Source organism: Aeromonas sp. FDAARGOS 1415 (assembly GCF_019048365.1).
Lineage (GTDB): Bacteria > Pseudomonadota > Gammaproteobacteria > Enterobacterales > Aeromonadaceae > Aeromonas > Aeromonas taiwanensis.
The window spans coordinates 1,075,001-1,129,004 of record NZ_CP077363.1 but is presented as its reverse complement, the minus strand read 5'-3'; the positions used below and the strand labels follow the sequence as shown (position 1 = coordinate 1,129,004).

The 54,004-nt window shown below is 61.1% G+C and carries 64 protein-coding genes (2 of these 64 cut by a window edge); 46 read left to right on the top strand and 18 right to left on the bottom strand.

The window, feature by feature from the left end; translation table 11 throughout:
- The 3 genes in view from yihI to hemN are tightly spaced (at most 28 nt apart) and all read left to right on the top strand, a layout consistent with a single transcriptional unit that may run on beyond the window.
- Positions 1-182: the 3' end of a Der GTPase-activating protein YihI gene (yihI, locus tag I6L45_RS05445; RefSeq protein ID WP_043763407.1), read on the top strand. Its footprint begins 394 nt before the window's first position; 182 of the gene's 576 nt are visible here — the last part of the coding sequence; its start codon lies off the left edge, out of view; its stop codon occupies positions 180-182.
- An 11-nt stretch (positions 183-193) separates the two neighbouring features.
- Positions 194-634: a DUF2489 domain-containing protein gene (locus I6L45_RS05440; RefSeq protein ID WP_043763405.1), complete on the top strand. Its 441-nt coding sequence runs from the start codon at positions 194-196 to the stop codon at positions 632-634.
- Between the two features lie 28 nt (positions 635-662).
- Positions 663-2,036: an oxygen-independent coproporphyrinogen III oxidase gene (hemN, locus tag I6L45_RS05435; protein ID WP_216983636.1), complete on the top strand. Its 1,374-nt coding sequence runs from the start codon at positions 663-665 to the stop codon at positions 2,034-2,036.
- Between the two features lie 68 nt (positions 2,037-2,104).
- Here the strand turns inward: hemN and add are convergent, their stop codons facing one another.
- The 5 genes from add to glnA form a co-directional block, all read right to left on the bottom strand.
- Positions 2,105-3,106, bottom strand: a complete 1,002-nt coding sequence (add, locus tag I6L45_RS05430; RefSeq protein ID WP_216983635.1) for an adenosine deaminase — start codon at positions 3,104-3,106, stop codon at positions 2,105-2,107.
- A gap of 141 nt (positions 3,107-3,247) precedes the next feature.
- Positions 3,248-4,666 (bottom strand): nitrogen regulation protein NR(I), encoded by a 1,419-nt coding sequence (glnG, locus tag I6L45_RS05425; RefSeq protein WP_043763397.1) that lies wholly within the window; start codon positions 4,664-4,666, stop codon positions 3,248-3,250.
- A 9-nt stretch (positions 4,667-4,675) separates the two neighbouring features.
- The gene (gene glnL / locus I6L45_RS05420; RefSeq protein ID WP_043763393.1) at positions 4,676-5,731 is read right to left on the bottom strand and encodes a nitrogen regulation protein NR(II); all 1,056 of its coding nucleotides are present in this window, start codon (positions 5,729-5,731) and stop codon (positions 4,676-4,678) included.
- An 86-nt stretch (positions 5,732-5,817) separates the two neighbouring features.
- On the bottom strand, positions 5,818-6,387 hold the full coding sequence (locus I6L45_RS05415; protein ID WP_043763391.1) for a DUF4124 domain-containing protein: 570 nt from the start codon (positions 6,385-6,387) through the stop codon (positions 5,818-5,820).
- Positions 6,388-6,576: 189 nt separating this feature from the next.
- Positions 6,577-7,986 carry a glutamate--ammonia ligase gene (gene glnA, locus I6L45_RS05410; protein ID WP_043763389.1) on the bottom strand — a complete coding sequence of 470 codons (1,410 nt, stop codon included), beginning with the start codon at positions 7,984-7,986 and terminating at the stop codon, positions 6,577-6,579.
- Between the two features lie 350 nt (positions 7,987-8,336).
- Here glnA and typA point away from each other — a divergent pair, with 350 nt between their 5' ends.
- The 3 genes from typA (at position 8,337) to dtd (ending at position 11,761) form a co-directional block, all read left to right on the top strand.
- Positions 8,337-10,148, top strand: coding sequence for a translational GTPase TypA (gene typA / locus I6L45_RS05405; RefSeq protein ID WP_043763388.1), 1,812 nt, complete (start codon positions 8,337-8,339; stop codon positions 10,146-10,148).
- Between the two features lie 173 nt (positions 10,149-10,321).
- Positions 10,322-11,194, top strand: a complete 873-nt coding sequence (locus I6L45_RS05400; protein ID WP_134695919.1) for a virulence factor BrkB family protein — start codon at positions 10,322-10,324, stop codon at positions 11,192-11,194.
- Between the two features lie 129 nt (positions 11,195-11,323).
- Positions 11,324-11,761: a D-aminoacyl-tRNA deacylase gene (gene dtd, locus I6L45_RS05395; RefSeq protein ID WP_043763382.1), complete on the top strand. Its 438-nt coding sequence runs from the start codon at positions 11,324-11,326 to the stop codon at positions 11,759-11,761.
- A gap of 27 nt (positions 11,762-11,788) precedes the next feature.
- Here the strand turns inward: dtd and I6L45_RS05390 are convergent, their stop codons facing one another.
- Positions 11,789-12,445, bottom strand: a complete 657-nt coding sequence (locus tag I6L45_RS05390; protein ID WP_254204373.1) for a spermidine synthase — start codon at positions 12,443-12,445, stop codon at positions 11,789-11,791.
- A 173-nt stretch (positions 12,446-12,618) separates the two neighbouring features.
- Here I6L45_RS05390 and I6L45_RS05385 point away from each other — a divergent pair, with 173 nt between their 5' ends.
- Positions 12,619-13,527: a bifunctional GNAT family N-acetyltransferase/hotdog fold thioesterase gene (locus I6L45_RS05385; protein ID WP_043763380.1), complete on the top strand. Its 909-nt coding sequence runs from the start codon at positions 12,619-12,621 to the stop codon at positions 13,525-13,527.
- Between the two features lie 55 nt (positions 13,528-13,582).
- Here the strand turns inward: I6L45_RS05385 and I6L45_RS05380 are convergent, their stop codons facing one another.
- From I6L45_RS05380 to I6L45_RS05365, 4 genes are all read right to left on the bottom strand, one after another.
- Complete coding sequence (locus tag I6L45_RS05380; protein ID WP_216983633.1) at positions 13,583-15,661, bottom strand: AsmA-like C-terminal region-containing protein; 2,079 nt, start codon at positions 15,659-15,661, stop codon at positions 13,583-13,585.
- Between the two features lie 58 nt (positions 15,662-15,719).
- Complete coding sequence (gene recG, locus I6L45_RS05375; protein ID WP_216983632.1) at positions 15,720-17,789, bottom strand: ATP-dependent DNA helicase RecG; 2,070 nt, start codon at positions 17,787-17,789, stop codon at positions 15,720-15,722.
- 246 nt (positions 17,790-18,035) lie between these two features.
- A complete protein-coding gene (pssA, locus tag I6L45_RS05370; RefSeq protein ID WP_043763376.1) occupies positions 18,036-19,385 on the bottom strand; it encodes a CDP-diacylglycerol--serine O-phosphatidyltransferase in 1,350 nt (449 codons plus the stop codon).
- 152 nt (positions 19,386-19,537) lie between these two features.
- Positions 19,538-20,899: a GntP family permease gene (locus I6L45_RS05365; RefSeq protein WP_231557827.1), complete on the bottom strand. Its 1,362-nt coding sequence runs from the start codon at positions 20,897-20,899 to the stop codon at positions 19,538-19,540.
- A 165-nt stretch (positions 20,900-21,064) separates the two neighbouring features.
- On the opposite strand from I6L45_RS05365, the gene I6L45_RS05360 reads away from it, so the two are divergent.
- From I6L45_RS05360 to I6L45_RS05350, 3 genes are read left to right on the top strand one after another with little or no spacing between them, the layout of a single operon-like run.
- Positions 21,065-21,574, top strand: a complete 510-nt coding sequence (locus I6L45_RS05360; RefSeq protein WP_043763373.1) for a gluconokinase — start codon at positions 21,065-21,067, stop codon at positions 21,572-21,574.
- Between the two features lie 60 nt (positions 21,575-21,634).
- Positions 21,635-23,431 (top strand): phosphogluconate dehydratase, encoded by a 1,797-nt coding sequence (gene edd / locus I6L45_RS05355; RefSeq protein ID WP_216983631.1) that lies wholly within the window; start codon positions 21,635-21,637, stop codon positions 23,429-23,431.
- A 9-nt stretch (positions 23,432-23,440) separates the two neighbouring features.
- The gene (locus tag I6L45_RS05350; protein WP_216983630.1) at positions 23,441-24,082 is read left to right on the top strand and encodes a bifunctional 4-hydroxy-2-oxoglutarate aldolase/2-dehydro-3-deoxy-phosphogluconate aldolase; all 642 of its coding nucleotides are present in this window, start codon (positions 23,441-23,443) and stop codon (positions 24,080-24,082) included.
- A 69-nt stretch (positions 24,083-24,151) separates the two neighbouring features.
- Here I6L45_RS05350 and I6L45_RS05345 read toward each other — a convergent pair whose 3' ends face one another.
- Positions 24,152-25,159 (bottom strand): substrate-binding domain-containing protein, encoded by a 1,008-nt coding sequence (locus I6L45_RS05345; protein WP_043763365.1) that lies wholly within the window; start codon positions 25,157-25,159, stop codon positions 24,152-24,154.
- A gap of 85 nt (positions 25,160-25,244) precedes the next feature.
- Here I6L45_RS05345 and I6L45_RS05340 point away from each other — a divergent pair, with 85 nt between their 5' ends.
- A complete protein-coding gene (locus tag I6L45_RS05340; protein ID WP_216983629.1) occupies positions 25,245-25,895 on the top strand; it encodes a Qnr family pentapeptide repeat protein in 651 nt (216 codons plus the stop codon).
- Positions 25,896-26,007: 112 nt separating this feature from the next.
- Here the strand turns inward: I6L45_RS05340 and I6L45_RS05335 are convergent, their stop codons facing one another.
- Complete coding sequence (locus I6L45_RS05335; protein WP_216983628.1) at positions 26,008-27,402, bottom strand: peptidoglycan DD-metalloendopeptidase family protein; 1,395 nt, start codon at positions 27,400-27,402, stop codon at positions 26,008-26,010.
- An 8-nt stretch (positions 27,403-27,410) separates the two neighbouring features.
- Entirely contained in the window at positions 27,411-28,940 is a 1,530-nt protein-coding gene (gene gpmM, locus I6L45_RS05330) for a 2,3-bisphosphoglycerate-independent phosphoglycerate mutase (protein WP_216983627.1), read from the bottom strand.
- A 348-nt stretch (positions 28,941-29,288) separates the two neighbouring features.
- Between gpmM and I6L45_RS05325 the strand changes: the two genes are divergently transcribed.
- From I6L45_RS05325 to gpsA, 3 genes are read left to right on the top strand one after another with little or no spacing between them, the layout of a single operon-like run.
- Positions 29,289-29,720 carry a rhodanese-like domain-containing protein gene (locus I6L45_RS05325; RefSeq protein WP_042078414.1) on the top strand — a complete coding sequence of 144 codons (432 nt, stop codon included), beginning with the start codon at positions 29,289-29,291 and terminating at the stop codon, positions 29,718-29,720.
- Between the two features lie 47 nt (positions 29,721-29,767).
- Entirely contained in the window at positions 29,768-30,238 is a 471-nt protein-coding gene (secB, locus tag I6L45_RS05320; protein WP_010672547.1) for a protein-export chaperone SecB, read from the top strand.
- A 2-nt stretch (positions 30,239-30,240) separates the two neighbouring features.
- Positions 30,241-31,245, top strand: coding sequence for an NAD(P)H-dependent glycerol-3-phosphate dehydrogenase (gpsA, locus tag I6L45_RS05315; protein ID WP_043153517.1), 1,005 nt, complete (start codon positions 30,241-30,243; stop codon positions 31,243-31,245).
- A 69-nt stretch (positions 31,246-31,314) separates the two neighbouring features.
- Here gpsA and nfuA read toward each other — a convergent pair whose 3' ends face one another.
- Together nfuA and I6L45_RS05305 are read right to left on the bottom strand one after the other, a co-directional pair.
- On the bottom strand, positions 31,315-31,893 hold the full coding sequence (gene nfuA / locus I6L45_RS05310; RefSeq protein ID WP_010672549.1) for a Fe-S biogenesis protein NfuA: 579 nt from the start codon (positions 31,891-31,893) through the stop codon (positions 31,315-31,317).
- Between the two features lie 148 nt (positions 31,894-32,041).
- Complete coding sequence (locus tag I6L45_RS05305) at positions 32,042-32,770, bottom strand: ComF family protein (protein ID WP_216983626.1); 729 nt, start codon at positions 32,768-32,770, stop codon at positions 32,042-32,044.
- A 38-nt stretch (positions 32,771-32,808) separates the two neighbouring features.
- Here I6L45_RS05305 and bioH point away from each other — a divergent pair, with 38 nt between their 5' ends.
- The 3 genes from bioH (at position 32,809) to I6L45_RS05290 (ending at position 34,647) form a co-directional block, all read left to right on the top strand.
- Complete coding sequence (gene bioH / locus I6L45_RS05300) at positions 32,809-33,573, top strand: pimeloyl-ACP methyl ester esterase BioH (RefSeq protein WP_216983625.1); 765 nt, start codon at positions 32,809-32,811, stop codon at positions 33,571-33,573.
- A gap of 71 nt (positions 33,574-33,644) precedes the next feature.
- Entirely contained in the window at positions 33,645-33,878 is a 234-nt protein-coding gene (locus I6L45_RS05295) for a flagellar biosynthesis protein FlgE (protein WP_216983624.1), read from the top strand.
- 1 nt (position 33,879) lies between these two features.
- Positions 33,880-34,647, top strand: a complete 768-nt coding sequence (locus tag I6L45_RS05290; protein WP_216983623.1) for a putative metalloprotease CJM1_0395 family protein — start codon at positions 33,880-33,882, stop codon at positions 34,645-34,647.
- A 69-nt stretch (positions 34,648-34,716) separates the two neighbouring features.
- On the opposite strand, the gene I6L45_RS05285 is transcribed toward I6L45_RS05290, so the two are convergent.
- Together I6L45_RS05285 and greB are read right to left on the bottom strand one after the other, a co-directional pair.
- Entirely contained in the window at positions 34,717-37,023 is a 2,307-nt protein-coding gene (locus tag I6L45_RS05285; protein WP_216983622.1) for a Tex family protein, read from the bottom strand.
- A 276-nt stretch (positions 37,024-37,299) separates the two neighbouring features.
- On the bottom strand, positions 37,300-37,773 hold the full coding sequence (greB, locus tag I6L45_RS05280; RefSeq protein WP_216983621.1) for a transcription elongation factor GreB: 474 nt from the start codon (positions 37,771-37,773) through the stop codon (positions 37,300-37,302).
- A 215-nt stretch (positions 37,774-37,988) separates the two neighbouring features.
- Here greB and ompR point away from each other — a divergent pair, with 215 nt between their 5' ends.
- Together ompR and envZ are read left to right on the top strand one after the other, a co-directional pair.
- Positions 37,989-38,708 carry a two-component system response regulator OmpR gene (ompR, locus tag I6L45_RS05275; RefSeq protein ID WP_210549853.1) on the top strand — a complete coding sequence of 240 codons (720 nt, stop codon included), beginning with the start codon at positions 37,989-37,991 and terminating at the stop codon, positions 38,706-38,708.
- Positions 38,705-40,015, top strand: coding sequence for a two-component system sensor histidine kinase EnvZ (gene envZ, locus I6L45_RS05270; protein ID WP_216983620.1), 1,311 nt, complete (start codon positions 38,705-38,707; stop codon positions 40,013-40,015). Before ompR ends, envZ begins: the two co-directional genes overlap by 4 nt.
- A gap of 34 nt (positions 40,016-40,049) precedes the next feature.
- Here envZ and I6L45_RS05265 read toward each other — a convergent pair whose 3' ends face one another.
- Positions 40,050-40,964 carry a DMT family transporter gene (locus I6L45_RS05265; protein ID WP_216983619.1) on the bottom strand — a complete coding sequence of 305 codons (915 nt, stop codon included), beginning with the start codon at positions 40,962-40,964 and terminating at the stop codon, positions 40,050-40,052.
- A gap of 357 nt (positions 40,965-41,321) precedes the next feature.
- On the opposite strand from I6L45_RS05265, the gene rpsJ reads away from it, so the two are divergent.
- The 27 genes from rpsJ to rpoA form a co-directional block, all read left to right on the top strand.
- The gene (rpsJ, locus tag I6L45_RS05260) at positions 41,322-41,633 is read left to right on the top strand and encodes a 30S ribosomal protein S10 (protein ID WP_005307944.1); all 312 of its coding nucleotides are present in this window, start codon (positions 41,322-41,324) and stop codon (positions 41,631-41,633) included.
- A gap of 22 nt (positions 41,634-41,655) precedes the next feature.
- The gene (rplC, locus tag I6L45_RS05255) at positions 41,656-42,288 is read left to right on the top strand and encodes a 50S ribosomal protein L3 (protein WP_005307947.1); all 633 of its coding nucleotides are present in this window, start codon (positions 41,656-41,658) and stop codon (positions 42,286-42,288) included.
- A 17-nt stretch (positions 42,289-42,305) separates the two neighbouring features.
- Positions 42,306-42,911, top strand: coding sequence for a 50S ribosomal protein L4 (rplD, locus tag I6L45_RS05250; protein WP_025325386.1), 606 nt, complete (start codon positions 42,306-42,308; stop codon positions 42,909-42,911).
- Positions 42,911-43,210: a 50S ribosomal protein L23 gene (gene rplW / locus I6L45_RS05245; protein WP_342690021.1), complete on the top strand. Its 300-nt coding sequence runs from the start codon at positions 42,911-42,913 to the stop codon at positions 43,208-43,210. Before rplD ends, rplW begins: the two co-directional genes overlap by 1 nt.
- A gap of 15 nt (positions 43,211-43,225) precedes the next feature.
- Positions 43,226-44,047 carry a 50S ribosomal protein L2 gene (gene rplB / locus I6L45_RS05240; protein WP_010672560.1) on the top strand — a complete coding sequence of 274 codons (822 nt, stop codon included), beginning with the start codon at positions 43,226-43,228 and terminating at the stop codon, positions 44,045-44,047.
- A gap of 22 nt (positions 44,048-44,069) precedes the next feature.
- Positions 44,070-44,348, top strand: coding sequence for a 30S ribosomal protein S19 (gene rpsS, locus I6L45_RS05235; RefSeq protein WP_005307960.1), 279 nt, complete (start codon positions 44,070-44,072; stop codon positions 44,346-44,348).
- 10 nt (positions 44,349-44,358) lie between these two features.
- Entirely contained in the window at positions 44,359-44,703 is a 345-nt protein-coding gene (rplV, locus tag I6L45_RS05230) for a 50S ribosomal protein L22 (protein ID WP_010672561.1), read from the top strand.
- A gap of 3 nt (positions 44,704-44,706) precedes the next feature.
- A complete protein-coding gene (gene rpsC / locus I6L45_RS05225; RefSeq protein ID WP_005331168.1) occupies positions 44,707-45,420 on the top strand; it encodes a 30S ribosomal protein S3 in 714 nt (237 codons plus the stop codon).
- Between the two features lie 13 nt (positions 45,421-45,433).
- Complete coding sequence (rplP, locus tag I6L45_RS05220; RefSeq protein WP_010672562.1) at positions 45,434-45,847, top strand: 50S ribosomal protein L16; 414 nt, start codon at positions 45,434-45,436, stop codon at positions 45,845-45,847.
- Positions 45,847-46,038, top strand: a complete 192-nt coding sequence (gene rpmC / locus I6L45_RS05215) for a 50S ribosomal protein L29 (RefSeq protein WP_005307965.1) — start codon at positions 45,847-45,849, stop codon at positions 46,036-46,038. Before rplP ends, rpmC begins: the two co-directional genes overlap by 1 nt.
- On the top strand, positions 46,038-46,286 hold the full coding sequence (rpsQ, locus tag I6L45_RS05210; protein WP_005307966.1) for a 30S ribosomal protein S17: 249 nt from the start codon (positions 46,038-46,040) through the stop codon (positions 46,284-46,286). The genes rpmC and rpsQ overlap by 1 nt, the downstream gene beginning before the upstream one ends.
- A gap of 148 nt (positions 46,287-46,434) precedes the next feature.
- Entirely contained in the window at positions 46,435-46,803 is a 369-nt protein-coding gene (gene rplN, locus I6L45_RS05205) for a 50S ribosomal protein L14 (protein WP_005307975.1), read from the top strand.
- Between the two features lie 11 nt (positions 46,804-46,814).
- Entirely contained in the window at positions 46,815-47,132 is a 318-nt protein-coding gene (gene rplX / locus I6L45_RS05200) for a 50S ribosomal protein L24 (RefSeq protein ID WP_005307977.1), read from the top strand.
- A 13-nt stretch (positions 47,133-47,145) separates the two neighbouring features.
- Positions 47,146-47,685 carry a 50S ribosomal protein L5 gene (gene rplE / locus I6L45_RS05195; RefSeq protein ID WP_005307978.1) on the top strand — a complete coding sequence of 180 codons (540 nt, stop codon included), beginning with the start codon at positions 47,146-47,148 and terminating at the stop codon, positions 47,683-47,685.
- A gap of 10 nt (positions 47,686-47,695) precedes the next feature.
- Positions 47,696-48,001: a 30S ribosomal protein S14 gene (rpsN, locus tag I6L45_RS05190; protein ID WP_005331161.1), complete on the top strand. Its 306-nt coding sequence runs from the start codon at positions 47,696-47,698 to the stop codon at positions 47,999-48,001.
- 19 nt (positions 48,002-48,020) lie between these two features.
- Positions 48,021-48,413 carry a 30S ribosomal protein S8 gene (gene rpsH / locus I6L45_RS05185; protein ID WP_033115584.1) on the top strand — a complete coding sequence of 131 codons (393 nt, stop codon included), beginning with the start codon at positions 48,021-48,023 and terminating at the stop codon, positions 48,411-48,413.
- 13 nt (positions 48,414-48,426) lie between these two features.
- On the top strand, positions 48,427-48,960 hold the full coding sequence (gene rplF / locus I6L45_RS05180) for a 50S ribosomal protein L6 (protein ID WP_010672565.1): 534 nt from the start codon (positions 48,427-48,429) through the stop codon (positions 48,958-48,960).
- 9 nt (positions 48,961-48,969) lie between these two features.
- Positions 48,970-49,323, top strand: a complete 354-nt coding sequence (gene rplR / locus I6L45_RS05175) for a 50S ribosomal protein L18 (RefSeq protein ID WP_010672566.1) — start codon at positions 48,970-48,972, stop codon at positions 49,321-49,323.
- 14 nt (positions 49,324-49,337) lie between these two features.
- Positions 49,338-49,838, top strand: coding sequence for a 30S ribosomal protein S5 (gene rpsE / locus I6L45_RS05170; protein WP_043763317.1), 501 nt, complete (start codon positions 49,338-49,340; stop codon positions 49,836-49,838).
- A 6-nt stretch (positions 49,839-49,844) separates the two neighbouring features.
- Positions 49,845-50,024: a 50S ribosomal protein L30 gene (rpmD, locus tag I6L45_RS05165; protein WP_005307985.1), complete on the top strand. Its 180-nt coding sequence runs from the start codon at positions 49,845-49,847 to the stop codon at positions 50,022-50,024.
- A gap of 2 nt (positions 50,025-50,026) precedes the next feature.
- A complete protein-coding gene (gene rplO, locus I6L45_RS05160; protein ID WP_005307987.1) occupies positions 50,027-50,464 on the top strand; it encodes a 50S ribosomal protein L15 in 438 nt (145 codons plus the stop codon).
- A gap of 8 nt (positions 50,465-50,472) precedes the next feature.
- Complete coding sequence (gene secY / locus I6L45_RS05155; protein WP_042652867.1) at positions 50,473-51,801, top strand: preprotein translocase subunit SecY; 1,329 nt, start codon at positions 50,473-50,475, stop codon at positions 51,799-51,801.
- A gap of 27 nt (positions 51,802-51,828) precedes the next feature.
- The gene (gene rpmJ, locus I6L45_RS05150) at positions 51,829-51,942 is read left to right on the top strand and encodes a 50S ribosomal protein L36 (protein ID WP_005319705.1); all 114 of its coding nucleotides are present in this window, start codon (positions 51,829-51,831) and stop codon (positions 51,940-51,942) included.
- Between the two features lie 139 nt (positions 51,943-52,081).
- The gene (gene rpsM, locus I6L45_RS05145; protein WP_005307991.1) at positions 52,082-52,438 is read left to right on the top strand and encodes a 30S ribosomal protein S13; all 357 of its coding nucleotides are present in this window, start codon (positions 52,082-52,084) and stop codon (positions 52,436-52,438) included.
- A gap of 14 nt (positions 52,439-52,452) precedes the next feature.
- The gene (rpsK, locus tag I6L45_RS05140) at positions 52,453-52,842 is read left to right on the top strand and encodes a 30S ribosomal protein S11 (RefSeq protein ID WP_005319702.1); all 390 of its coding nucleotides are present in this window, start codon (positions 52,453-52,455) and stop codon (positions 52,840-52,842) included.
- 40 nt (positions 52,843-52,882) lie between these two features.
- Positions 52,883-53,503: a 30S ribosomal protein S4 gene (gene rpsD / locus I6L45_RS05135; RefSeq protein WP_010672568.1), complete on the top strand. Its 621-nt coding sequence runs from the start codon at positions 52,883-52,885 to the stop codon at positions 53,501-53,503.
- Positions 53,504-53,528: 25 nt separating this feature from the next.
- Positions 53,529-54,004, top strand: partial view of a DNA-directed RNA polymerase subunit alpha gene (rpoA, locus tag I6L45_RS05130; RefSeq protein ID WP_005307997.1) — the 5' end (the start) only. The gene runs 514 nt beyond the window's last position; the window shows 476 of its 990 coding nt (coding positions 1-476); it begins with the start codon at positions 53,529-53,531; its stop codon lies off the right edge, out of view.

The window sequence follows — 54,004 nt, the reverse complement described above, 5'->3', positions numbered from 1 at the left end:
ATCGCTATCAGGAGCTGATGGACGAGCTCGGCATCATCGACACAGACGAAGATGACGACGGTGACTTCGACGACATCGAGTATGAAGAATCCAAGGCACCGGCTTCCGAAGACGAGCTGTGGGAGCGTTTCAACCAGGCTGACTACCAGCCTGAAGCCAAGCCCGAGCCGAAGAAAAAGTGATGAGTGGATGGATGCTGGCCGCCCTGTTGGGGGGCCTTCTCTTGCTGGGGCTGGCGGTCTACGCCGGCACCCTGTTGGCCCGCCTGAAGCGGCAGCAGGATATGCAGCAGCGGGCAATTTCCGCCCGCAACGAGCGGATTCTCGAGAGCGTCAGGGTCATCGCCCATGCGGTGCGGGATGGTCAGTGCGACTACTCCGAAGGCGCCATCCGGCTGACCAACCTGCTGGATGCCTTGCAGATCAAGGGGGGGCGAGCCTTCGCCGACGAATTCCCCGGTCTGTACGGCCTCTACGACAAGGTGAAAGAGATGCCGACCCACGAGGCGCGGCGCGCCCTCAAGCGCAACGAAGTGATGAAGATGGATCTCGAACGCAGCGGCTACGAGGCCGAGCTGGAGGCGAAGATCCTCGACGATGTCGCCAGACTGAAGGATTTTCAGTTAAGCCGGTGAACGGATAACAAAGAAAGAGGAAGCAAGCGTGCAAGCAGAACAGATTGTGTGGGATCAGGCCCTGATCGAGAAATATAACTACAGCGGCCCGCGTTATACCTCCTATCCCACCGCGCTGGAATTCAACGAGGACTTCGGCTATCCGGACTTCGTCCAGGCTGCGGGCCAGTATCCGGCGCGTAATCTGTCGCTCTACGTGCACATCCCCTTCTGCCACAAGCTTTGCTACTACTGCGGCTGCAACAAGGTGATCACCCGTCATCAGCACAAGGCCGATCACTATCTCGATTACCTCGAGCGTGAAATCAAGGCCCAGGCTCCCCTGTTCAAGGAGCGTCTGGTGACCCAGTTGCACTGGGGTGGCGGCACGCCCACCTACCTGAACGAACCCCAGACCCGTCGTTTGATGGCCATGCTCCGGGAGCATTTCCATTTCGCCGAGGAGGGGGAGATCAGCATAGAGGTGGATCCGCGCGAGATTGAGCTCTCCATGCTGGACGTGCTGCGGGAGCTCGGTTTCAACCGCATCAGCCTTGGCGTGCAGGACTTCAATAAAGAGGTGCAGGTCGCGGTCAACCGCGAGCAGGACAACGACTTCATCTGCGCCATGCTGGTGAGGGCCCGCGAACTGGGGTTCCGCTCCACCAACCTCGACCTCATCTACGGCTTGCCGCACCAGAACCGGGAGAGCTTCCACCACACCCTGGAGGAAGTGCTCAAGACGGATCCGGCTCGCCTCTCCATCTTCAACTACGCCCACCTGCCGAGCCGCTTCGCCGCCCAGCACAAGCTGAAGGAGGCGGACATGCCGGCCCCCCGGGAGAAGCTGGCCATGTTGCAGGACACCATCGCCTTCCTGACCGGTCGCGGTTATCAGTTCATCGGCATGGATCACTTCGCCAAGCCCGATGACGAATTGGCCGTGGCCCAGCGCGAGGGCAAGCTGCACCGCAACTTCCAGGGCTATACCACCCAGGGAGACTGCGATCTGCTGGGGCTGGGGGTCTCCTCCATCAGCATGATCGGCGATGCCTATTCCCAGAACCAGAAAGAGCTCAAGGCCTACTACGCCCAGGTGGAGACCCTTGGTCACGCCCAGTGGAAGGGGTGCTCCCTCAATCGGGATGACCTGATCCGCCGCGAGGTGATCAAGCGCCTCATCTGCGACTTCTCCCTGAACTTTGCCGCCGTCGAGCAGGCCCACGACCTGGTGTTCAAGGAGTACTTTGCCGAGGATCTCAAGCTGCTGCAGACCTTTATCGATGATGGTCTGGTACGCATGACGGACGAGGGACTGGAGGTGGTCTCCACCGGCCAGCTGCTGATCCGCAACATCTGCATGTGCTTCGACGTCTACCTGCGCAGCAAGGCGCGCCAGCAGCAGTTCTCCCGGGTGATCTGAGCCGGTCGCTGCCGTTGGAAAATAAAAAAACCGCCTCCCGGCGGTTTTTTTATTGGGCTTGTTCCTGCTCAGCGCTGAGCCGCGCGGGCACGCAGTTCGGCCTTCTCGGTCTCGCTCAGGAAGGCCAGGGTCAGGCCGTTTTGCTGGGCGGTGCGGATTTCGCCTGCCGTCATGCCGGCGGCCGGTGCGGCCACTTCATACTCGTGGGGCAGGTCGATCCCCTCCACTGCGGGATCGTCGGTGTTGAGACAGGCCAGTACACCGGCGGCCAGGAACTGGCGGATAGGATGCTCGGCCAGGCTCGCCACCGTGGTGGTCTGCAGGTTGGAGGTGAGGCAGGACTCGATGCCGATGCGGTGCTCCGCCAGGTAGGCCATCAGGGCCGGATCCTGAATCGCCTTGACGCCGTGACCGATGCGTTCGGCACCGAGATCGCGGATAGCCTGCCACATGCTTGCGGGGCCCGCTGCTTCACCGGCGTGCACGGTCACGCGCATGCCCGCATCCCGCACCCGGCGGAAGTGGTCGGTAAAGAGTTCACCCGGGAAGCCCAGCTCGTCGCCGGCCAGATCGACGGCGACCAGCTTGTCGCGATGGGCCAGGCAGGCCTCCAGCTCGGCCCGGCACTGTTCGGTGCCGAAGGTGCGGCTCATGATGCCGATCAGGTTGGTCTTGACGCCGAAGTCACGGCTGCCGGCGGCCACACCGTCGATGACGGCCTCGACCACGCCCTGCGGGTGCAGCTTGTGGGCCATCGCCATGTAGGCCGGGCTGAAGCGCAGTTCGGCATAGTCGATACCGGCGCGGAGCAGATCTTCCACGTTCTCGTAGGCAACCCGGCGACAGGCGTCATAGTCGGCCAGCACGGCCACCCCCCAGTCCAGTTTCTTCAGGAAGGCCACCAGGCTCGGCTCGTTCTCGACGATCTGCACGTGAGGGCGCAGGGCTTCCAGTTCATCGGCCGGCAGTCGGATGTTGTGCCGACGTCCCAGCTCGAGAATGGTCTGCGGGCGGATGTTGCCATCCAGATGGCGATGCAGGTCGGTCAGGGGGAGGGATCTGTCAATCATGGGGCACCTTCTGCGAGTCGGGTTGGAAAGCCTGCCATTCTAGGCGGGGCGCTCGAAAAAGATACCCCGTTTTCAGGCAAACGGGGTCGGATTGATCAGGCTTTCCCTCAAGGCGTGATGGGAATCGTTTTTCCCGAAGACTCAGGGAATGTCGAGCTCCTTGAGCTTGCGGGTCAGGGTATTGCGGCCCCAGCCGAGCAGGCGGGCAGCCTCCTGCTTGTGACCATGGGTGTGGTCCAGCGCCGTCTCCAGCATGATCCGCTCGAACTGGGGCATGGCATCAGCCAGGATGTCGGTCTCGCCCAGTGCCAGCTTGGCGGCCACCCAGTCCTGCAGCTGCTGCTGCCAGCCGCCGGGCAGCGCGGGCTGGCCGGGCTCTGCCGTGGTGGTGATGGGGGTCAGCAGCTCGGTGGGCAGGTCGCTCACCAGTACCTCCTGACCCGAGGCCATCACGGTGAGCCAGCGGCAGACGTTCTCCAGCTGGCGCACGTTGCCCGGCCAGGGCAGGCGGCTGATGTAGGTCTGGGTATCCGGGTGCAGGCTCTTGGCCTCCACGTTGAGCTCCTTGGCGGCCCGGAGCAGGAAGTGGCGGGCCAGCTGGGGGATATCCTCCCGCCGCTCCTTGAGGGCCGGGATGTGAATGCGGATGACGTTGAGGCGATGGAATAGATCCTCGCGAAACTCGCCATCCGACACCCGTTTCTCCAGATTCTGGTGGGTAGCGGCGATGATCCGCACGTCCACCTGCACCGGCTGATGGCCGCCGACCCGGTAGAACTGGCCGTCCGCCAGCACCCGCAGCAGCCGGGTCTGCACATCCAGCGGCATGTCGCCTATCTCGTCGAGAAACAGAGTGCCACCGTCGGCCTGTTCGAAGCGGCCGTGGCGGATGTTGTTGGCACCGGTGAAGGCCCCCTTCTCGTGGCCGAACAGCTCGGATTCGATGAGATCCTTCGGGATGGCCGCCATGTTGAGGGCGATGAAGTTCTTGTGGGCGCGGGGGCTGTGCTTGTGCAGCGCGTGGGCGACCAGCTCCTTGCCGGTGCCGCTCTGGCCGTTGATGAGGACCGAGATGCTGGAGCGCGACAACCGGCCGATGGCGCGGAACACCTCCTGCATGGCGGGGGCCTCACCGATGATCTCGGGCGTGGTGGTAGCCTCCTGCTGACGCGCCTTGCGCTTGGTGCGCTGCTCCTTGAGGTGATTCTCTGCACGGCGCACCAGGGTGACTGCCTCGTCGATGTCGAACGGTTTGGGCAGGTATTCGAAGGCGCCGCGCTGGTAGGCGTTGACTGCGGAGTCGAGGTCCGAGTGCGCCGTCATGATGATGATGGGCAGGTCGGCCTGGCGGCGATGGATCTGTTCCAGCAGGCTCAGGCCGTCGATGCCCGGCATGCGGATGTCCGAGAGGATCACGTCAGGCGAGCGCATTTCCAGGGAGCTCAGCAGGGCTTCGCCGTCGGCAAAACTCTCGCATTCGAAGCCTTCGCTGCCAAGGGTGCGCTCCAGGACCCACCGGATGGAGCTGTCGTCATCGACGATCCACACTTTTGCTGTCATGAGGTTCCCTTACTTGCGAAGTGGTAGGTAGATGGTGAATTCGGTGTGGCCGGGCCAGCTGATGCAATCGATGCGCCCCTTGTGCTGATCGATCAGATTCTGGGCGATGGAGAGGCCGAGGCCGGTGCCCCCCTCCTTGCCGGTGATCATGGGGTAGAAGAGGGTGTCGCGAATGGCGTCGGGAATACCGGGCCCGTTGTCGATGATCTTGATCTCGGCCGCGAGACGATAGCGTTGGCCGTGGATGGTGATCTGGAAAGCGGTACGGGTCTTGATGCGGATGAGCCCGGCCTGATCCCCGAGGGCCTCGGCGGCGTTGCGCACTATGTTGAGAAACGCCTGCTGCAGCTGATCCGATTCCATCTCGAATTCGGGAATGCTGGGGTCGTAATCCCGCTCGATGCGGATCTGGGGGGGCAGTTCCAGATCCACCAGGCGGCGCACCTGCTCCAGTACGGAGTGGACGTTGTGCACCTTGTGCTGGCCGGGGCGCTGGGGGCCGAGCAACCGGTCGACCAGCACCCGCAGACGATCGGCCTGCTCGATGATGATGCCGGTGTATTCCCTCAGAGCCGGGTCGGGCAGCTCCTTTTGCAACAGCTGGGCCGCACCGCGCAGGCCGCCGAGGGGATTCTTGATCTCGTGAGCCAGGCCGCGTACCAGCTCCTTGGCCGCCTGCTGCTGGGCATGTTGCTGCAGCTCCTGGCTGATTTTCTTCTGCTGATCGATCTTGCGCAGCTCCACCACCATCAACCGCTGCTCGTGATCGGCCATGGGGCTGACGCTGATCTCCACCAGTCTGGGCTCCCCTTCTACCACCAGGGTCACCTCGCTGTCGGTGAAGCCCTGCCCCGAAATGAGGCACTGCTTGAAGCGTTGCAGGTCGAGGGAGATGTGTTCCAGCAGATGGGGCAGCTCGATGCCGATGAGCCGTCGCTCGCTGAGGGAAAGCAGTTGTTCTGCCGCCGGGTTGACGAATTGAATGCAGAGCCGCTCATCCATCAGGATGACGGCGGTCAGCAGGTTGTCCAAGAGTGTCTTGGCGTGATCCATGCGGGTTGGCACTGGTTTCTCCCTAAAACGGTGCTGCACACCAATTATGCACCAATATGGTGCATCAAGTTTACCCGCATCGGTGCATCACATCATCCCTAATTGGTCTTGGGAGTGGCCTTGGCGGCCTGATTCACCCTCGTTCGATGCAGGTAAAAGGTGGCTGGCTTAGATTTAGCAAGGATCGTACCGTCTTTGGCGAGTAGTTCGAGCTGGGCCTCGTAGGCGCCACGATCGAGGTTTTCGACCCGGATGGCAAGGCTGTTGTGGGCGAGGGGGGCGGCCTTGCCATTGAGGATAAGGCGCATGTCGTATTGCCCCGGCGGCTGGGGAGAGACCTGACCCTGAAAGACGATGTTGCCTGTGTTGTCGCGCAAGGTGCTGCCCGGCTCCGGGGAGAGCAGTTCTATCACCAGGGGGGCTGCTTCCTGGGCTTTCTTGGCATCGGCGCCGGTCAGGTGGTTGAAGTCATCGACCTGGACCGAGTGGGGGGAGGTTCCGACGAGAGGAGAGACCCGCATGTCCACCTCTTTCGCGTTCTTGCCCGGGGGAGGGGCATCGGTGTAATGGGTTACCCCCTGGGGGTCGACCCAGGAGTAGACCTTGGCCGCCTGCGCGGTGCAGGAGGCGATCAGCAGGAGGCTCAGCATCCAGGGTACAGTGTTCATCCATCTCTCCTTGACGGGGTTCACCTTAATCCTATCAGAGAAAAAAGCATCGGACCGACAGTCGGCGCACTGATCACGCTGCGATCTCAATCAGGGCGATACCGCGACATGATCGTGAAAATCCCGATGTTTTTCAGCAGTCTGAATGAAAAAACCCGCCTGATGGCGGGTTTGTCACAATGATGCGGATTAGACGGAGTAGTACAGCTCGAACTCCAGCGGGTGCGGAGTCATGCGGACGCGGTCTACGTCGTGCTGCTTCAGCTCCAGGTAGGAGTTGATGAAGTCGTCGCTGAACACGCCACCACGGGTCAGGAACTCGCGGTCTGCGTCCAGGGCGGCCAGGGCTTCGTCCAGAGAGCCGGCCACGGTCGGCACTTCGGCAGCTTCTTCCGGCGGCAGATCGTACAGGTTCTTGTCCATGGCATCGCCCGGGTGGATCTTGTTGATGATGCCATCCAGGCCGGCCATCAGCTGGGCAGCGAAGGCCAGGTACGGGTTGGCAGCCGGATCCGGGAAGCGTACTTCGATGCGGCGAGCTTTCGGGCTCGGCACCACAGGGATACGGATGGAGGCAGAGCGGTTGCGGGCAGAGTAAGCCAGCATGACCGGTGCTTCATAACCCGGCACCAGACGCTTGTAGGAGTTGGTGGTCGGGTTGGCGAAGGCGTTGATGGCCTTGGCGTGCTTGATGATGCCGCCGATGTAGTGCAGTGCCATCTCGGACAGACCGCCATACAGGTCGCCTGCGAACAGGTTGACGCCGTCTTTGGCCAGGGACTGGTGGCAGTGCATGCCGGAGCCGTTGTCACCGAACATGGGTTTCGGCATGAAGGTCACGGTCTTGTTGTAGGCGTGGGCCACGTTGTGGATCACGTACTTCAGGACCTGTACTTCGTCAGCCTTCAGGGTGAGGGTGTTGAAGCGAGTGGCGATCTCGTTCTGACCGGCAGTGGCCACTTCGTGGTGGTGAGCCTCGACGACCTGACCCATCTCTTCCAGCACCAGACACATGGCGGCACGGATGTCCTGGGAGGAGTCAACCGGTGCAACCGGGAAGTAGCCGCCCTTGACGAAGGGACGGTGACCCTTGTTGCCGTGCTCGTAGTCGGTACCGGAGTTCCAGGCAGCTTCTTCGGATTCGATCTTCACGAAGCTGTGGCCCATGGTGTTGGAGAAGGTGATGTTGTCGAACATGAAGAATTCCGGCTCCGGCCCGAACAGCACGGTGTCAGCGATGCCGCTGGACTTCAGGAAATCTTCGGCACGCTTGGCGATGGAGCGCGGGTCGCGGTCGTAGCCTTGCATGGTGGCAGGTTCAAGCACGTCACAGACGATGTTCAGGGTGGTCTCTTCGGTGAACGGGTCCAGTTTGGCGGAGGCCGCATCCGGCATCAGCACCATGTCAGACTCGTTGATACCCTTCCAGCCGCCGATGGAGGAGCCATCGAACATCTTGCCGTCTTCGAAGAAGTCTTCGTCGACCTGGTGGGCAGGGATGGATACGTGCTGCTCTTTACCCTTGGTGTCGGTAAAACGCAGATCGACAAACTTGACTTCGTGTTCCTGGATCAGGGCCAAAACGTTTTGGGCTGACATGCTAAGTAACCTCCGGTGTTAAAACTCTTTGGGTGAATGCGTCGTCATATTCACATAAGCCAGTATCGTGCCAAGTTTGTGACAGCCTGATTTCAGGGCACTTGCACCGTTTCAGGTTGTCGGGACACCCGCTCTCAAGCCGGTTGCTGCATTAAAGTGGTGCAACCTTGGATCGTTTTGGTGCACCACCATGGTGCGCCAGCGTATCCAGGCCATCTAAGCAGGGTTTTGCGCCGGGGTCCATGATCCCGATCCTCCCTTGTGCGCGAATGTGTTGCAATTCTGCTAGGCAGATCACAAAGGCGAGAGTACAATTAGCGCCCAATTTTACCCGGTGTATTGAGGCGAGAATGTTAGAGAATTTACGCAATATTGCGATTATTGCGCACGTTGACCACGGCAAAACCACGCTGGTGGACAAGCTGCTGCAGCAATCCGGCACTCTGGATCGCACCAGCGAAGGTCAGGAACGGATCATGGACTCCAATGATCTGGAACGGGAACGTGGCATCACCATTCTCGCCAAGAACACTGCGATCCGCTGGAACGACTACCGCATCAACATCGTGGATACCCCGGGTCACGCCGACTTCGGTGGTGAAGTTGAGCGCGTGCTCTCCATGGTTGACTCCGTACTGCTGCTGGTCGACGCCGTTGACGGCCCGATGCCGCAGACCCGTTTCGTGACCCAGAAGGCGTTCGCCCAGGGTCTGAAGCCGATCGTGGTCATCAACAAGATCGACCGTCCGGGTGCTCGTCCTGACTGGGTAATGGATCAGGTCTTCGATCTGTTCGACAACCTGGGCGCCACCGATGAGCAACTGGACTTCAAGGTTGTTTACGCCTCTGCACTGAACGGTTGGGCCACCCTGGATCAGGACGTCCCGTCCGAGAACATGGAACCCCTGTTCCAGGCCATCGTCGACAACGTGGAAGCCCCCAAGGCTGACGTTGACGGTGCCTTCCAGATGCAAATCTCCCAGCTGGACTACAACTCCTACGTGGGCGTCATCGGTATCGGCCGCATCACCCGTGGTCGCGTCAAGACCAACCAGCAGGTCACCATCGTCGGTGCCAACGGCAAGCCCCGTACCGGCAAGGTTGGCCAGGTGCTGGGTTACCTGGGCCTGTCCCGTACCGAAGTGACTGACGCGCAAGCGGGCGACATCATCGCCATCACCGGTCTGGGCGAGCTGAAGATCTCCGACACCATCTGTGACAACAGTGCCGTCGAAGCCCTGCCGCCGCTCTCCGTTGACGAGCCGACCGTGAACATGACCTTCCAGGTCAACACCTCGCCGTTCGCCGGTAAAGAAGGCAAGTTCGTCACCTCCCGCAACATCCTGGAGCGTCTGAACCAGGAGCTGGTCCACAACGTGGCCCTGCGCGTGGAAGAGACCGAAGATCCGGACAAGTTCCGTGTCTCCGGCCGTGGTGAACTGCACCTGTCCATCCTGATTGAAAACATGCGTCGCGAAGGTTACGAACTGGCGGTATCCCGTCCGGAAGTTATCCTGCGTACCGTGAATGGCGAACTGCAAGAACCGTTCGAAACCGTCACTGTGGACGTGGAAGAAGCGCATCAGGGTTCCGTGATGGAGCAGCTCGGCCTGCGTAAGGGCGAGATGACCAACATGACCCCGGATGGCAAGGGTCGCGTCCGTCTGGACTTCATCATCCCGAGCCGCGGTCTGATCGGCTTCCAGACCGAGTTCCTGACCATGACTTCCGGTACCGGTCTGCTGTACCACACCTTCGACCATTACGGTCCGCACAAGGGTGGCAGCATCGGTGAGCGTCAGAACGGCGTGCTGATCTCCAACGCTACCGGCAAGGCCCTGACCTTCGCCCTGTTCGGTCTGCAAGACCGTGGTCGTCTGTTCATCGGTCACGCGACCGAAGTGTACGAAGGCCAGGTGATCGGGATCCACTCCCGCTCCAACGACCTGACCGTCAACTGCCTGAAAGGCAAGCAGCTGACCAACATGCGTGCCTCCGGTACCGACGAAGCCCAGGTGCTGACTCCGCCGATCCGCATGACCCTGGAACAGGCCCTCGAGTTCATCGACAACGACGAGCTGGTGGAGATCACTCCCAAGGCCATCCGTATCCGTAAAAAGCTGCTGACCGAACTGGATCGCAAGCGCGCAGGCCGTGCTTGATATCTGTTCATCGACAGACAGAGAGAGGCCTCAGGGCCTCTTTTTTTATGGCCGCGAGACGGAGGCTAGGTCGTTGCCACACCCAGGCGGGGCGCATCCGGCGGGCCGGCGGGTGGTCAAATGGCCACCCTATCTGACACAATGACTGCATGATGACGCTTACGAGAATCAAGATGCAGCAGCAGAACCGCGGCCGTCTGGCCCATTTCCTCTCCTTCTTGCGCCACGACGGCGCCCACTTTGCCCAGTTCGTCTGGGGCCGCTTCCAGCAGGACAGGTTGACGGTCACCGCCGGTTACCTGGCCTATGTCACCCTGCTCTCCCTGGTGCCCATGATCGCCGTGGTGTTCGGCATGATGTCGGCCTTTCCTGTCTTTCAGAGCCTGAAGCAGGGGATCGAGCAGTTCGTCTATCACAACTTCGTCCCCACAGCGGGGGAGATGCTCAAGGAGTACATCGACGGCTTCGTGGCCAACGCCACCAACACCACGGCGGTCGGCATCGGCGCCCTGATCGTGGTGGCTCTGATGCTGATCTCGGCCATCGACAAGAACCTCAACTACATCTGGCGCTCCACCCAGAGCCGGCCGCTGGCCCAGGCGTTCGCCATGTACTGGATGATCCTGACCCTGGGGCCCGTGCTCATCGGGGCCAGCCTTGCCATCTCCTCCTATATCCTCTCCCTCAGGCTGTTCGCTGCGGACAGCCTGTTCGGCATCGGTTACCTGCTGCTGCGCAGCCTGCCATTCCTGTTTTCAGTGCTCACCTTCCTGCTGATCTATACCGTGGTGCCCAACTGCCGGGTGCGGCTGACCCACGCCTTCATCGGCGCCCTGGTGGCCGCCACCCTGTTCGAGCTGGCCAAGCGTGGCTTCGCCATCTACATCACCAACTTCCCCTCCTACCAGGCCATCTATGGCGCCCTGGCAACCATCCCCATCCTGTTCGTCTGGGTTTACCTGAGTTGGCTGGTGGTGCTGCTGGGTGCGGAGACCACCGCCTGTCTGGGTGAATATGAGAAGCCGGGCACCGAGGAGCTGGCCTGACGCCGGTCTTTCATCGCCCCTGGTCCCTGTCGGGAAAGACTTGGCCTGAGCAGGGCATTTATTGGTAGCATCGACGACCGCCCCGTCTTGTGACGGCGGCGGTCGTGTCGTTTATGAGAGGAGAGAGGCGTGATTGCATTGATTCAGCGGGTGTCCGAGGCCAGCGTGACCGTCGAGGGCGAAGTGACCGGGGCCATAGATCAGGGTCTGCTGGTGCTGCTCGGGGTGGAACAGGGGGACGACGAGGCCAAGGCGGACAAGCTGCTGCACAAGGTGAGTGGTTACCGCATCTTCTCCGACGAGAACGGCAAGATGAACCTCAACGTGGGACAGGTCGGGGGCAGCCTGCTGGTGGTTTCCCAGTTCACCCTGGCGGCGGACACCCAGAAGGGGATGAGGCCCAGCTTCTCCGGCGGGGCGCACCCGAGCGAGGCCGAGCGGCTCTACGACTACTTCGTGGCCCGCGCCAGGGAGAGCGGCATGCCGACCGAGACCGGCCGCTTTGCCGCCGACATGAAGGTCAGGCTGCTCAACGACGGCCCGGTGACGTTCTGGCTGCAGGTCTAGCCCCGCTCTGACGAGAGAGGGTGGCGGCTAGGTCGGCCGGCTGGTGGCGTGCAGGATGACGTTGCGATAGCCGGGCACCTGGTGGGTCTGGGTGGGACCAATCCACTCCTCCGCCAGTCGCAGTGCCTGGGCTTGCTCCAGGTGGGTACGTGGCAGCAGGTTGATGATGAGGGTGCCACTGAGGCGAAGGGCCAGCGCCTGATAGAGCGGAGCCTGAAACAGCAGCAGGGGGTTGCCGTCCTGGCTGAACAAATCCAGCAGCACCAGATCGTACTGCTCCTGGCTCTGCTGCAGGAAGTGCAGTGCATCCGCATGGTGCAGGCGTGGAGCGTCTCCCGCCCGGGGTAGGAAGAACTGCTGGAACAGGGTGAGGATCTCCCCATCCAGATCCACGCAGTCGTGGTGGGCGTCGGGCCAGCGCGCCGCCAGATGGCGGGTGAGATCCCCCCCGCCCAGCCCGAGCTCCAGGATCCGGTTTGCCTGCTCTGGCAGGCGATCGGCGATGCACCTCTGATGGGGCAGGCAGAGGCTGGCCGGCTGGCTGAGGCTCATGGCGGATTGCACCACGCCGTCCATTTCCAGCCAGCGGTGGCAGGTATTTTCCAGGATAGAGAGGCGGCGCGCGGGCTTGGCGCTGAGGTGCAACAAGTGGTCGGCTTGGTACGCTTGCAGATTGAAGTCCATGAATTTGCACGGCAAGATGGCTTTCGACCAGTGTAACTCAAGGATGTTGTTATGTACCGGGTGGTTACTCCCCAAACGCCAGCGGAGCTGGATGCCCATTATCAATTGAGCTGCGAGGCATTGGTGCGCAAGCCTTTCAGTCTGTCCGTTGGCGCCAACTCAAGGATCGCTTTATGTACCGGGTAGTCACTCCTGAAACCGCAGCCGAACTGGATGCCTACTACCAGTTGCGCTGGGAACTGCTGCGCAAACCCTTCAACCTGCCGATTGGCTCCGAACGTGACGAATACGATACGGTTGCCGTCCACCGGCTGATGCTGACCGAGGACGGTACCCCCATCGCCGTGGGCCGCCTCTTTGTCGGCGGCGACGAGGCCCAGATCCGCTTTATGGCGCTGCGCCCCGAGTACCGTGGTCAGGGGCTGGGGGCCCGCATGGTGGAGGATCTCGAACAGCTGGCTCGCGACGAGAAGGTGAAGCGGTTGGTGATGAACGCTCGCCAGGAGGCGGTGGAGTTCTATCGCCGCTGCGGCTTCCTCGAGGTGGGCGAGGGGCCCGTCTCCTTCGGGCGCATTCCCCACCGCCAGATGATCAAGTCCCTGAGCCCGTTGCAGACGATCCAGTACCGCCCCGAGTGGTGCCAGGATCTCACCACCCGCTGGTCGCGCGGGATCCCCATCAGCGAGAAGATGGGGGTGCACATCACCCACTACGACGGCCAGACCTTCCACCTCAAGGCGAACCTGGCGGCCAACCTCAACGTTCACGACACCATGTTCGCCGGCAGCATCTACAGCCAGTGCGTGCTGGCGGGTTGGGGCCTCATCTGGTTGCAGCTCAAGGAGACTGGCCTTGGGGGAGACATAGTGCTGGCCGAGGGCAACATCAAATACTACAGACCGGTGAGCGAGGAGCCGGAGGCGCGGGTGGCCCGGGAGGGAATGCCCGCCGTGCTGGAACCGCTCAGGGAAGGGGAGTCTGCCAAGTTCAGCCTGCGGGTGCAGTTGTTCAGCGCTCGCAAGCTGGCGGTGGAGTTTGTCGGCCAGTACGTGGTGCTACCCATCAAACGCGGTGGTCGCTGATCCCGGCCGCGCTCCCCCCTCTCGACAACAAGGCCTCATTGCGAGGCCTTGTTCGTTATTGGGAGGCGGTGGCGGGAGCCGGCGCTTGCGCCTGCGGTCGCCAGAGCGGGCCGCTGCGCCCCTGTGCCGGATAGCGTACGCCAGCCTCCCAACCGCAGGCCTCCTGCCCGGTGGGGAACTGCCACTCCAGGCCGGGATCCTTGAGGGGGCCACGCCAGCGGGCCAGCAGTTCGGCGCAGCGCCGCTTGTTCAGGATACCGAGATCCAGCTGCCACTGGTCGGCGGCGAGATCGACGCCACCCTGCAGCGCCAGCAGGTGGGTGATGGTGGAGGCGCCCCCCTGCTCGACCCGCACTTTGCCCTGCTCGGCCCTGGCGTTCAGCTTGATCTGGTAGAAGGGCGTGTCTCCTTGCTGCATCGCCTGCCACAGCGCCTGTGGCGTCAGGGTCGGCGGTGTCTGCTCCTTGAACCAGGCATCCAGCAGGGGATCGATGGCAACCCTGTCCCAGAAGGGATCCTGGCTCTCCAGGCTCAGGCTGCCCTGCAGGGTGCGGCGCCAGCTGGCCGTCTCCTCGCCGGGCTGGCCGTTGAGGTCGGCCCGCAGATCCGCCGTCAGATCCAGCTTGCCCGCGAGCGACACCGGGGCGTGCAGCAGCCTGCCCCACTGATCCAGATCCAGCTGCTTGCCCTGCACCTGCACGCGGCTCTCCTGCCCTTTTGACTTGCCCCACTGGCCGCTGAGGCTGAGGGAACCTTCATCCGGCAACGTGCTGGCCAGCTTGTTGAGTTGCCAGGCCTCCGGAGTCAGCTCGCCGTCCAGCGCCCCGTTGCGGGCACTGAGGCCGTCCCACACCAGTTCGAACCACTTGCTCTCGATACGGGCCCGGCCCAACAGCGGGGAGGGCTGGTTGCCCCGCAATGCAAGGTCACTCAGGTAGAGCTGCCAGCCCGTCAGGGAGAGGGGAATGGCGTCGTCAAACGAGAGCACCTTGAGGCGGTCGAACGCCAGCTTGCGGATCTCGATCTGTTGCGGGCGCCAGCCCTGCCAATCCTGCCACCACCCCGGCGGCAGGCTGATGTCCATGCCGCTCAGGGCCATGTCTTTCAACGTCAGCCTCTGCTGCTGGGGGTCGAGGGCCAGATCCAGGCTGAACTCCCCTTCATAGGCCTTGCCCTGCAGCTCGGCATCGATCTGGCGGGGGGAGAAGGCGAGTTTGCCCGCGATGGCTTCCAGCTGGAACAGGCCGCGCCCGAGATCTCCCAGGGTGCCGGCGAGGTAACCGCTCGGCTGGGTGCCCGCCTGCCAGTTGAAGGCGGTGAGCTCACCGCTGAAGTTGTTGAGGGAGAGCTCCTGCTCGATGGCATTGACGCTGATCCCGGAGAGCCTTCCCCGATCCAGGCTGATGTGGCGCAGGGGGAATGCCCCGGGTGGAATGTCACCGAGTTCGACCCGCATGGCACGAGCCTGGAGATCGTGCAGCTGCAGGCTGCGCTCGGGCCAGTTCAGCACCATGCCGGTCTCGAGCAGGCCGTCGAAGAGGTTGGTGGTGAGCTTGTCGGTGCTCAGCACCTGACCTTCCAGCCTGCCCTTCAGGCTGAGGCGGGCCAGGGTGAACTGCGGGGTTTCCAGCTGGTTGATGCCAAGACTGAGGTTGGCCTGAGGCTGGCGCTTGGGATCGATCAGCTCCCAGTCGCTCAGGGTGGCGCTCAGGCCGCGCAGGGTCAGGGCCTCGCTCTGCAGGCTCAGGTTGTCTATGGTGCTGTCGCTGATGGAGAGGGAGTTGACCGGCAGGGTCGGCAACTGGTTGGGCAGCGGCAGCTTGATGACGGGGCGGATGAGATCCAGGTGAGCGATACGCACGTCCCGGTTCAGCCAGTCTATCTGGTCTATCTCCAGGTACACCTTGTCCAGCTGCACGGCGTCACCGTAGCGCACCTGCTCCGCCAGCAGGGTATAGGGGTGCAGGGGGTTGAACACCAGCCGCCCTATGGTGACGGGCACCCCGGTCTGCTGGCTGAGCCAGTTGGCGATGGGGCCCTTGGCCCGTTCGGCGTCGAACAGGCCGAGGCCGACCCAGACGAACAGCAACAGGAAGGCGAGGGTGTAGAGCAGGCCGCGTAGCCAGGAATTCATAAGCGCTTTCCTCCTGTGTCTGTTGGTCTATCAGGGGTTGGGGTAGTGATTCCGCAGGTCAGGCGTTGGAGTAATGGTCCCGCAGCCCCATCCATCGGCGGATCAGCGGGTCCACATGACCAGGATGCCTGTCCATCAGGAAGCGCGCCATCTTCTGCACCTGAGGGATCAGCGGCTGATCCCGCACCAGATCCGCGATCTTGAGGTCGGCGAGCCCGGTCTGGCGGGTGCCGAGCAGTTCCCCTGGGCCGCGCAGCTCCAGATCCCGCTGGGCGATGAGGAAGCCGTCGTTGGTCTCCCGCAGTACCCCGAGCCGGCTCTGGGCCGTCTTGGAGAGCGGGGCGTGATAGAGCAGCACGCAATGGGAGGCCACGGACCCTCGCCCGACCCGGCCGCGCAGCTGGTGCAGCTGGGCCAGCCCCAGTCGCTCCGGGTTCTCGATGATCATCAGGCTGGCGTTGGGCACATCGACCCCCACCTCGATGACGGTGGTGGCGACCAGCAGTTGCAGTATGCCTGCCTTGAACTCCTCCATCACCCGCTGCTTCTCCACCGGGCGCATCCGGCCGTGCACCAGGCCGATGTATAGGCCGGGCAACCGGGCTTGCAGCTCGGCGGCGGTGTCTTCGGCGGCCTGGCACTCCAGCACCTCTGACTCCTCGATCAGGGTGCAGACCCAGTAGGCCTGCTTGCCCTCCTCGCAGGCGAGCCTGACCCGCTCGATCACGTCGCCCCGCCGGCTGTCCGGCAGGGCGACCGTGGTGATGGGGGTACGCCCCGGCGGCAGCTCGTCGATGACGGAGGTGTCTAGGTCCGCATAGGCGGTCATCGCCAGGGTGCGCGGGATGGGGGTGGCGGTCATGATGAGCTGGTGGGGATGCACTCCCTCCCGCTCGCCCTTCTCACGCAGGGCGAGGCGCTGGTGCACCCCGAATCGGTGTTGTTCGTCGATGATGACCAGGGCCAGGCGCTGGAAGACCACCTGCTCCTGGAAGATGGCGTGGGTCCCCACCACCATCTTGACGCTGCCGTCCGCGATGGCAGCCAGCGCCTCTTCCCGTGCCTTGCCCTTCTGCTTGCCCGCCAGCCAGCCGACCTGGATGCCGAGCGGCTCCAGCCACTTGGCGAAGTTGATGGCGTGCTGCTCGGCCAGGAGCTCGGTCGGCGCCATCAACCCCACCTGACAGCCGTTGCCGATGGCCTGCAGGGCGGCCAGCGCCGCGACCAGCGTCTTGCCGGAGCCTACGTCCCCCTGCACCAGCCGCATCATGGGGTGGCTCTGCTGCAGATCCTTCGCTATCTCCGCCACTACCCGGCTCTGGGCACCGGTGGGGGTGAACGGCAGGGCGCCGAGCAGCTGCTCCACCAGGGCTGGTGCCGGCTTGAGGGCGCGGGCGAGCTGGGTCTGCGCCTGGGCGCGAACCTTGAGCACCGAGAGGTTGTGGGCCAGCAGCTCTTCCAGCACCAGCCGCTGCTGGGCCGGGTGCTGGCCGCTCTCGAGCAGGGCCAGCGCCACCGAGGGGGGCGGGCGATGCAGCAGGCGCAGGGCGGCGGCCAGGTCGATCTGGTGGGGATAGAGGCCGACGGGCAGCAGCTCTTCCACCCCGTAGAGGTCGAGCTGGGCCAGGGCCTGGTCGGTGAGGCTGCGCAGGGTGAGCTGGCGCAGCCCCTCTGTGGTCGGATAGACGGGGGTGAGGGCCTCTTCGGTCTGGCCGGCCTGCTCCTCGCCGAGCAGCTTGTACTCGGGGTGGGCCATCTCCAGACCGTACTTGCCGGGGCGGGTCTCGCCGAAACAGCGGATCAGGCGTCCGGCCGCCAGGCTGTTCTTCTGGGCGGCGGTGAAATTGAAGAAACGCAGGGTCAGGCTGCCGGTGCCGTCGCTGATGCGGCACACCAGCATGCGACGACGGCCCATGACCAGCTGGGTGTCCTGGATCTCGCCCTCGACGGCGCCGTGCAGGCCGGGGGGCAGATCGCCGATGGGCCACACCTGGGTGCGGTCCTCGTAGCGCAGGGGGAGGTGGAACAGGAGATCCTGCACCGTGGCCAGCCCCAGCCGCTCGAGTTTCTCCAGCATCTTGCTGCCGACGCCCTTGAGGCTGTCGAGAGGGATTTTATCCAATTTCATCAATTAGATGCCCGAAAACACTGTAAATATGTCCAGATGATAGGGGTTGTTGAGGCCAGGATGCAAGCCGCGTTGCAGCCGGCGCTGGCCGGATGTGACAAGGGCCCGCCGAAAGACGACGGACCCTTGTGATGGATTGGGCGGCGATGCCTGGGTCGGCGCTTGTGCCTCAGATGATGCGCTTGCGCAGGAGATGGTCTTGACCCTGTGGCATACCAGCCAGCAGCAAGAGTGCTGGCCTGCGCCTCAGATGATGCGCTTGAGCAGCAGGTGGGCCTTGACCCTGTGGATCCGGGCCAGCAGCTTGCGCACCTGATCCGGGTAGTCCTTGATCTGCTCGATCTGGTCGAAGTGGCTGATGCGACGGGTGTGGGTCAGGATGCAGTCGCGCTCCTCACGGAAACGCGCGCGCAGGTGGTGGTGTTCATCGTGCACCAACAGGCCGTTCTCCAGATCCAGCGCCCAGGCGCGGGGATTGAGGTTGTTGCCGGTGAGCAGGGCCCACTCCTCGTCCACGAAGATCCCCTTGAGGTGATAGGAGTTCTTCTCGCAGCACCAGAGCATCAGGTTGAGACGGCCGCTGTCGATGTGGTGCTGGTTGCGCTCGGCAAACTTGCGCAGGTTGGTCTCGTAGAGATAGGGGAGCCCGCCTATGGTGGAGAATTTCTCCTCCGGGGGGATGAAGAAGTCGTTGGCGGTCTTGTCGCCCACCACGATCGTCACCTTGCAGCCGCGCCTGAGCAGCGCCTCCACGTCCTTGTTCAGCTCCTTGGGCGGGTTGAAATAGGGGGTGCAGACGAAGATCTCCCGCTCGGTGGCGCGCACCAGGTTGCGGATCATCCGGTTGAGCAGGTTACCCCGCTTGCCCAGGCCCACCATGGGGGTCACGGCGATCTCACGGTCGTTGGCCGGGATGCTCTCGAAGCGATACTGGCTGGTGCGCAAGCGCTGCTTGAAGCGGCGGATCTGGCCCTTGAGCTGCTTGGCACCGGGGATGCCGGTGCGATCCAGCCGCTGGACGGCCTCGCTGCCGAGGAAGACGTCGTCCACATAGTTGACCATGCTGCGGGTCAGGGCCGGGCTGGTGATCTGGTGGTAGCGATCGAAGCGGTAGCGCTCCTGCTGGTGCAGGTAGATATCGTTGAGGCTGGCGCCGGAGTAGAGCAGGGTGTCGTCGAAGATGAAGCCCTTGAGGTGCAGCACCCCGAGCAGCTCGCGGCCCTTGACCGGCACGCCGTAGATCTCTATCTGGTGCTGGTGGCTGGCGGCCATGGCCTGGTACATCAGGTGGTTGCCCCCCTGCTTGCCCTTGCCGATTAGGCCGCGCTGGGCGCGGTGGAAGTCGACGAAGACCTTGATGTCGAGGGCGGGATTGCGCTGCTTGGCGGCATAGAGGGCGGTGAGGATCTCCCGTCCAGCTTCGTCATCCTGCAGATAGAGCGCGATCAGGTAGATGCGCTGGGTCGCATGGGCGATGAGCGACAGGATCCGGCTCTTGAAGTCCTTGGCGCTGCTGAGCACCTGAAACTGATCCGCGGCAACCGCGATCTGGGGTAAGCGGGTCAGCAACTGTCGATAATGTGCCGATGAATGCATAGAGAAGCCTGAAATCACGGGATGAAGCGTTCCACTCGGGGCGAAGAATAGGCAATTCTAACAATCTGTGGCGATGGGCCCAAGCAAGAATCCGTAAAAAGTCGATGCAGAGTCACATCGGGGCCGGCAGAGGCGGCCCCGATGTCGGCGGGTTAGAAGATGGCGCTGGCCGTGGCCACGATGAGGAAGGCGATGGTGCCGAGCAGCGTCTCCATCACGGTCCAGGTCTTGAGGGTGGTCTTCTCGTCCATGTTGAGGAAGCGGCTGACCAGCCAGAAACCGGAGTCGTTGAAGTGGGAGAGCACGGTCGCGCCCCCGGCGATGGCGATGACGATGAAGGTCAGATCCAGCTCGCTCAGACCAGTGGTGGCGGCCACGGTCGGCGCCATCAGGGCGGCGGTGGTGGTCAGGGCCACGGTGGCAGAGCCCTGGGCGACCCGCAGCGCGGCGGAGACCAGGAAAGCCGCCAGGATCACCGGCATGCCGGTGTCGGAGAGGACGTCGGCCAGGGCCGCGCCGATGCCGCTGGCACGCAGCACGCCGCCGAACATGCCGCCGGCACCGGTCACCAGGATGACGGCACAGACCGGAGCCAGGGCGTCGTTACAGAACTTCTCGAGCTGCACCTTGCCCTGGCTCTGACGGAACATCCAGAGGGCGTAGAGCACGGTGATGAGCAGGGCGACCGGCGTCTTGCCGACCATGCGCAGCACGTTGACCCAGTCCGCACTCTTGTCGATGACGCCCATGACGCTCAGGGTGTTGAGGCCGGTATCCATGAAGATGAGCACCAGCGGCAGCAGCAGGATGGAGAGTACCTGGCCGAAGCTCGGCGCCTTGTCAGCGATCTGCTCGGCACTGGCGGTGAAGCTCGGGGGCAGGGGCAGTTCAAACTTCTTGCCGGACCAGAGGCCGAACAGGTAGGCACCCAGATACCAGGTGGGCAGCGCGACCAGCAGACCCACGACGGTGAGCAGGCCGATGTTGGCACCCAGCAGCTCGCTGGCGGCCACCGGGCCCGGGTGGGGCGGCAGGAAGGCGTGCATCACCGCGAAGGCGCCGGCGGAGGGCAGGGCATATTTGAGGACAGAGCCGCCAAACTGCTTTGCCACGCTGAAGATGATGGGCAGCATGACGATGAGGCCGGCGTCGAAGAAGATCGGGAAGCCGAACAGCAGGGAGGCGATCCCGAGCGCGAAGGGCGCGCGGTGGGAGCCGAAGCGGTTGATCAGGGTATCGGCCAGTACCTTGGCGCCCCCCGTCATCTCCAGGATCCGGCCTATCATGGCGCCGAGGCCGACCAGCAGGGCGACCGAGGCCAGGGTGCCGCCGAAACCGGTCAGCATGGTGGGGATCACCTGGTCATAGGTGACCCCGGTGGCCAGGGCTGTCAGCATGCTGACCAGGGTCAATGCCACGAAGGCATGCACCTTGAATCGCATGATCAGCACCAGCAACATGACAATGGCTCCGCCCGCTACCGAGAGCAGATAGGTGACATCGGGTGTGTTCATTGCTCCGTCCATAAAGTTGTCCTCAAATGGTTCTAGTTGTTGTTCTGCACATTTCTGTGCTGCACTTCACATTGCGAAACGTTACCGGTAACATGTTACCGGTAACGTGGTAGCTTAGAACCCATCAGGCGAACGTTTTTTGAAAAGTGAGAGAGAGGTCAAATAATGGCGGGCAAGTGCATTATCGTGATGGGTGTGTGTGGCAGCGGCAAGTCCAGCATCGGCCTCAAGGTGGCCAATGCCCTGGGCGCCAAGTTCATCGACGGCGATGATCTGCACCCTCGCGCGAACATCCAGAAGATGGCGGCGGGCAACCCGCTCAACGACGAAGACAGGGCCCCCTGGCTGGAACGGATCCGCGATGCGGCCTACAGCCTGGAGCGCAAGAACGAGCTCGGCGTCATCGTCTGCTCGGCCCTCAAGAAGCAGTACCGCGATCAGATCCGCGAGGGCAACGACTCGGTACACTTCCTCTTTCTGGATGGCAGCCAGTCTCTCATTCTCGAGCGGATGCGGGCACGGCAGGGCCACTTCATGCGCGAAGCCATGGTACAGAGCCAGTTTGATACCCTGGAGCGGCCGGATGGCGAGGCCGGCGTCTTCCGCATCGACATCGACGGGACCTTCGAGCAGGTCGTCGACCGTGCCGTCACCGCGCTGCAGCAGGCGCAATGAGCCATGTCGCGCGCCCGGTCACTGCCGAACGCGCCCGTATATAGAGTTGGAGAGATAGCTATGACCCATCCCGTGATCACCCTGGTGACCGACCGCATCCGCGAGCGCAGCACCGCCCGCCGCGCCCGCTTCCTGGCCCGCATCCAGCGCCAGGCCGAGCAGGGCAAGACCCGCGCCTCCCTCTCCTGCGGCAACCTGGCCCACGCCGTGGCCGCCTCGAGCTGTGACGAGAAGGGGCGCATCCTCGACATGACCCGTGCCAACGTCGGCATCGTCAGCGCCTACAACGACATGCTGAGCGCCCATCAGCCCTATCAGGGCTACCCGGACATCATCAAGGGCGCGCTGGCGGAGCTCGGTCACAGCGCCCAGGTCGCCGGCGGCGTGCCCGCCATGTGCGACGGCGTGACCCAGGGCCAGCCGGGGATGGACATGTCCCTCTTCTCCCGGGATCTCATCGCCCAGGCCACCGCGGTCTCCCTTTCCCACAACACCTTCGACGCCACCCTGCTGCTCGGCATCTGCGACAAGATAGCCCCGGGCCAGATCATGGGGGCGCTCTCCCACGCCCACCTGCCCACCGCCTTCGTCCCCGCCGGCCCCATGGCGAGCGGCATCAGCAACGACGAGAAGGTGAAGGTGCGCCAGCAGTATGCCGCCGGTGAAGTGGGTCGCGACGCCCTGCTGAAAATGGAGTGCGGCGCCTACCACGCGGCGGGCACCTGCACCTTCTACGGCACTGCGAACACCAACCAGCTGGTGTTCGAGGCCATGGGCCTGATGCTGCCGGGCTCCGCCTTCGTCCACCCCCACAGCGAACTGCGCCACGCCCTGACGGAAGAGGCGGCTCGTCGCATCAGCGCCATGATCCCGGGCTCCCCGGCCTATCGCCCCCTGAGCGAGGTGGTGGACGAGCGCGCCCTGGTCAACGGACTGGTGGCCCTGCTCGCCTCCGGCGGCAGCACCAACCACAGTATCCACATGGTGGCGCTGGCCCGCGCCGCCGGCCTGGAACTGACCTGGGATGACCTGAGCGATCTCTCCGACGTGGTGCCGCTCCTGGTGCGCATGTACCCGAACGGCCCGGCCGACGTGAACGCCTTCGAGCAGGCGGGTGGCGTGCCCGGCCTGATGCGCCGTCTGGCAGAGGCGGACCTGATCCACCTGGACGCCACCCCTGTGTTTGGCGAGATGGCGGACTACCTCACTCGTCCAGCGCTGGTGGATGGCAAGCTGGTGTGGCAGCCGGTGGGCGAGAGCCAGGATCCGACCGTGCTCTCCCCCTACGGCAGCGAGTTCCAGGCGACCGGCGGCACCAAGCTGCTCTCCGGCAACCTGGGCCGCGCCGTGGTCAAGGTCTCTGCGGTCGCCCCGGAATACCGTGTCATCGAGGCACCGGCCCGGGTCTTCTCCTCCCAGCACGCGGTGGAGGCAGCCTACAAGGCGGGAGATCTCAATCAGGATGCCGTCATCGTCGTGCGCCACAATGGCCCGGCGGCCAACGGCATGCCGGAGCTGCACAAACTGATGCCGGTACTCGGCAACCTGCAGAAGGCGGGTCACAAGGTGGCCCTGGTCACCGACGGCCGCCTCTCCGGCGCTTCCGGCAAGATCCCGGCCGCCATCCACGTCACCCCGGAAGCACTGCACGGCGGGGCCATCGGCCTGTTGCAGGATGGCGATCTGCTGCGGGTGGATGCGGTGACCGGCAGCCTCGACTGCCTGACCGATTTGAGCGGCCGCACCCAGGCCGAGATCGACCTCACCCTGGAACAAGAGGGGTGGGGCCGTGAACTGTTCAGCGTGATGCGTCGCGCGGTATCGAGCGCCGAGTGTGGCGCCACCATCTTTGACTAAGGAAGAGCTATGCAGAACTGGAAAGTGACCCCTGCCGAGGTGTTTGCCGCCTCCCCCCTGGTACCCGTGATGGTCATCAACGACCTGGATCAGGCCCTGCCGATGGCGAAGGCCCTGCTGGCCGGCGGCATCTCGGTGTTCGAGATCACCCTGCGTACCCCGGTGGCGCTGGACGCCATCGCCCTCATCGCCAAGGCGATGCCGGAAGCCATGGTCGGGGCCGGTACCGTGCTCAACTGCGCGCAGTTTGACGCCGCCGTCGCCGCCGGTGCCCGCTTCGTCATCTCCCCGGGCATGACCCCGGCCCTGCTGGCCCACGCGGCCAAGAGCACGGCGCCGCTGATCCCGGGCGTGGCCACCCCGTCCGAGGTGATGCAGGCGCTGGAAGCGGGCTACGACCACCTGAAGTTCTTCCCGGCCGAGGCGAACGGCGGCACCAAGGCGCTCTCCGCCATCGCGGCGCCGCTGCCCCAGGTGAAGTTCTGCCCCACCGGCGGGATCGGTCCGAAGAACGTGGCGGACTACCTGGCGCTGAAATGCGTGGCCACCGTGGGCGGCTCCTGGATGCTGCCAGCAGAGGCCGTCAAGAACGGCAACTGGGAGGAGGTGACCCGCCTCTCCCGCGAAGCGGTTGAACTGGTCAAGCGCTAAGCGCGAGGCGTCGTTCGCAATGCAACAGGCCACCCCAGGGTGGCCTGTTTCATATCTGGCGGCGGGAGATCAGCCCAGACTCTCCCCCTCGTAGAGGGAGAAGCCCATGTCCTTGCACCGCTCGGGTAGCGCAGCCCCGCCGAGGCGGGCAAGCAGCATGATGGCGGCTTCGCGGCCGATGGCCTCGCGGGGGGTGACGATGCTCGCGAGCTTGGGGGTCATGGCGTGGCCGATGTCGAGGGCATTGCTGCCGGCGATGGCCACCTGCTGGGGGACCGGGATCCACCTGGCCTGGCACTGTAACAGGGCTCCCACCGCCAGGTCGTCGTTGGTGCAGAACAGGCCGTCGAGATCGGGGAAGCGCGCCATGGCCTGGGCCAGCAACTCGCCCCCCAGGGTGAAGCTGGAGGACTGCTCGGTCAGCAGGTGCTGGCCGGTCAGGCCGAAATCGGCCATCGCCTGGTAGTAGCCCTCCATCCGCAGCTGGGTCCGCACGTCGAGCCGGGCGCCGAGGTAGATGACCTTGCGCCGTCCTCGCCGCAGCATCTCTGTTACCATGGCCCGGGCAGCTGCCCGGTGATCCATGCCCACCACCATGTCGATGGGGGAGAGGGGCAGATCCATGGTCTCCACCACCGGAATGCCGGCGGTGGCGATCATCTTGCGGGTGCGCTCGGTATGCTGGGTGTCGGAGAGGATGAGACCGTCCACGTTGTAGGAGAGCAGCGAGGCGACCTGCTCCTCCTCCCGCTCCGGGCTGTAGCCGTAGTGGGCGAGCAGGGTCTGGTAGCCGGCGGGCCGGGTCACCGCCTCGATACCGTGGATCACCGCCGAGAAGACCTGGTTGGAGAGGGAGGGGATCAGGATGCCGATCGCCTTGCTGGTGGCATTGGAGAGCATGTCCGGCGCCCGGTTCGGGATGTAGCCAAGCTCCTCCACCGCCGCGGCGATGCGCTCGCGGGTCCCCTCGGCCACGGCAGACGGGTCGCGCAGGTAGCGGCTGACGGTCATCTTGGTGACCCCGGTCAGGTCGGCGATGTCCTGCAGGGTGGGGCGGCGCTTGCGGGTGTCGTTCATCTGGGGATCCGGCAGTAAATGTTACAGGTAACATTACCGTTTTTGCTCAACAATGTCAGCATATGACGCCACCGGGAGGGTCGTGATGATCAGGGATAAGTGCTTCGTGGAGGTGCGCTTCGAGCAGCAGGAGGTAGAGGGGGAGCAGTTTGAGGGGTGCCGCTTCATCGGTTGCCACTTCTCCTGGCTGGATCTCGCCGAGAGCCGTTTCGTCGGCTGCAGCTTCTACGACAGGGAGCGGGAGCTGGGCTGCCTGTTCCAGGGCAGCGATCTGCGGGAGGCGAGCTTTCTGCGCTGCGATCTCACCCTGGCGGATTTCGGCCGCAGCCAGTGTCTGGGGCTGGAGATGCGGGACTGCCAGGCCATGGGCATCAACTTCGCCCACGCCAGCTTTGCAAACCGGATCACCGCCAGAAGCTACTTCTGCGAGGCTCACCTCACCGGCAACAACTTCAGCTATGCGAACTTCGAGCACTGCCTGCTGGAGCGGTGCGAGCTGAGCGGCAATCGCTGGCAGGGGGCCAGCCTGCTGGGGGCGTCCCTGGCGGGTTCCGACCTCAGTGGCTCCGAGTTCGGCCAGCTGGAGTGGACCAGCTTCAACCTGCAGGGCTGCGATCTGCGCCAGTGTGATCTGCCCGGGCTGGATCTGCGTCGGGTCGACCTCACCGGAGTGCAGATCAATGAAGAGCAGCAGCAGGGGCTGCTGGAGCAGATCGGGCTTGTCGTCTTCCCCTGAGTGAATGGAAAAAGAGGTAATTTTTCATCAAAGGACGTCGTCTGTGGCGGCAGAGCCTTTCACCATGAAAAAAGCCTGCGCAAGGCAGGCTGTTCGTTGTGAGGAGCCGGGGTCAGCGTCTGGCCAGCCACTTGGTCGGGTTGATGGCCTCGCCCTGGTAGCGAATTTCGAAGTAGAGGCCGGCGCGCTCCTGGCCCCCGCTGTCGCCGACCAGGGCCACGGGCTCACCCTGTTCCACGTTCTGCCCCACCTGGCGCAGCAGCGATTGATTGTGGCCATAGAGGCTCATGTAGCCCTTGCCATGGTCGATGACCAGCAGCATGCCGAAGCCGTCCAGCCAGTCTGCATAGACCACCTGGCCCGGCGCGACCGCCTTGACCTGGGTCCCTTCGCTGGCGCCGATCAGGGTGCCCTTCCACTTCAGCTCGGCGGTGCGCGGTGATCCGTAGGAGATGAGGATGGGGCCCTGGACCGGCCAGCGCAGGTTGCCACCCGTGCTGAGTCCGCCGTAGCCGCTGCTCGCCTTGGCGCTCTTGCGGGCGGCCGCCTGCTGCTCCGCCACCCTGTCTTGCTGTGCGGTGACTCTGCGCTGTTCGGCGGCGAGTCGTTGCTGCTCGCCGACCTGACGCTGCTGGGCGGCGATCCGCTGCTGCTCCGCGAGGCGCTTCTGTTCGGCGGCCAGACGCTGCGCCTCGAGGCGGCGCTGGCGTTCCTGCTCGGCCTTGATCTTGGCCAGACGCTCCCGCTCGGCCCGCTCGCGGCGCTCCTGCTCTTCCCGCTGGCGACGCAGCTCTTCCAGCCGTGCCTTCAGCGCCTTCTCCGCCTTGACCAGCCTGGTCAGTTTCAGCTCATCGTTTTGTACCGACTGCTGCAACTGGTTGCGCACCTTGGCGCGGCTCTGCTGGCTGGCCAGCAGGCTCTGGTGATGTTGTTGCTGCTCGCCGAGAAGGGTCTGGAGACGGTTCTCGGTCTCCTTGGTGGCCTGCTGGTTCTTGGCCAGCTTGTCGCGGGTGGCACGCAGGGCTTCAATGGCCTCGATGCGGGCCTTGTTGAGGTAGTCGAAATAATCGAGGGCACGGCTCAGTTTGGCCGGATCCTGCTGGTTGAGCAGCAGTTTGAGGTAATCGTGGTTGCCCGCCTGGAAGGCGCTTTCCGCCTGCTTGGCCAGCAACTGCTTCTGATGCTTCGCCTGTTGCTCCAGCGCCAGCTTGTCCTGCTGCAGGCCGACCAGCTTCTGCTGGTTCTGCCTGAGCTGCAGTCTAGTCTGATCGAGCTTGGCGGCGGCGGCCGAGATAGCCTGCTCATCGGCCTTGAGCTGGGTGTTGAGCTTGGCCAGCTCCTGCTTGCTGAGCTTGAGCGTCTGCTGTTGTTCCTTGATCTGGGACTGCATGGCGCCAAGCTGCTGGTTGGCAGCCTGGGCCTGAGTACCGATCAGGCAAAAAAACAGCGCGCCGGCCAACAGGCCGACGCGACTGGTTTTCTGTGAAATAGCTTCGCATCCCCGCATGGGGCGGATTATTTCAGAATCATCAGGGGCTTGCCAGTCATTTCCGGCGGCACCGGCAGGCCCATCAGAGTCAGCATGGTGGGGGCCAGATCGGACAGTTTGCCACCTTCCACTACCTCGGCTTTACGACCGAAGTAGATGAGGGGAACCGGCAGATTGGTGTGGGCGGTGTGAGCCTGACCAGTCTCCTCGTCCATCATCTTCTCGGCGTTGCCGTGGTCGGCGGTGATGAGGCACTCGCCACCCACTTCCGCCAGGGCGTCGGTGACGCGACCGATGCAGTGGTCGACGGCCTCACAGGCCTTGACCGCAGCATCGAATACGCCGGTGTGGCCGACCATGTCGCCGTTCGGGTAGTTGCAGATGATGACGTCGTACTTGCCGCTCTTGATGGCCGCAACCAGCTTGTCGGTCAGCTCTTCGGAGCTCATCTCCGGCTGCAGGTCATAGGTGGCCACTTTCGGGCTGGCGACGATCTCGCGATCCTCACCGGTGAAGCAAGCCTCTTCGCCGCCGTTGAAGAAGAAGGTGACGTGGGCGTACTTCTCGGTCTCGGAGATGCGCAGCTGGGTCTTGCCCTGCTTGGCCAGCCATTCACCCAGGGTGTTCACCAGGGCGGTCGGCGGGTAGGCGCAGGCGGTCTTGATGTCGGCCGCGTACTCGGTCAGCATCACGAAGTTCAGGGCCGGGGTGGCGGTGCGGGCGAAGCCGGTGAAGTCGGTGTCGACGAAGGCGCGGGTGATCTCGCGGGCGCGGTCAGCACGGAAGTTCATGAAGATCAGCGCATCGCCATCTTCCATCGGTGCAGCGTCGCCGATACGGGTGGCCTTGACGAACTCGTCGTTCTCGTCGCGGGCATAGGCGGCAGCCAGCGCTTCGGTGGCGGACGCGGCGGTGAACTCGCCCTTGCCCTGGGTCATCAGGTCATAGGCCTGCTGTACGCGGTCCCAGCGGTTGTCGCGGTCCATGGCATAGTAACGGCCGATCATGGAGGCGAAGCGACCCTTGCCCAGTTTGGCAAACAGGGCGTCAAACAGCTCGATGGAAGACTGGGCACTGCGCGGCGGTACGTCGCGGCCATCCAGGAAGGCGTGGAAGTAGATCTTCTCGGCGCCACGCTTGGCGGCCATCTCGATCATGCCCATGATGTGCTCTTCGTGGCTGTGGACGCCACCCGGGGACATCAGCCCCATGATGTGTACGGCCTTGCCCTTGGTCACGGCGGCGTCAACGGCCTTGGCCAGCTCGACATTCTGGAAGAAGGGGCCGTCCTGGATGTCCTTGGAGATGCGGGTCAGCTCCTGATAGACGATGCGGCCGGCGCCGATGTTGACGTGGCCCACTTCGGAGTTGCCCATCTGGCCGTCTGGCAGACCCACGTCCAGGCCGGAGCCGGAGATCAGGGTGCTGGTGTAGTCACGGGCCAGGCGGTCCAGGTTCGGGGTCTTGGCGGCAGCGACGGCGTTGTGCTCTTGCTTGGTGCTGTAGCCCCAACCGTCCATGATGACCAGAACCAGCGGTTTCTTAGCTGTTGACATAAGGCTATGTCCTCTCGGATAGGAATGAATTGCGGGAAGTGAAACTAGCGTAATATTACTACATCTGCCGAAATAGTCACCTGATAGCCAAGTCCCTCTCCAGCCTCGCTTTTTAACTGTTATCCCGCTGTTTTCGGCATGTTGCCGGCTTGTCTGCCGCGGCGGCTTTTCCTCTTTTGCTCCCCTCTTTTCGGCAGCGCGCATCCTTTTGTTTGGCCCGGACGGAGGAGGAAGAATCGGCAGCAATCCCTGATGGGAGCTTGCTCTCGCTTTGCCGCCAAGATGGCTGATCTTATGCAGGCCCCCATGTATACTCGGGCCCTTGTCTTGGTCCCTGGATAGTAGAAGATGCAAGAGTATTTGGATTTCGCGGCCCGCAACCCGCTGCTGACCGCAGCCTGGCTGGGCCTGGCAGGCACCCTGGTGTATACCACTGTGCGTGCTCGTTTTTCTCCGGTGAAGGCAGTCAACAACCACGCCGCCACCCTGCTGATCAACCGTGAAAATGCCACCGTCGTGGATATTCGCAGTCAGGATGAATTTGCCAAGGGCCATCTGGCCGGGGCCCATCACCTGCCGCTCACCCAGATCCAGGCGAATAATCTGGGCCCGGTTGAAAAGCACAAGGATGCCCCCATCATAGTGGTGTGCGAGTCGGGGATGACCGCTGGTGGCGCGGGTCGCCAACTGAGCAAGGCCGGTTTCAAGCAGGTATATGTGCTCAGCGGTGGCATGGCCCAATGGCGTGCAGACAATCTGCCGGTGACCAAAAAACGCTGATTTAAGGGCCTGCGCCCACTCATTATCTTAAAAAGGAATCAAACGAAATGGCTGACGAAATCAACAACCAGGAAGTGCAACCGGAATTCCACATCCAGCGTGTCTACACCAAGGATGTCTCCTTCGAAGCCCCGAATACCCCGCACATCTTCCAGAAAGAGTGGCAGCCGGACGTCAAGCTGGACATGGATACCAAGACCAACGTCCTGGCCGACAGCGTCTATGAAGTGGTGCTGACCCTGACTGTCACCTGCAAGCTGGAAACCGAGACCGCCTTCCTGTGCGAAGTGCAGCAAGCCGGCATCTTCACCATCGGCAACCTGCCTGAGCCGCAACTGGCCCACTGCCTGGCGGCCTTCTGCCCGAACATCCTGTTCCCGTATGCCCGCGAAGCGGTGTCCAACCTGGTGAGCAAGGGTTCCTTCCCGCAGCTGAACCTGGCACCGGTCAACTTCGACGCCCTGTTCGCCCAGCACATGGCGCAGGTACAGGCCCAGCAGGCGACTGCGGAAGCCTGATAATGGCCGACCAGATCGCAATCTCGGTCCTGGGGGCGGGGTCTTATGGCTCCGCCCTTGCCATTTCTCTGGCGCGCAATGGTCATCCGACCCTGCTGTGGGGTCACGACCCTGCCCATGTCGCCGAGCTGGAACAAGATCGCTGCAACAAGGCATTCTTGCCGGATGTCCCCTTCCCGGCCGATCTGCAACTGACGTCGGATCTGCAGGCGGCGGTGCAAGCCGCTCCCGTGCTGCTGCTGGTGGTGCCGAGCCATGTGTTCGGCCAGGTACTGGCCCAGGTCAAACCCTTCCTGCGCCCGGATACTCGGATCGCCTGGGCCACCAAGGGGCTGGAACCGGATAGCGGCCGTCTGCTGCAAGAGGTGGCGCGGGAGGTGCTGGGGGATGCCATTCCACTGGCGGTCATCTCGGGCCCGACCTTCGCCCGCGAGCTGGCCGCCGGTCTGCCGACCGCCATCTCGGTGGCCTCGACCCACGACGACTTTGCCGACGATCTCTCCCACCTGCTGCACTGCGGCCGCTCGTTCCGGGTCTATACCAATCCGGACTTCATCGGTCTGCAGCTGGGCGGGGCGGTCAAGAACGTCATCGCCATCGGTGCCGGTCTCTCTGACGGACTCGGCTTTGGCGCCAACGCCAGAACCGCGCTCATCACTCGGGGTCTGGTGGAGATGCAGCGTCTGGGCGCCGCCCTCGGGGCCGACGCCAAGACCTTCATGGGGATGGCGGGGCTCGGGGATCTGGTGTTGACCTGTACCGACAACCAGTCGCGCAACCGCCGTTTCGGTCTGGCGCTGGGAGCGGGCAAGTCGGTTGACACCGCCATGGCCGAGATAGGCCAGGTGGTGGAAGGCTATCGCAACACCAAGGAGGTGCATCTGCTGGCGGCCCGCTGTGGCGTCGAGATGCCCATCTGCGAACAGATCTTCAAGGTGCTCTACGAGGGCAAGAATCCGAAAGAGGCGGCCATCGCCCTGCTGTCGCGAGACAAGAAGGACGAGTGATCTGCCAGCCGCAGAATGCAAAAGGCCCCGCCAGCTGGCGGGGCCTTTTCTTTGCCGCAAGGGGGCAAATCAGTAGTAGGAGTGGTCGCCGCGCTGGTGCTCGGTGGCATCCTTGACGCCGTTGAGCTCGCCCGGGAATTTCTCCAGCAACTGCTTCTCGATCCCCTCTTTCAGGGTGTAGTCGACCATGGAGCAACCGTTGCAACCGCCGCCGAACTGCAGGATGGCCAGTTTGTCGTCGGTCAGCTCGACCAGGGTGACCTTGCCGCCGTGACCGGCCAGCATGGGGTTCACCTCGGACATCAGCACGTATTCGATACGGTCGATCAGCGGGGCGTCGTCGGCCACTTTGCGCATCTTGGCGTTGGGGGCTTTCAGGGTGAGCTGGGAGCCCATCTGATCGGTGACGAAATCGATGGTGGCATCCACCAGGAAGGGGGCGCTCAGGGGATCGACCAGGCAGTCGAAGCCGCTGAAGGGCAGGTGCTGATCTTCCGGATCGACCGCGTCGGGTGGGCAATAGGATACGCCGCACTCGGCATTCTGGGTTCCCGGATTGACCACAAACACCCGGATGTTGGTGCCATCAGGCTGCTTCTCCAGCAACTTGCGGAAGTGGGCCTGGGCGGTGTCGGAAATGCTGATCATCACTATCCTCATAAACCTGAGTGTACGACTAGGGTATTCATGATAACTCGCTTGGCGGGGCTTGGGTAGCGTGCCGATGGCGAGCCTGTGAGCCCGGGCGTATCGGAATCATGCCGCCAGCGGTCTCCCGGGCCGGATCCCAGCCCGGTTATTTCAGGTGTCGGAGGGTACGGCAGATGGCCCACACCTCTACCGTGGTGACGCCGTGCTCATGAAGCAACCGGGTGAGCTGACCTGCGGTGGCGCCCGTGGTGACCACATCATCGAGCAGTGCCACATGCCGGTAGTGGTGAGGTGCCATGTCGAAGGCGCCACGCAGATTGCGTCGCCGCTGGCCGGCACTGAGCCGGGTCTGTTGCGGGGTCGACCTTGTCCGGCGCAGTATGCGGGTGTCGCAAGGAATGCCGGTGAGTGCGCTCAGGGCATGGCCGATTTCTTCTGCCTGATTGAAGCCGCGCCACCACTGGCGCCACCAGTGCAGGGGAACCGGAATGATGACCTGTGGCGGGTTGGCGAGATCCAGATGATCTGCCAGCAGGCGGGCAAGCAGCGGCGCGAGCAGGATCTGACCGGAATACTTCAGCTGGGGGATGAGTTGGGCATAAGGTGCCTGATAGTCGCCGATCACCTGCAAACGCTCCCAGGGGGAGGGTCTGCGCTGGCAGCGACCGCACAGCAGTTCGCTCTCGCGATGTTGCTCCGGCAGCGGTGCTGCACACATCAGGCATCGTCTGTCGTGCTGGCGCTGGGCGTGGCGGCACCAGGAGCACAACAAAGGCGTCTCGTCACAGGGTTGGCGACAGAGCAGGCACAGACCGAGCCAGTCGGACTGGGTGCCAAGGATCGGACTTGCTTTGGCGAGCAGCCGCTTTAACATGCAGGCTCCAAGCAGATAAACAGGGATCTTGAGTCTAGATGAGCGTATCGGTTGAGCGGTTTGGCCAGGGCCCGGACCTGGTGTTGTTGCATGGCTGGGGCATGAACGGTGCCGTCTGGCACGGTATTGCCCAAGAACTGGCTGCCCACTATCGGTTGCATCTGGTGGACCTGCCCGGCTTTGGCAACAGCCCCCTGCAAGCAGGGACAGACTACACCCTGCCCTGGCTGGCAGAGCAGGTGGCGGCCATATTGCCTGAAAAATGCCATCTGCTCGGCTGGTCCCTCGGTGGTCTGGTGGCGAGTCAGTTGGCGCTGACCATGCCTGAACGCCTTCACTCTCTCATTACCGTAGCCAGTTCTCCCTGCTTCATGGGCCGCGACGAGTGGCCCGGGATTGCCCCCAAGGTGCTGGCGGGGTTCAACCAGATGCTGGCCGGCGACTTCATGCAGACCATAGAGCGCTTCCTCGCGATCCAGGCCATGGGCAGCGAGCACGCCAGAAACGACATTCGCCAGTTGCGCCACTGGCTGGCGGAGCGCCCGGCCCCTCAGCTTGCCGCGCTGGAAGGAGGGCTCGCTCTGCTGGCAGAGGTCGACCTCCGGGAAGCGCTGGTCAACCTGGATCTGCCCTGGCTGCGCTTATACGGCAGACTGGATACCCTGGTACCCAAGGCGGCCATCCCGCTGCTGGACGAACGTTATCCCGCCAGTCGCAGCCGGGTGCTGGACAAGGCGTCTCACGCCCCTTTCATCTCCCATCCCGAGCAATTCGTCACCCTGCTGCGGCAGTTCATTGGCTGAGATTTGAGCGGCAGGCTTCAATAACTCGTCAGGTTGGTGGATAATTGGCCAATCCATAGAGGAGTGTGCCAATGCGTATCGAATCAGCCATGACGATGGGCGTGCAGGGATTCCAGCGGGCCGAGCAACTGGCCGACCAGGTCTCCAGCCAGATCGCCCGTCTCAATACGCCGGCGGGCGACCAGGTGCAGTTGCCCGATGAGCTGGTCAATCTCAAGGTGGCCGAAGTGCAGGCCGGGGCCTCCGCCAAGGTGATCCAGACCGCCAGCGACATGCTGGGCACCCTGATCGACATCCGGGTGTGAGATGAACATCAACGTCAGCCTGCCGTCGCTCATTCCCAACCAGCTGCAACCGCAGACGGAATCGGCTCAGACTGACAACCGCCGCGCAGAGCTGGTTCCCCCCAGCCGTCAGGGCGAGGCATCCAGCGCCGAGTCCGGCGTCGGCTCCCAGAAAGAGAGAACCCGCACCGCTCAGGCCAATCCCGCCGCCTCATCCTCGTCCACGAAAGAGAACGGCCAGACCGGCCCCGTGACGGTGGCACACCGCTTTGTCGAGGCAACGGGGGAGGAGGGGGAGCGTCGCCAACGGCAGGATGCCGATCAGCAGGAACAGCAACAGCAGAAACAGCAGCGCCAGGTAGCTGCGCTGGTTGAGCGGGATCTCGAGGTGCGCAAGCATGAGCAGGCGCACCAGGCGGCCGGCGGCGAGCATGCGGACAGCCCCAGCTACCAGTTTTCCCGGGGGCCGGACGGCAAGCGTTACGCCACCGGGGGAGAGGTCGCCATCGACATCGGCGCCATCCCTGGGGATCCGGCAGCGACCATTGCCAAGATGCAGCAGGTGCGAGCCGCCGCGCTCGCCCCGGAACAGCCATCGTCACAGGACCTGAGCGTGGCCCGTACCGCCTCCACCAAGGAAGCCCAGGCCCGCAAGGAGCTGATGGTGCTCAGGCAGGACGCCATCGGCCCGCTCGGTGTCTATATGGATAGGCGCAATCAGGTGATCGCCCAGCACTACCAGCAGTCCGTGCGGCCGGCTTCTCCTCACCACTTCAGTCAGGACGTGTGATCAAACCCGCCCGGATGGCAGAGCAGAGATGAAAAAGCCCCTTTCGGGGCTTTTTGCATTTTCAGGGGCTTATTTCTTCAGCTTGGAGAGGGCGGCGGCGAAGGCATTGCCCATGGCGCCATCGGTCGGGGCGCTCTGACGGGGGGCCGGTTTCGGTTTGGGGTTGCCAGTGTGACGCGGCTCGGCCGGTTTGCGCGCCGGCTGGCCGGCTTTCTCATCCAGGCGCATGGTCAGGCTGATGCGTTTGCGCGGTGCGTCCACCTCCAGCACCTTCACCCGGACGATGTCGCCCGCCTTGACCACCTCGCGGGGATCCTTGACGAAGCGATCAGTCAGTGAGGAGATGTGCACCAGGCCATCCTGATGCACGCCGATGTCGACGAAGGCGCCGAAGTTGGTGACGTTGGTGACCACCCCTTCCAGCACCATCTCCGGCACCAGATCGCTGATTTTCTCCACCCCTTCCTTGAAAGTGGCGGTCTTGAACTCGGGGCGCGGGTCGCGGCCCGGCTTGTCCAGCTCGCCGATGATGTCGGTGACAGTGGGGACGCCAAACTGCTCGTCCGTGTAGTCGGAAGGCTTGAGGGTGCGCAGCAGGCTGCTGTTGCCGAGCAGGCTGTCGACGGTCTGTTCCAGTTTGGCCAGGATCCGCTCCACCACGGGGTAGGACTCCGGGTGTACCGCCGAGCCGTCCAGCGGGTTGCTGCCGCCGCGAATGCGCAGGAAGCCGGCACACTGCTCGAACGCCTTGGGGCCGAGCCGGCTCACTTTCAGCAACTGCTGGCGGCTCTTGAAGGCGCCGTGCTCGTCCCGGTAGGCGACGATGTTCTGGGCCAGGGTCTGGGAGAGGCCGGAGACCCGGTTTAGCAGGGCGACCGAGGCGGTGTTCACATCCACACCCACCGCGTTCACACAATCCTCGACCACCGCATCGAGCCGGCGGGCCAGCTGGCTCTGACTGACATCGTGCTGATACTGGCCGACGCCGATGCTCTTGGGATCGATCTTGACCAGCTCGGCCAGGGGATCCTGCAGACGGCGGGCGATGGAGACGGCGCCGCGCAGAGAGACGTCCAGACCCGGGAACTCCAGGGACGCGAGCTCGGAGGCGGAATAGACAGACGCCCCGGCCTCGCTCACCACGATTTTCTGGGCCTGGGCGGCCGGGTAGCGCTCGAACAGGTCGCTCACCAGGCGGTCGGTCTCCCGGGACGCGGTGCCGTTGCCGATGCTGATGAGCTCGACCCTGTGTTTCTGGCACAGCTCGCTCAGGGTCTTGAGACTCTGGTCAACCTGGCGCTTGGGTTCGAACGGATAGATGGTCGCGGTATCGACCAGCTTGCCGGTGGCATCCACCACGGCCACCTTGACCCCGGTACGGATGCCGGGATCCAGCCCCATGGTGCAGCGCATGCCGGCCGGTGCCGCCATCAGCAGATCCTTGAGGTTCATGGCGAACACCTTGATCGCCTCCTCTTCTGCGGATTCGCGGATGCGGCCGATGAGCTCGGTCTCCATCTGGAGCGACAGCTTGATCTTCCAGGTCCAGCTCACCACCCCCTGCAGCCACTTGTCGGCAGGGCGGCTCTGCAGATTGAGCTTGAGATGGTGGGCGATGATCCCCTCGCAGGGGCTGGCACTCTCGTCGTCACCGGTGACCAGCGCCAGGTTGAGCATCCCCTCGTTGCGGCCGCGCAGCATGGCCAGCACCCGGTGGGAGGGGGCCTTGTGCAGGGGCTCGTCATGCTCGAAGTAGTCCTTGAACTTGGCCCCTTCCTGCTCCTTGCCTGCCACCACGCGGGCGCGCAGGGTGGCGTTCTGCCACAAATAGTCCCGCAGCTTCTCAAGGAGATCCGCCTGCTCGGCGAAGCGCTCCATCAATATGTAACGAGCACCGTCGAGGGCGGTCTTGCTGTCGGTGATCCCCTGCTCGGCATTGAGGAAGCGGGCCGCCTCCTGCTCGGGATCTTTCATCGGGTCGCCCAGCAGCAGGTCGGCCAGCGGTTCCAGCCCCGCCTCGATGGCCATCTGCCCCTTGGTACGGCGCTTGGGTTTGTAGGGGAGGTAGAGATCTTCGAGCCGGGTCTTGCTGTCGGCCTCGTTCAGCTCGCGCATCAGTTCGGGGGTGAGCTTGCCCTGCTCCTCGATGGAGCGGAGGATCACCTGGCGGCGATCCGCCAGTTCGCGCAGGTAACCGAGCCGGCTCTCCAGGGTACGCAGCTGGCTGTCGTCCAGGCCACCGGTCACCTCTTTGCGGTAACGGGCGATGAAGGGGACGGTGGCGCCTTCGTCCAGCAGGCGAACGGCGGCCTGTACCTGTTCCGGTCGGGCATTCAGCTCACCGGCAATCTGATGTTCTATTACGTGACTTTGCATCGAAGATCTCTTGGTCGGGTCCTGTCTAACTGGCCAGCGCGGGGCTATGTCGCCGAACAGGGGGTCTGTCCTGGCGATACTTTAGATACCTGCCAGGCCACTGCCGCACGGGCCGGTTGGCGCCGCAAGGCGCCGGGTGTCAGCACTATATGGGCTCAGGTAACGGGATTCCACCCCGGCAGAGAGGGCAGTGAGCCTCCCCGGCTGGCAGGGGTGGCTGGCCCATGCCGACAGAAGGGAACCCGTCAGCGGTTCTGGTGATGGCGTGAAGCCGGCTTATTTGGGGTAGTTGATCTCATTGACGTACCAGCAGGCGTCACCCACTGGCGTGCGAACCATGGCTTCGTCGCCGATCTCTTTCTTGAGCAGGGCGCGGGCCATGGGGGAGTCGATGGAAATGTAGTCCTTGCGGCCGAAGATCTCGTCATAGCCGACGATGCGAAAGCGCTTGGTCTCGCCCTCGTCGTTTTCCACCTCGACCCAGGCACCGAAGAAAACCTTGCCTTCCTGGGAAGGGGAGTAGTCGACTATGGTGAGCTCCTCCAGGCACTTGCGCAGGTAACGAACCCGGCGGTCTATCTCCCGCAGACGCTTCTTGTTGTACTGATAATCCGCATTCTCGCTGCGATCGCCGAGGCTGGCCGCCCAGGCCACCTTCTTGGTGACTTCTGGCCTCTCCTCCCGCCAGAGCTGGTCGTGCTCCTGCCTGAGCCGGTTGTAGCCTTCACGGGTAATGAGTCTGGTTTTCATGGGGTTGTCACTCCCTGGCACGTTGCATCGTTGTGCTCGGGATCTTAGTCATTGCCGCTTTCCTGTCGAGCAAAAAGCGCAGAGGAGGTACACCCGTCAAGGAGGACATCTCCCCGTCGGACAACGATGGAGGGTAATAACCGGTAACATATTTATGCTTTGTGGTTGCAGGGGGGACCCCTAGTATTGAGGAGCAACAGAGAGGAGAGGTGGCAATGAGTCAGCAATACAAGGTTCTGGTGGTCGACGACGATCTGAAATTACGTTCCCTGCTGGAGCGTTACCTCACCGAGCAGGGATTTGTGGTGCGGGGCGTCGCCAACGGTGAACAGGCGGATCGTCTGCTGACTCGCGAGAACTTCAGCCTGATGGTGCTCGACCTGATGTTGCCGGGAGAAGATGGCCTCTCCATCTGTCGCCGCCTGCGCGAGGCCGGGAACCAGATCCCGGTGCTGATGCTCACCGCCAAGGGGGATGAGGTGGATCGCATCGTCGGCCTGGAGATGGGCGCCGACGACTACCTGCCCAAGCCGTTCAACCCGCGGGAGCTGCTGGCCAGGATCCGCGCCGTGTTGCGCCGGCATACCGTCGAGCTGCCCGGGGCGCCCTCGGCGGCCGAGAAGGTGGTGAGCTTCGGCGGCTATCAGCTCAATCTGGCGACCCGTGAGCTCAGCCGCGATGGGGAACCGGTCTCGCTGACCAGCGGCGAGTTCGCCGTGCTCAAGGTGCTGGTGAGCCATCCGCGCGAACCCCTCTCCCGCGACAAGCTGATGAACCTGGCGAGGGGACGTGAATATACCGCCACCGAACGCAGCATCGACGTCCAGGTCTCCCGCTTGCGCCGCCTGCTGGAGCAGGACCCGGCCCAGCCCCGCTATCTGCAGACCGTCTGGGGCCTCGGTTACGTCTTCGTGCCGGACGGTGAGAACGAATGAAGAAAGTGAGCAGCATGTTCTCCCGCATGCTCTGGTTTCTGGCCGCCGTGCTGGTGGTCTATCAGTTCGTCTCCTACGCCACCTTCTACAACTATCTGCTGGCACCCACCGTCAAGCAGATCAGTCACCTGCTGGCCAATCAGGTCAAGCTCATCTTCCCGGTCGACAGCAACCAGCTGGCCCTGAGCGAGGATGCCGAGGCCTTGGTCTATGTGGCGACCGGCAGCGACATCTATACCCAGAGCGAGGCGGAGCAGCACGGACTCAACGACGCCAAGCCCTACCCCTATCTGGAGGAGAGCATCAGCCGCGAGCTGAAGGGGGAGACCAGGGTCAGGGTGGAGATCCAGGATCACTACATCATCTGGATCCAGCCGCCCCAGGCCAGCCAGATGTGGGTGCGTATACCCCTGACCGAGATCGAGGATGACGACATCGAGCCGCTCATCCTCTATATGAGCGTCCTGCTGGTGCTGACCCTGTTCGCGGCCTGGCGCTTTGCCCGCCAGCTGGTGCGGCCTCTGGAGGATCTGGAGGCGGGCGCCGTGGCGGTGGCGCGCGGCAACTTCCCCGATGCGCTGGGGGAGCAGGGCTCCCGGGAGGTGCGCCGGCTGACCCGTACCTTCAACCATATGTCCAGCTCCATCAAGGGGTTGATCGAGGAGCGCAACCTGATGATGGCCGGCGTCTCCCACGATCTGCGCACGCCGCTCACCCGTATCCGGCTGGCCACCGAGATGATGTCTTCCGAAGATGAGTACCTCAAGGAGAGCATCAATGCGGATATCGACGAGTCCAATGGCATCATCGATCAGTTCATCGACTACATCCGGCCGAACGAGGGGCTGGATGCCAGGCCCGTCGACCTGACCCGGCTTGTCCACGATGCGCTCCTGATGCAGACCGATCAGGGACTGGAAGTGGAGCTGCTGCTGCCGGAGGAGGCGGTACGGGTCGCCTGCCATCCCATCAGCATGCGCCGCATCCTCAACAACCTGTCAGGCAATGCGCTGCGTTACGGGGCTACCCGGCTGCAGGCCGAGCTCAGAGATGACGGTCATTGGGTAAGGCTGCGCCTGTCTGACAACGGTCCCGGGATCGCGGAGCAGGACTATTCCCGGGTGCTTAAGCCCTTCACTCAGGGCAATGTGGCGCGCACCGGCGGTGGCAGCGGCCTGGGGCTGGCCATTGTCGCCAAGATAGTCTCCCAGCATCACGGCACCATCAGGCTGGGACGCTCCGAGCTTGGGGGCTTGCTGGTCGAGATGCGGCTGCCCAAGAACCAGCCGCTGGAGTGGATGGATTGAGAGAAGGGCGTATCCGTGGATACGCCCTTCTCATTCAGGCCCCTGTCTCGCTCGCCTTGCGGTAGCGCTTGCCGTATTTCAGTTGCTGGATCAGCAGGGCGGCGACGATCAGCACCAGCCCGATGGGGGTGGCGGGATGAATGGCCTCTCCGATCAACAGGTTGAGCAGTACCAGTGAGGCGAAGGGCGAAATGAAGATGAGGTTGCTGATGGGGGCCGTGTTGGTGGCGTGGCGTAGCGCCATCAACCAGAGCACGAAGCCGAAGCCCATCTCGAACAGCCCTACATAGATGGCTCCGACCCAGCCTTGCCAGGCGGTCATGGCAAAGTCGGCGAGCAGCCAGGTTGCCACGACGATGAAGGGCAGGCTGATGAGGAAGCCAAGTAGCAGGCTGACGATGGGATCCCCCTGGTTGCGGGTGTTGAGGATCCAGTAGCCCGCCCAGATCAGGGTCGACACCAGGGCCAGCGTCACCCCGAGCGGGCTGTCGAACTGCAGGCCGAACACATCCCCCCTGGTGGCAATCACCAGAGCGCCGAAGTAGCCGAGCACGATGGCGACGCCGTCGCGACGGCGCAGCTTCTGCCCGAGGAAGGGAACCGCCAGCAGGCTGAGGGTGATGGCCCAGGTGTAGTTGAGGGTCTGGGCCTGCTGGGCTGGCAGCAGGTCATAGGCCTTGAACAGCAGCAAATAATAAAGGAAGGGGTTCAGCACCCCAAGGGAGAGGTAATAGAAGGGACGGGCCTTGAGATAGGAGAGCAGCAGCGGCAGCTTGCCCTGACAGGCCACGATGCAGCCCAGAGTCAGGGTCGAGGTGCAGGCGGCGACCAGCAGCAGCTGCACCGGTTCGAAGTAGGTGAGGGAGATCTTGAAGGCGCTGGCGACCGTCGACCAGAGGGCGACCGCACAGAGCCCGTATTGATAGGCTTTCTTCTGATTCTTGAGCATCCACATCGTTCCGCTGACAGGGGGCGAGGGCGCAGTCTATCAGCCCCTTTGCAATATTGTCGTTACCGGCGTACGCGGGAAGGGCGAGAGGGGCTTTGCGAGATCCATCTGCCACACAAATATTGCGCACAATCTGTCCGCCTTCTCTTGCGTGAATTGAAAAAATCCGTATAATTCCCTCCGCTTGCCCATGAGGCAGCCAGACGATATGTCTGCTTGCTGAGCTTCCCGTTTACGTGTCGCCAGCCATACAGTCTCCCCGATATGGGGAGAAACGTGAAAAATCGCACCTCTGGCGGGAGTAATCTCGGTCGGGCGGTGTTGATTTATGTTCTTTTATCTATTGGAGCTCTGTCAATGCAGAACCAAAGAATCCGTATCCGCCTGAAGGCTTTTGATCATCGCCTGATCGATCAATCCACTGCGGAAATCGTTGAAACTGCTAAGCGCACTGGCGCGCAGGTTCGCGGTCCTATCCCGCTGCCGACTCGCAAAGAGCGTTTCACCGTTCTGATCTCCCCGCACGTCAACAAGGACGCGCGTGATCAGTACGAGATCCGCACTCACAAGCGTCTGGTAGACATCGTTGAGCCGACTGACAAGACCGTAGACGCACTGATGCGTCTGGATCTGGCAGCTGGTGTAGACGTCCAGATCAGCCTGGGTTAATTACGGAAAGAGGTTGATAACAATGACAATCGGTCTTGTAGGTCGCAAAGTGGGTATGACTCGCATCTTCACTGAAGATGGCGTTTCTATCCCGGTGACTGTTATCGAAGTTGAAGCTAACCGTGTAACTCAGGTCAAATCTGTAGAAACCGACGGCTACAACGCTATTCAGGTTACCACTGGCTCCAAGAAAGCCAGCCGCGTAACCAAGCCGGAAGCTGGCCACTTTGCCAAAGCTGGTGTAGAAGCCGGTCGCGGTCTGTGGGAATTCCGCCTGAACAACGGTGAAACTTTCACTGTTGGTAGCGAGCTGAAAGTAGATCTTCTCGCTGACGTTAAGCTGGTAGACGTTACCGGCACATCCAAGGGTAAAGGTTTTGCCGGTACTGTTAAGCGCTGGAACTTCCGCACCCAGGATATGACCCACGGTAACTCTCTGTCCCACCGTGTACCTGGCTCCATCGGTCAAAACCAGACCCCGGGCCGTGTATTCAAGGGCAAAAAGATGGCTGGTCACATGGGTGCTGAGCGTGTAACGACTCAGAACCTGGAACTGGTTCGTGTTGACGCTGAACGCAACCTGCTGCTCATCAAAGGCGCAGTACCGGGTGCAACCAACGGCAACGTGATCGTCAAACCTGCCGTCAAAGCGTAACGTCTGAGGAGATAGTAATGGAATTGGTAATGAAAGACGCCAAGAGCGCTCTTGAAGTTTCCGAGACTACCTTCGGGCGCGAATTCAACGAAGCTCTGGTTCACCAGGTTGTCGTTGCATATGCCGCTGGTGCCCGTCAGGGTACTCGTGCGCAGCTGACTCGCTCTGAAGTGTCTGGTGGCGGCAAAAAGCCGTGGCGTCAGAAGGGTACTGGTCGTGCCCGTGCTGGCTCCATCCGTTCGCCCATCTGGCGTTCCGGTGGTGTGACCTTTGCTGCTAAGCCGCAAGATCACAGCCAGAAAGTAAACAAGAAGATGTACCGCGGCGCTATCCGTAGCATCCTGTCCGAGCTGGTACGTCAAGAGCGCCTGATCGTTGTCGAGAAATTCGGCATCGAAGCGCCGAAGACCAAAGAACTGATCGCCAAGCTGAAAGAGATGGAACTGACTGACGTTCTGATCGTGACTGCTGAAGTCGATGAGAACCTGTTCCTGGCTGCTCGCAACCTGTACAAGGTCGACGTGCGTGATGTTGCCGGTATCGACCCGGTCAGCCTGATCGCTTTCGACAAGATTCTGATGACTGCAGACGCAGTTAAGCAAATCGAGGAGATGCTGGCATGATCCGCGAAGAACGTCTGTTGAAAGTTCTGAAGGCTCCGCACATCTCTGAAAAGAGCACCATGGTCGCAGAAAAGCAGAACACTATCGTGTTCAAAGTTGCTGTTGATGCCACCAAGGCGGAAGTCAAAGCTGCAGTTGCGAAACTGTTCGAGGTCGAAGTTGAGACCGTCCGTACCCTGAACATGAAGGGTAAGACCAAGCGCGCAGGTGCACGCGTAGGCCGTCGTTCCGATTGGAAAAAGGCTTATGTGACCCTGAAAGCTGGTCAGGACATCGACTTCATGGGCGCAGCCGAGTAAGAGGAGTTCTGAAAAATGGCAATCGTTAAGTGCAAGCCTACTTCTCCGGGCCGCCGTCACGTCGTCAAGATCGTCAACCAAGAGCTGTACAAGGGCAAGCCCTTCGCCGCTCTGCTGGACAGCAAAAGCAAGTCCGGTGGCCGTAACAACAACGGCCGCATCACCACCCGTCACATCGGTGGTGGTCACAAGCAACACTACCGTCTGATCGACTTCAAGCGCGACAAAGACGGCATTCCGGCCAAAGTTGAGCGTCTGGAATACGATCCTAACCGTACCGCAAACATCGCCCTGGTGCTGTATGCAGACGGTGAGCGTCGTTACATCCTGGCTCCGAAAGGCCTGAAAGCTGGTGATGCAATCGCCTCTGGTGCTGATGCTGCCATCAAGGTGGGTAACACCCTGCCGATGCGCAACATCCCGGTCGGTTCTACCGTTCACGCCGTTGAGATGAAGCCTGGTAAAGGTGCCCAGCTGGCTCGTTCCGCTGGTACTTTCATCCAGATCCTGGCTCGTGAAGGTAACTATGTAACTCTGCGTCTGCGTTCCGGCGAAGTACGTAAAGTTCTGGCCGAGTGCCGCGCTACCATCGGTGAAGTGGGTAACTCCGAGCACATGCTGCGTCAACTGGGTAAAGCCGGTGCTAACCGCTGGCGTGGTATTCGTCCGACCGTTCGTGGTATGGCGATGAACCCGGTTGATCACCCGCACGGTGGTGGTGAGGGTCGTAACAAGGGCATGCAGCCTGTGTCCCCATGGGGCCAGAAGGCTAAGGGCTTCAAGACCCGTAAGAACAAGCGTACCGACAAGTACATCGTACGTCGTCGTAACAAGTAATTGTTAACATAGAGGAATCACCATGCCACGTTCTCTCAAGAAGGGTCCATTTATTGACCTGCACTTGCTGAAGAAGGTAGAGAAAGCGGTGGAAAGCGGGGATAAAAAGCCGGTTAAGACCTGGTCCCGTCGTTCAATGATCATCCCGAACATGATCGGTTTGACCATCGCTGTCCATAATGGTCGTCAGCACGTTCCGGTTTTCGTTACCGAAGAAATGATCGGTCACAAACTGGGTGAATTCGCACCGACTCGTACTTATCGCGGCCATGCTGCTGATAAGAAGGCTAAGAAGCGCTAAGGGATAAATGATGGAAGCTATCGCTAAACACCGTTATGCCCGTACTTCTGCCCAGAAAGCTCGTCTGGTAGCCGATCAAGTACGTGGTCTGTCCGTAGACAAGGCTCTGAACATCCTGACCTTCAGCCCGAAAAAGGCTGCAGTTCTGGTGAAGAAAGTGCTGGAATCTGCCATTGCCAACGCTGAGCACAACGAAGGTGCCGATATCGACACCCTGCGTGTTGCCACCATCATGGTAGACGAAGGTCCCTCCATGAAGCGCATCCGCCCGCGTGCCAAAGGTCGCGCGGATCGTATCCTCAAGCGTACCGCTCACATCACTGTAGTGGTATCCGACGCTAAGGCTGGGAGATAAGCAATGGGTCAGAAAGTACATCCTAATGGCATTCGCCTGGGTATTACCAAGCCTTGGAATTCTACCTGGTTCGCGAACACCAAAGACTTCGCTGACAACCTGTACAGCGATTTCCAAGTACGCCAGTTCCTGACCAAGGAGCTGAAAAACGCTTCCTTGTCCAAGATCACCATCGAGCGTCCGGCCAAGAGCATCCGTGTGACCATTCACACCGCTCGTCCGGGTGTCGTGATCGGCAAGAAAGGCGAAGACGTTGAAAAACTGCGCAAAGCTGTAGCCGCTATTGCTGGCGTGCCTGCTCAGATCAACATTTCCGAAGTCCGCAAGCCGGAGCTGGATGGCAAACTGGTTGCCGACAGCATTACTTCTCAGCTGGAACGCCGCGTTATGTTCCGTCGCGCTATGAAGCGTGCCGTACAGAACGCCATGCGTCTGGGTGCCAAGGGCATCAAGGTAGAAGTATCCGGTCGTCTGGGCGGCGCTGAAATCGCGCGTACCGAATGGTACCGTGAAGGTCGTGTGCCCCTGCACACCCTGCGTGCCGACATCGACTACGCAACTTCTGAAGCCCACACCACTTACGGTGTGATCGGCGTTAAAGTTTGGATCTTCAAGGGCGAAGTTCTGGGCGGTCTGGCTGCAGTCAATGCTGCCGCTGCTCAAGAGCAAGCTCCTGCAAAGCCCAAGCGTGACAACAAGCGCCGCGCTGCTAAGTAAGGAGATTCGGTAAATGTTGCAACCTAAGCGTACTAAATTCCGCAAGACCCACAAGGGTCGTAACCGCGGTCTGGCCAATGCCGGTAACGAAGTATCCTTCGGTACCTTTGGCCTGAAGGCGACATCTCGTGGTCAACTGACTGCTCGTCAAATCGAAGCAGCCCGTCGTGCCATGACCCGTCACGTTAAGCGTCAAGGCAAGATCTGGATCCGTGTGTTCCCGGACAAGCCCATTACCGAAAAGCCCCTCGAAGTTCGTATGGGTAAAGGTAAGGGTAACGTGGAATACTGGGTTTGCCCGATCCAGCCTGGCAAGGTTCTGTACGAGATGGATGGTGTACCTGAGGCTCTGGCGCGTGAAGCGTTTGCCCTGGCCGCAGCTAAGCTGTCCGTTCAGACCACTTTCGTAATTAAGACGGTGATGTGATGAAAGCCCAAGATCTGCGTCAAAAGAGCGTCGAAGAACTGAACCAGGAGCTGCTGGGTCTGCTGCGTGAGCAATTCAACATGCGCATGCAAGCTTCCACCGGCCAACTGGCTCAGACTCACACTCTGAAACAAGTGCGTCGTGACGTCGCACGTATCAAGACTGTACTGACTGAGAAGGCAGGTGCGTAATGACTGACAAGATCCGTACTCTGCAAGGTCGTGTAATCAGCGACAAGATGGACAAGTCCATCACTGTTGCTATCGAGCGCAAGGTAAAGCACCCGATCTACGGTAAGATCATCAAGCGCACTACCAAGCTGCACGTGCATGACGAGAACAACGAGTGCAAGGCTGGCGACCTCGTGGAAATCCGCGAGTGCCGCCCGCTGTCCAAGACCAAGTCCTGGACCCTGGTTGCTGTCGTAGAAAAGGCCTAATTCGGTACTTTATAGCCCAAACGGCCCCCCATCGGGGCCGTTTGTTTTTTAGGCTACCTTTTCAAAAATAGCTGTGTTATAGTTTCGCGCCTTTTGAAGGCAGCCAGATCCCGAGAGGGATAAGAAGTAAACAAAGCGGAGCACTAAGATGATCCAGATGCAAAGTATGCTGGGTGTTGCCGACAACTCCGGCGCTCGCAGTGTAATGTGTATTAAGGTTCTGGGTGGTTCGCACCGCCGTTACGCCGGCATCGGCGACATCATCAAGGTTTCTATCAAGGAAGCCATTCCTCGCGGTAAAGTGAAGAAAGGTGATGTGTATAACGCGGTGGTCGTACGCACCCGTAAAGGCGTTCGTCGTCCGGACGGCTCTGTCATCCGTTTCGACAACAATGCGGCTGTGTTGCTTAACAACAACCAGCAGCCGATCGGTACTCGTATTTTTGGCCCGGTGACCCGTGAACTCCGTAATGAGAAGTTCATGAAGATTGTGTCCCTGGCACCCGAAGTACTGTAAGGAGTCGAACGATGGCAGCTAAAATCCGTCGCGAAGACGAAGTAATTGTTCTTACCGGCAAAGACAAGGGCAAGCGTGGCAAAGTCACTCAAGTTCTGATTGCCAAAGGTAAGGTAATCGTGGAAGGCATCAACCAGGTGAAGAAACACCAGAAGCCGGTACCCGCACTGGGTCAGGCTGGCGGTATCGTCACCAAAGAAGCCCCCATCGATGTATCTAACGTAGCGCTGTTCAACTCTGCCACTGGCAAAGCTGACCGCGTTGGTTTCCGGATTGAAGACGGCAAAAAAGTCCGTTTCTTCAAATCCACCGGCGAACTTGTGAAGTAATTGGAGTTTAACGATGGCGAAACTGCATGATTACTACAAATCCGATGTAGTAAATGAACTGACCAAGCAGTTCGGTTACAAGACTATCATGCAAGTCCCTCGGATCGAGAAAATCACCCTGAACATGGGTGTTGGTGAAGCGATCTCTGACAAGAAGTTGCTGGAAAATGCTGCTGCCGATATGGCCGCCATTTCCGGTCAGAAGCCGCTGATCACCAAAGCACGCAAATCTGTTGCGGGCTTCAAGATTCGTGAAGGCTACCCGATAGGTTGTAAAGTAACCCTGCGTGGCGAGCGTATGTGGGAGTTCCTGGAACGGCTGATTTGCATCTCCGTACCGCGTATCCGTGACTTCCGTGGTCTGAACGCCAAGGCGTTCGATGGCCGTGGTAACTACTCCATGGGCGTGCGTGAGCAAATCATCTTCCCGGAAATCGACTATGACAAGGTCGATCGCGTCCGTGGTCTGGATATCACCATCACCACTTCCGCGAATACCGACGAAGAAGGCCGTGCTCTGCTGGCTGCCTTTAACTTCCCATTCCGCAAGTAAGGTTAGGGTTATGGCTAAAACATCCATGAAAGCACGTGAAGCAAAGCGTGCGAAGCTGGCAGCCAAGTTCGCGACCAAGCGTACCGAGCTGAAAGCTATCATCGTTGATATGAACGCTTCTGAAGAAGCGCGTTGGGATGCTGTCTTGCAACTGCAACAGCTGCCCCGTGATTCCAGTCCGTCCCGCCAGCGTAACCGTTGCAACATCACTGGTCGTCCGCACGGTTTCCTGCGGAAGTTTGGCCTCTCTCGCATCAAGGTGCGTGAGCATGCCATGAAGGGCGAAATTCCGGGCCTCAAAAAGGCCTCTTGGTAAGAATCTCGGGAGTTAGACTATGAGCATGCAAGATCCGATCGCGGATATGCTGACCCGCATCCGTAACGGTCAGGCGGCGAGCAAAGTTGCGGTTTCCATGCCTTCTTCCAAGCTGAAAGTGGCTATCGCCAAAGTGCTGAAAGAAGAAGGTTACATCGCTGGCTACACCGTAGCTGGTGACGTGAAACCGGAACTGGAAATTGAACTGAAATATTTCCAGGGCAAGCCGGTTGTAGAACTGATCCAACGCGTGAGCCGTCCCGGCCTGCGTATTTACAAGCGCACTACTGATCTGCCGAAAGTCATGGGCGGTCTCGGTGTTGCAATCGTGTCCACGTCTAAAGGTGTGATGACCGACCGTGCTGCTCGCAAGGCAAGCATGGGTGGTGAGATCATCTGCTACGTCGCCTAATAGGAGGTCGGAAATGTCTCGCGTTGCTAAGGCACCCGTCACTATTCCTGCTGGCGTAGAGGTGACTCTGAACGGTCAGGAACTGTCCATCAAAGGTGGTAAAGGTTCCCTGGTTCGTTCCATCCACGCCGGTGTAGAAGTGACCAAAGAAGACAATGTACTGAAGTTCGCCCCGCGCGATGGCATCGCTGGTGCTGACGCTCAGGCCGGTACTGCCCGTGCATTGGTCAACAACATGGTAGTCGGTGTTACCCAAGGCTTCGAGCGCAAGCTGCAGCTGGTTGGTGTAGGTTACAAAGCCTCCATCAAGGGCAATGCTGTTGCGCTGGCACTGGGCTTCTCTCACCCGGTAGAGCATGCGCTGCCGGCTGGTGTCACCGCTGAATGTCCGTCCGCCACCGAAATCGTTCTGCGTGGTGTGGACAAGCAGCTGGTTGGCCAAGTCGCCGCCGATATCCGTGCTTACCGCGCTCCGGAGCCCTACAAGGGCAAGGGTGTACGCTATGCCAACGAGCAAGTGCGTACTAAAGAAGCTAAGAAGAAGTAAGGTAACACTATGGACAAGAAAGCAGCTCGTCTCCGTCGTGCTACTCGTGCTCGGAAAAAGATGCAGGAACTGGGAGCTACCCGTCTGGTTGTTCACCGTACCCCGCGTCATATCTATGCGCAGGTTATTGCAGCCAACGGTTCCGAAGTTCTGGCCTCTGCTTCCACAGTAGAGAAGGCCATCAGTGAAGCTCTGAAATACACCGGTAACGCAGACGCTGCTACCGCTGTAGGCAAGGCTATCGCTGAGCGTGCCATTGCCAAAGGCGTTCAGAACGTATCTTTCGATCGTTCCGGTTTCAAGTATCACGGTCGTGTAGCCGCTCTGGCTGCCGCTGCTCGTGACGCTGGTCTTCAGTTCTAAGCTAGGAGTCGAAGATGGCTAAAGTCGAATCTCAAGCCGGCGAACTGCAAGAAAAGCTGATTGCAGTAAACCGTGTTTCGAAAACTGTTAAAGGTGGTCGTATCATGTCCTTCACCGCGTTGACCGTGGTGGGTGATGGTAACGGCCGTGTAGGTTACGGTTACGGTAAGGCCCGTGAAGTTCCGGCCGCCATTCAAAAGGCGATGGAACAGGCTAAGCGTAACCTGAGCAAGGTAGAACTGAACAACGGCACCCTGCACCACCCGGTGAAAGGTGTTCACTCCGGTTCCACCGTGTTCATGAAGCCGGCCTCCCAAGGTACTGGTATCATCGCAGGCGGCGCTATGCGTGCCGTTCTGGAAGTTGCCGGTATCCACAACGTGCTGGCCAAGACCTACGGTTCCACCAACCCGATCAACGTTGTTCGCGCAACTGTAGACGCTCTGGTTCACGGTCAATCACCGGAACAGATCGCTGCCAAGCGTGGTCTGCGCGTTGAAGAAATTCTGGGGTAATGCGACATGGCTAACACTGTAAAAGTAACTCAAACTCGCAGCTCTATCGGCCGTCTGCCAAAGCACAAGGCGACTCTGCGTGGTCTGGGTCTGCGTCGCATTGGTCACACCGTTGAGCTGGAAGATACTCCCTGCGTACGCGGCATGATCAACCAGGTTTATTACATGGTTAAGGTGGAGGGCTAAGCATGCGTCTGAATACTCTGTCTCCGGCCGCTGGCTCCAAGCGCGTTAAGCACCGTCCGGGCCGTGGTATCGGTTCTGGTCTGGGCAAGACCGGTGGTCGTGGTGTTAAAGGTCAAACCTCTCGTTCCGGTGGCGGCAAGGTCCGCAACGGTTTCGAAGGCGGCCAGATGCCTTTGAAAATCCGTCTGCCGAAGTTCGGTTTCTTCTCTCGCAAATCTTTGGTTTCTGCCGAAGTGCGCCTGAACGAAATCGCCCTGGTAGAAGGTGATGTGGTCGACGTGAGCACTCTGAAGCAAGCCGGTGTTATTACCAAGAACATCGTGTTCGCTAAAGTTGTTCTGTCTGGCAACATTGACCGTGCTGTGACCGTTCGTGGTCTGTCCGTCACCAAGGGTGCACGTGCAGCCATCGAGGCCGCTGGCGGTAAAATCGAGGAATAATCAGTACAATGGCTAAGAAACCAGGATTGGATGTTAAAGCACAAGGTGGTCTGAGCGAACTGAAGAGCCGTCTGCTCTTCGTTCTCGGGGCAATTATCGTGTTCCGTGCAGGCTCTTATGTGCCGATCCCTGGTATTGACGCCGCCGTACTGGCCGAGTTGTTCCAACAACAGAAGGGCACCATCATTGAGATGTTCAACATGTTCAGTGGTGGTGCACTCTCGCGTGCTTCTATTCTTGCGCTGGGGATCATGCCGTACATTTCGGCGTCGATCATTATCCAGCTGCTGACTGTGGTTCATCCTGCTCTTGCTGAACTCAAGAAAGAGGGTGAATCCGGCCGTCGCAAGATTAGCCAATATACCCGTTGGGGCACGCTGGTTTTGGGAACGTTCCAGGCCATTGGTATTGCAACCGGTCTGCCGAATATGATGCAAGGACTCGTGACTCATCCGGGTTTGGGCTTCTATTTCACAGCCGTTGTGAGTCTGGTCACCGGTACCATGTTCTTGATGTGGTTGGGTGAACAGATTACCGAGCGTGGGATTGGTAATGGTATCTCGTTGATTATCTTCACAGGTATCGTTGCCGGTCTGCCTCATGCCATTGGCGCTACGGCCGAACAGGCACGTCAAGGGGAATTGCACATCCTGCTGTTGTTGTTGCTGGGCTTGATTGTTTTCGCAGTGACTTACTTTGTGGTGTTCGTGGAGCGTGGTCAGCGTCGTATCGTCGTGAACTATGCCAAGCGTCAACAGGGCCGCCAGGTATTCGCCGCGCAAAGCACACATCTGCCGTTGAAAGTGAATATGGCCGGTGTGATTCCTGCGATTTTCGCATCCAGCATCATCCTCTTCCCGGGGACCATTACCTCCTGGTTTGGTCAGGGTGAGGGCAAGGTCGCTGATGTTCTGCAACAGGTCTCTATGGTCCTGCAGCCGGGTCAGCCCTTGTACGAGATGCTCTATGCAGCAGCCATTATCTTCTTCTGCTTCTTCTATACCGCGCTGGTCTTCAATCCACGCGAGACAGCAGATAACCTGAAGAAGAGTGGAGCCTTTATCCCGGGGATCCGCCCGGGCGAGCAGACAGCACGTTACATCGATAAGGTTATGACTCGCCTGACATTGGCAGGTGCGCTCTATATTACCTTTATCTGTCTGGTACCCCAGTTCCTGATGACTGCCTGGAACGTACAGTTCTACTTCGGCGGCACCTCGCTGCTGATTATTGTGGTAGTTATCATGGACTTCATGGCTCAGGTTCAGACCCATATGATGTCTCATCAATATGGCGACGTCCTGAGGAAGGCCAACCTGAAGGGCTACGGCCGCTAAAGGTCGGCGTAGTTACGGAGTTAAGCAATGAAAGTTCGTGCTTCCGTTAAGGCAATCTGCCGTAACTGCAAAATCATCAAGCGTCACGGTGTGGTGCGTGTGATTTGCAGCGAGCCAAAGCATAAACAGCGCCAAGGCTAATTTTTTACGGTTAGTACTTGCAACAAATAGTTGTGCTGGCTAATATAGCCAGCCAACTTTTGTTGTGTATTGGTTGACCGCCACGTATCCGCTCACGGGCTTTGTGGTGGTCGTAATCTACTATATGTAGGAGTGAATAGTGGCCCGTATCGCTGGCATTAACATTCCTGACCATAAGCACGCAGTCATCGCGTTGACTGCTATTTATGGCGTCGGTCGTACCCGCTCCAAGGCAATTTGTGCCGCAGCCGGTATCGCTGAGAATGTGAAAATTAAAGACCTGGACGAAGCTCAGATCGAGAGTCTGCGTGAACAAGTAGGTAAATTCACCGTTGAAGGTGACCTGCGTCGTCAGATTTCCATGAACATCAAGCGTTTGATGGATCTGGGTTGCTACCGTGGTTTGCGTCACCGTCGTAGCCTGCCTGTTCGTGGTCAACGTACCAAGACCAACGCTCGTACCCGTAAGGGTCCGCGCAAGGCTATCAAGAAGTAACGGGAAGGTAGAAAATGGCTAAAACTCCGACTCGTGCTCGCAAGCGCGTTAAAAAGCAAGTGAGCGACGGTATTGCGCACGTTCATGCATCTTTCAACAACACAATCGTGACCATTACTGACCGTCAGGGCAACGCTCTGTCTTGGGCTACCTCTGGTGGTTCCGGTTTCCGTGGTTCCCGTAAGTCCACTCCGTTTGCTGCCCAGGTAGCTGCTGAGCGTGCTGGTGAGATCGCCAAAGAATACGGCGTGAAGAACCTGGAAGTCATGGTCAAAGGTCCGGGTCCCGGTCGTGAGTCTTCCATCCGCGCTCTGAACGCGGCTGGTTTCCGCATCACTAACATTACTGATGTGACTCCGATCCCGCACAACGGTTGTCGTCCTCCCAAGAAGCGCCGCGTGTAACGCGTTTAGCTACTTGGTCTAGGATTGTTGGAGAAAGAAGATGGCAAGATATATCGGTCCTAAGCTTAAGCTTAGCCGTCGTGAGGGCACCGACCTCTTCCTGAAGTCTGGTGTTCGTGCGATTGATTCTAAGTGCAAGATTGACACTGTCCCGGGTCAACACGGTGCGCGTAAAGCGCGTCTGTCCGACTACGGTGTGCAACTGCGCGAGAAACAAAAAGTACGTCGTATCTACGGCGTATTGGAAAAACAGTTCCGCAACTACTACCGCGACGCTGCCCGTCAAAAGGGTAACACCGGTGAAAACCTGTTGCAGCTGCTGGAAGGTCGTCTGGACAACGTCGTCTACCGCATGGGCTTCGGCGCCACTCGTGCTGAGTCTCGTCAGCTGGTGAGCCACAAAGCCATCATGGTAAACGGCCGCGTTGTGAATGTTCCTTCTTTCCAGGTATCCCCTGAGGACGTGATCTGCGTTCGCGAGAAGGCTAAGAAGCAAGCGCGTATCAAAGCTTCCCTGGAAGTTGCTGGTCAGCGCGAGAAGCCGACTTGGGTAGAGGTTGACGCTGCTAAGATGGAAGGTGCTTTCAAGCGCCTGCCGGAGCGTTCCGACCTGTCTGCCGACATTAACGAACAGCTGATCGTCGAGCTTTACTCCAAGTAAAGCTAGCTTCTAAAGAGAGGACACAATGCTGGGTTCTGTAACAGATTTTCTTAAACCGCGGCTAGTTGACATCGAGCAAGTTAGCCCGACTCACGCGAAAGTGACTCTCGAGCCGCTTGAGCGTGGCTTTGGTCACACGCTGGGCAACGCCCTGCGTCGTATTTTGCTGTCATCTATGCCCGGTTGTGCAGTTACTGAAGTCGAGATCGACGGAGTACTGCACGAGTACAGCAGCAAAGAAGGTGTGCAGGAAGACATTCTTGAAATTCTGCTCAACCTGAAAGGTATCGCTGTGAAACTGGAAGGCAAGGACGAGGTAACTCTGTCCCTGACCAAGTCTGGAACAGGCCCCGTTACCGCTGGTGATATCACTCACGGTGATGAAGTCGAGATCGTAAACCCGGAGCACGTAATCTGCCACCTGACTGGCGCCAATGCTGAGATCAGCATGCGTCTGAAAGTTCAGCGCGGTCGTGGTTATGTGCCTGCTTCTGCTCGTGT

Coding starts and splice junctions, on each gene's coding strand:
- I6L45_RS05440 (WP_043763405.1), top strand. CDS start 194: ATGCTGGCCGCCCTGTTGGGGGGCCTTCTCTTGCTGGGGCTGGCGGTC.
- add (WP_216983635.1), bottom strand. CDS start 3,106: ATGATTGACAGATCCCTCCCCCTGACCGACCTGCATCGCCATCTGGAT.
- glnG (WP_043763397.1), bottom strand. CDS start 4,666: ATGACAGCAAAAGTGTGGATCGTCGATGACGACAGCTCCATCCGGTGG.
- I6L45_RS05415 (WP_043763391.1), bottom strand. CDS start 6,387: ATGAACACTGTACCCTGGATGCTGAGCCTCCTGCTGATCGCCTCCTGC.
- glnA (WP_043763389.1), bottom strand. CDS start 7,986: ATGTCAGCCCAAAACGTTTTGGCCCTGATCCAGGAACACGAAGTCAAG.
- typA (WP_043763388.1), top strand. CDS start 8,337: ATGTTAGAGAATTTACGCAATATTGCGATTATTGCGCACGTTGACCAC.
- I6L45_RS05400 (WP_134695919.1), top strand. CDS start 10,322: ATGCAGCAGCAGAACCGCGGCCGTCTGGCCCATTTCCTCTCCTTCTTG.
- I6L45_RS05390 (WP_254204373.1), bottom strand. CDS start 12,445: ATGGACTTCAATCTGCAAGCGTACCAAGCCGACCACTTGTTGCACCTC.
- I6L45_RS05385 (WP_043763380.1), top strand. CDS start 12,619: ATGTACCGGGTAGTCACTCCTGAAACCGCAGCCGAACTGGATGCCTAC.
- I6L45_RS05380 (WP_216983633.1), bottom strand. CDS start 15,661: ATGAATTCCTGGCTACGCGGCCTGCTCTACACCCTCGCCTTCCTGTTG.
- recG (WP_216983632.1), bottom strand. CDS start 17,789: ATGAAATTGGATAAAATCCCTCTCGACAGCCTCAAGGGCGTCGGCAGC.
- pssA (WP_043763376.1), bottom strand. CDS start 19,385: ATGCATTCATCGGCACATTATCGACAGTTGCTGACCCGCTTACCCCAG.
- I6L45_RS05365 (WP_231557827.1), bottom strand. CDS start 20,899: ATGAACACACCCGATGTCACCTATCTGCTCTCGGTAGCGGGCGGAGCC.
- I6L45_RS05360 (WP_043763373.1), top strand. CDS start 21,065: ATGGCGGGCAAGTGCATTATCGTGATGGGTGTGTGTGGCAGCGGCAAG.
- edd (WP_216983631.1), top strand. CDS start 21,635: ATGACCCATCCCGTGATCACCCTGGTGACCGACCGCATCCGCGAGCGC.
- I6L45_RS05350 (WP_216983630.1), top strand. CDS start 23,441: ATGCAGAACTGGAAAGTGACCCCTGCCGAGGTGTTTGCCGCCTCCCCC.
- I6L45_RS05345 (WP_043763365.1), bottom strand. CDS start 25,159: ATGAACGACACCCGCAAGCGCCGCCCCACCCTGCAGGACATCGCCGAC.
- I6L45_RS05340 (WP_216983629.1), top strand. CDS start 25,245: ATGATCAGGGATAAGTGCTTCGTGGAGGTGCGCTTCGAGCAGCAGGAG.
- I6L45_RS05335 (WP_216983628.1), bottom strand. CDS start 27,402: ATGCGGGGATGCGAAGCTATTTCACAGAAAACCAGTCGCGTCGGCCTG.
- gpmM (WP_216983627.1), bottom strand. CDS start 28,940: ATGTCAACAGCTAAGAAACCGCTGGTTCTGGTCATCATGGACGGTTGG.
- I6L45_RS05325 (WP_042078414.1), top strand. CDS start 29,289: ATGCAAGAGTATTTGGATTTCGCGGCCCGCAACCCGCTGCTGACCGCA.
- secB (WP_010672547.1), top strand. CDS start 29,768: ATGGCTGACGAAATCAACAACCAGGAAGTGCAACCGGAATTCCACATC.
- gpsA (WP_043153517.1), top strand. CDS start 30,241: ATGGCCGACCAGATCGCAATCTCGGTCCTGGGGGCGGGGTCTTATGGC.
- nfuA (WP_010672549.1), bottom strand. CDS start 31,893: ATGATCAGCATTTCCGACACCGCCCAGGCCCACTTCCGCAAGTTGCTG.
- I6L45_RS05305 (WP_216983626.1), bottom strand. CDS start 32,770: ATGTTAAAGCGGCTGCTCGCCAAAGCAAGTCCGATCCTTGGCACCCAG.
- bioH (WP_216983625.1), top strand. CDS start 32,809: ATGAGCGTATCGGTTGAGCGGTTTGGCCAGGGCCCGGACCTGGTGTTG.
- I6L45_RS05295 (WP_216983624.1), top strand. CDS start 33,645: ATGCGTATCGAATCAGCCATGACGATGGGCGTGCAGGGATTCCAGCGG.
- I6L45_RS05290 (WP_216983623.1), top strand. CDS start 33,880: ATGAACATCAACGTCAGCCTGCCGTCGCTCATTCCCAACCAGCTGCAA.
- I6L45_RS05285 (WP_216983622.1), bottom strand. CDS start 37,023: ATGCAAAGTCACGTAATAGAACATCAGATTGCCGGTGAGCTGAATGCC.
- greB (WP_216983621.1), bottom strand. CDS start 37,773: ATGAAAACCAGACTCATTACCCGTGAAGGCTACAACCGGCTCAGGCAG.
- ompR (WP_210549853.1), top strand. CDS start 37,989: ATGAGTCAGCAATACAAGGTTCTGGTGGTCGACGACGATCTGAAATTA.
- envZ (WP_216983620.1), top strand. CDS start 38,705: ATGAAGAAAGTGAGCAGCATGTTCTCCCGCATGCTCTGGTTTCTGGCC.
- I6L45_RS05265 (WP_216983619.1), bottom strand. CDS start 40,964: ATGCTCAAGAATCAGAAGAAAGCCTATCAATACGGGCTCTGTGCGGTC.
- rpsJ (WP_005307944.1), top strand. CDS start 41,322: ATGCAGAACCAAAGAATCCGTATCCGCCTGAAGGCTTTTGATCATCGC.
- rplC (WP_005307947.1), top strand. CDS start 41,656: ATGACAATCGGTCTTGTAGGTCGCAAAGTGGGTATGACTCGCATCTTC.
- rplD (WP_025325386.1), top strand. CDS start 42,306: ATGGAATTGGTAATGAAAGACGCCAAGAGCGCTCTTGAAGTTTCCGAG.
- rplB (WP_010672560.1), top strand. CDS start 43,226: ATGGCAATCGTTAAGTGCAAGCCTACTTCTCCGGGCCGCCGTCACGTC.
- rpsS (WP_005307960.1), top strand. CDS start 44,070: ATGCCACGTTCTCTCAAGAAGGGTCCATTTATTGACCTGCACTTGCTG.
- rplV (WP_010672561.1), top strand. CDS start 44,359: ATGGAAGCTATCGCTAAACACCGTTATGCCCGTACTTCTGCCCAGAAA.
- rpsC (WP_005331168.1), top strand. CDS start 44,707: ATGGGTCAGAAAGTACATCCTAATGGCATTCGCCTGGGTATTACCAAG.
- rplP (WP_010672562.1), top strand. CDS start 45,434: ATGTTGCAACCTAAGCGTACTAAATTCCGCAAGACCCACAAGGGTCGT.
- rpmC (WP_005307965.1), top strand. CDS start 45,847: ATGAAAGCCCAAGATCTGCGTCAAAAGAGCGTCGAAGAACTGAACCAG.
- rpsQ (WP_005307966.1), top strand. CDS start 46,038: ATGACTGACAAGATCCGTACTCTGCAAGGTCGTGTAATCAGCGACAAG.
- rplN (WP_005307975.1), top strand. CDS start 46,435: ATGATCCAGATGCAAAGTATGCTGGGTGTTGCCGACAACTCCGGCGCT.
- rplX (WP_005307977.1), top strand. CDS start 46,815: ATGGCAGCTAAAATCCGTCGCGAAGACGAAGTAATTGTTCTTACCGGC.
- rplE (WP_005307978.1), top strand. CDS start 47,146: ATGGCGAAACTGCATGATTACTACAAATCCGATGTAGTAAATGAACTG.
- rpsN (WP_005331161.1), top strand. CDS start 47,696: ATGGCTAAAACATCCATGAAAGCACGTGAAGCAAAGCGTGCGAAGCTG.
- rpsH (WP_033115584.1), top strand. CDS start 48,021: ATGAGCATGCAAGATCCGATCGCGGATATGCTGACCCGCATCCGTAAC.
- rplF (WP_010672565.1), top strand. CDS start 48,427: ATGTCTCGCGTTGCTAAGGCACCCGTCACTATTCCTGCTGGCGTAGAG.
- rplR (WP_010672566.1), top strand. CDS start 48,970: ATGGACAAGAAAGCAGCTCGTCTCCGTCGTGCTACTCGTGCTCGGAAA.
- rpsE (WP_043763317.1), top strand. CDS start 49,338: ATGGCTAAAGTCGAATCTCAAGCCGGCGAACTGCAAGAAAAGCTGATT.
- rpmD (WP_005307985.1), top strand. CDS start 49,845: ATGGCTAACACTGTAAAAGTAACTCAAACTCGCAGCTCTATCGGCCGT.
- rplO (WP_005307987.1), top strand. CDS start 50,027: ATGCGTCTGAATACTCTGTCTCCGGCCGCTGGCTCCAAGCGCGTTAAG.
- secY (WP_042652867.1), top strand. CDS start 50,473: ATGGCTAAGAAACCAGGATTGGATGTTAAAGCACAAGGTGGTCTGAGC.
- rpmJ (WP_005319705.1), top strand. CDS start 51,829: ATGAAAGTTCGTGCTTCCGTTAAGGCAATCTGCCGTAACTGCAAAATC.
- rpsK (WP_005319702.1), top strand. CDS start 52,453: ATGGCTAAAACTCCGACTCGTGCTCGCAAGCGCGTTAAAAAGCAAGTG.
- rpsD (WP_010672568.1), top strand. CDS start 52,883: ATGGCAAGATATATCGGTCCTAAGCTTAAGCTTAGCCGTCGTGAGGGC.